This is a genomic window from Pseudomonas sp., assembly GCF_030698175.1.
GTDB lineage: Bacteria > Pseudomonadota > Gammaproteobacteria > Pseudomonadales > Pseudomonadaceae > Aquipseudomonas.
On sequence record NZ_JAUYNT010000026.1, the window covers coordinates 1 to 57,671 of the forward strand.

Below are 57,671 nucleotides of genomic sequence, written 5' to 3' on the forward strand. Positions count from 1 at the left end.
TCCAAGCCTTGTGCGCAGTGATGCGCAAGTATCTGACCGGCGTTTGGGCCTGCATCCAGCAGGGCGAGCGCTTTGATTCCAGCAAACTGTTCAGCAGCATTCACCAAGTGAAAGCTTGACCTCCAACAGAGTATCTACAAAATCGACCTGCAACGTCTAACGGGTGCAGAGCCTTATTGTTGTGCGGGCTTGCCCAGACCTTGCCAGTGCTTGCCACCGATCATGATAAAACGCAGCTGCTCGGTGATTTTCGCTTCGGCGGTCAAGTGCGCCGGCAGCGAGGCGGGCGGGGGGTCGATCAGCTCGGGCAGGGTGGCGAACACGGTTTTCACCACCAGATCGGCAAGCACGTCCATGGCTGGATCATCGAGGTGCGGCATTTTGCGCATCAGTTTCAGGTCGGCGGCCAGGTCATCGGTAATGCGCTGGCGCAGGGCGCCGAGGATCTGTCGCACCGGTTGCGAGCCACCGTATTGCTCGCGGGCGAGAAACAAAAACTGTGGGCGATTGGCTGTCACCGAGTCGATAAAAATCCGCGCGCTGGCCTCGATCATCCCGCCCAGTTCGAACTCGTTGCGGCGTACCGCGCGCAAGGTGTCGCGGAAGGTCTCACCGACCTCGGCCACCAGCGCCAGCCCCAGTTCGTCCATGTCGTGGAAGTGCCGGTAAAAGCCGGTGGGCACTATGCCGGCCAGACGGGTCACCTCGCGCAGGCTCAGGCTGCCAAACCCGCGACCGCCGTCCATCAGGCTGCGCGCAGCCGCCATCAAGGCTTGGCGGGTTTGCAGTTTTTGTTCGGCGCGGGGAGAAGACATGGTTGGCGGGCATCCTTGGCAATAGCGGCACTCTATCAAATGCGGGCTCGGTGCTGAAACGTATCTGGGTCTATCGCCTGCCGAATGCCGGGCAGCCGGCTTAACGGCTAGCTCTTCCAGAATTTAGGCACGGCCATCAGCGCCAAGCCAATCGCCCAGAGCAACCAAGGGTCGCTGATAAAATACGGGTAGCCGATCAGTGCTATGCCGCTGAAGAAGGCCGCCTGACCAGACTGTGTGAAAACTACTGCGCTCGGTTATGCGGCGTTAAAAACAGACTCAAAATGCTCATTTACAACCCGTAAACTGCGCTTTTTCGCCTGTTTTTGCCTTGCCTAACCTTCGCTCGCTACGTTTTCACACGGCCTGTGACGCTGCTGTTTTTTGCCGTAGATCAGGTAGCCGACGCCGATTGAGCCGAATAGCAGGCGGCTGAGCAGGGTCGCAGTGCTATCCATGGGGCTTATTGCTGCTGGCTTTCGAGATTTTGCAGGCGTTGCTCGTTGAGTGCGTTGGTTTGCTCTATCTGCTGTTTGAGTTGTTGCGCTTGCTGTTGCAGTTGCTCTGCTTGCTTGGCTTGCAGGCTGGCCACCGCAGCGGTTTCACCGAGGCCGCAAGCGCTGAGACTGGCTAGGCTGAACAGGCAGATGGCGAGACGAAAACTGTGCATGGGGCGCTCCAGGATAATGTGAGGTATGGCCCATTGTAGGGCGGCCTCGGCGCAGCCAGTCCGCCATTTTTGCGCCCCGCCGCCGATCTGTGACGAATTGCCGATTAACGGCGCCCAGTTGTTAGTGATGGCTACATTCGCCAGATCAACAGCGTTGAGGAGCGCCAGTCATGCAGCTCGATTTGCTCGGTGGGCGCGACGCCGGGGATGGCGAAGCTGTTGCTGATCAGCAGGGCGTTCGGCTGCATTTCGGCGCGGGCCTTGAGCCAGAGTTTGGCCATCGGCGCCGGCGACAGAAAGCAGTAGACCGCGTCATAGCCGGCCAGCGGCTGTTGCCAGAGATTGCGGTAGCGGATCTGGCAATTAGGTCGCAACAGGCAGCGCAACCAGGCCAGAACGAATACCAGCGGCGCGGTCTCGACCCCGACAAACTGCGCCTGCGGGTAGCGTCGCGATAGCTGATAAAGGCTGCCGGCCAGGCCGCTGCCCAGGTCGATATAGCGAAACTCCGGCGCCAGGGGACGCAGCAATAGCTCCAACTGCTGACAGGTTTTTTGTCCGGTCAGATACAGCGGCACCCGCTCGCGCAGGCTGTTCCAGTTCAGCAGCAAGAGCAGCACAAAGGCGCCGAGCAAGGCGCTGGGGGGGAGCTGTTGGCCATTGAGCAGTAACAGCGCGGGCACAAACAACAGATTGATTGGCAGCCACCAGCTCGGCAACTTAAGCCGGCGGCCCAGCAGCGCGGCCAACAGTCCTTGCAGTAACCCGGCGGCGATTGGCTGGGGGCGATACGCCCAGGAGGCATGGGCGGCGATGACCAAGAGCAGCACCAACACCCCTGCCCCCAGCTGCGCCAAGAGTGCGCGCAGGGCCGGGTGGTGCAGGGCGGGATGCTGTTGCAGTGCTGTCATCGAGCGGGTCCGCTGTGGATGGCGGCATCCTAGCATTTAAGCCTGCCGGGTAAACGTGGCGAAACACATCGAACCAAAGAGCGGGTTTGTGACCCATATGGACGAGGGAAATGCAGCAAGCCGCTGGGAGCGGCTGCTGTCCCTTGATGCAGTAGGAGGGGATTTATCCGCAACTGGCCAGTGCAGACAACACCAACATCAAGGCTGACGCTCTCTTACGCAAGGCCACACGGGCTTAACAGGTAGCGGGTCATTTCAAACATTGCGACTTACGAAGCCGAAGGCATCACAGCTTGCGTCACTTTGGTCGGATGCAGCTTGAACGCGTAGAACACCACCGCCAGCAGCACTAGGAACGCCGGGCCGACATACAGGGCGATGCGGGTGTCCGGGAAGTAAGCCATCAGACCGACCACCAGCGCCAGGAATGCCAGCGCCAGGTACGAACTCACCGGGAACAGCCACATGCGGTACTTGAGCCCTGCACGTTCAGCCAGGCTCAGGCCTTTGCGAAACTTAAGCTGGGCCAGCAGGATCATCACCCAGGTCCAGATGGCACCAAAAGTGGCGATAGCGGTGACCCAGACGAAGACCTTCTCAGGCGCCAGGTAGTTGAGCAACACGCCCAGCAACAGCGCACCAATCGACAGCAGCAAGGCACGACGTGGCACGCCGTTGCTCGAGGTCTTGGCGAAACCCGCCGGAGCCTGACCGTTCTGCGCCAGGCTGTAGAGCATGCGACCGGTGCTGAAGATGCCACCGTTGCAGGACGACAGTGCGGCAGTGATCACCACAAAGTTGATGATGCCGGCGGCGGTCTTGATGCCCAGACGCTCGAAGGTCATCACAAACGGGCTGCCCTGGGTGCCGATTTCGTTCCACGGGTAGATCGATAGGATCACAAACAACGCGCCGACGTAGAACAGCAGAATCCGCCAGAACACCGAGCCGATCGCATTCGGAATGGTCTTTTGCGGGTTCTTCGCTTCACCGGCGGTCAGGCCGATCATCTCAACACCCAGGTAGGCGAACATCACCATTTGCAGGGACATCAATACGCCTTGCACACCGTTGGGCATAAAGCCGCCGTGGCTCCACAGGTTGGAAATCCCCAGCGCCACGCCGTCGTTGCCGAAGCCGAACGCAATCACGCCGATGCCACCGACGACCATCGCGATGATGGTGACGATCTTGATCAGAGCGAACCAGAACTCGAATTCACCGAAGGCTTTGACCGCGATCAGGTTGATCGAACCCATGCTCACCAGCGCCGCCAGCGCCCAGATCCAGCGGGGCACCTCGGGGAACCAGACGCCCATGTACACCGCCACCGCGGTGATTTCCGCGACGCAGGTCACCAGCCACAGGAACCAGTAATTCCAGCCGGTGAGGAAGCCCGCCAGCGGGCCGAGGTAGTCTTGGGCATAGCGGCTGAAGGAGCCGGCCACCGGGTTATGCACGGCCATCTCGCCGAGGGCGCGCATGATCACCAGAATCGCCAGCCCGCCGATGATGTAGGACAGCATGATCGCCGGGCCGGCCATTTCGATGGCCTTGGCCGAGCCGAGGAACAGACCGACACCGATACAGGCGCCGAGCGCCATTAAGCGAATATGCCGTTCGCCGAGTTCGCGTTTGAGCGGGCCGCCCTGAGCGGTCTCGCCTTGGAGCAAGTGGTTACCAACTGGCATAGGGATACAACCTCGTCTTGTTATTGGATAAGACCACTGAGTGTTCGAAGCGCTGACCGATAAGCCAGAGCTTCCCGAAACCGGACCTGCTTCGTGGGCAGCTCCGTTCTGTAGGACAAAACCTGCAAAATCAGCGGGGCCTGCAGTATAAAAAGCTTCCGGCAGGGGATTTCACTCTATAAACCACTACATTCAGCGAGAAGTCTCGGGGAGATTTCGATTTGTGGAGGTGTATTACCTGGGTTTTGTCCGTTTATTCAGCGCTGAAATGGCGTCGAGTATTGCCTCGTAATGGTCTGTCGTCATGCCTCGACCTCGGTCGTTTTTACCCATTTCAGGTTGCTGGTCCAGCCATCTCAGGCAGCAGTTGCCAGTACAGATAGGACGGTGGCGGGCTAGCAGTCGAGTCAAATTCGACAATGGCGATCCGTCGGCGCTGATTAGTCTTGTGGAGTGCAACCCGCCGCTAGCCGTAGCGCTTCTTGGCTTCAATCGCCAGGCCGCTGCCGATGCTGCCGAACACGTTGCCTTCCACATGGCGGGCATTCGGTAGCAAGGCGGCGATTTGCTGGCGCAGCGCCGGGATGCCGCTGGAGCCGCCGGTGAAGAACACCGTGTCGACTTGCGCCACGCCAATGCCGGCCTTGTTCAGCAGTTGCGCGACGCTGTCTCTTACCCGTTCGAGCAAACCGTCAATGGCGTTGTTGAGGTCGGCGCGGGTCAGGGTCACGGCCAGCTCGGCTTCGATCCGCTGCAGTGACAGGTGATGCTGCTCGACGCTGCTGAGGGCGATCTTGCTGTCTTCCATCTGCATGGCCAGCCAATGCCCGGCGCGCAGTTCGATCAGTTTCAGTAGGCGGTCGACGCCCGTGGTGTCTTGGCAGTCGTAGCGCATGCTTTTCAGCGCCAGTTGGGATTTTTGCGCGTATACGGCGTTAATCGTGTGCCAGGTGGCCAGGTTCAAATGGGTGCTGGTGGGCATCGGCGCCGCGCTTTTCATCCGGCTGCCGTAGCCGAACAGCGGCATCACCGCCTGCAGGCTCAGTTGCTTGTCGAAGTCGGTACCGCCGATATGCACGCCGCCGGTGGCCAGAATGTCGCTGTGCCGTTCGGCGTGCATGTGCCGCTCGGGCGCCAGGCGGATCAGGGAGAAGTCCGAGGTGCCACCGCCGATATCGACGATCAGCACCAGCTCTTCGCCGGTGATGGTGCTTTCGTAGTCGAAGGCCGCGGCGATCGGCTCGAACTGAAACGACACCTCCTTGAAGCCGATGGTCTTGGCCACGGTGATCAGGGTGTCGGCGGCCTCGGCGTCGGCTTTCTCGTCGTCATCGACGAAGAACACCGGGCGGCCCAGCACCACTTGTTCGAACGGCCGGTCGGCAATGGTCTCGGCGCGCTGTTTTAGTTCGGCCAGAAACAACCCAAGGATCTGCTTGAAGGGCATGGCGCTGCCGAGCACCGTGGTTTCGCTTTTCAGCAGCTTGGAACCCAGCAGGCTTTTCAGCGAGCGCATCAAGCGGCCTTCATAGCCTTCCAGGTATTCGTGCAGGGCCAGGCGGCCGTAGACCGGGCGGCGTTCTTCGAAGTTGAAGAACAGCACCGAGGGCAGGGTGATCTTGCCGTCTTCGAGCGGCAGCAAGGTGGCGGCATCCGGTTGCAGCCAGCCGACGGTGGAGTTGGAGGTGCCAAAATCGATGCCCAGGGCATTGGCGGGAGGACTAAGACTCATGCGACGGCTGTTCCGGGAAAAAACGGCCGCGCAGTGTATGCGAGTGTGCCGGCCGATGCGCGGGGAAATGTCTGCCGCGCATCGGCCGACAGCCGCTAAGGCATGCCGTCGACGTAAGGCCAGCTAGGCTCAAAGCACTGGATAGGACTCTACGGAGGGGTGACGAATGCGTGAGTGCCTGCTTGCCGTGCTGCTGCTGAGTTGGGCCTTGCCGGACGTGACGCTGGCCGAGCTGCTGTTGCTTACCGAAGAGGCGCCGCCGACCAGTTTTTTGCAGGATGGCAAACCGGCCGGCTTGGCGGTGGAAGTGGTCGAGCAACTCCAGCAGCGCAGTGCCAGGCCCGCGCACATCGAGCTGCAGCCTTGGACGCGCGGCTACCAGTTGGTTAAAACCCAGGCCGACACGGCGTTGTTTCTGATGGTGCGCACGCCCGAGCGGGAAAGTCTGTTTCAGTGGGTGGGGCCGATTCTGCAGGGCAGGACCAATTTCTACTCGCTGAAAGCCAATCACCTGCAACTCCATAGCCTCGAGGCGGCCAAGCAGGCGGGCACAGTCGCGGTACCCAAGCAGTGGTACACCTACGAGGCGCTGGCGGCTCTGGGGTTCGATCTGTACGGGACGCGCGGCCCCAAACAGATGGTCCGCATGCTCAAGGCTGGGCGGGTCAAGTTGATCGCCACCGAAGACCTGACCCTGCGCGGTGAATTGGCCAGTGGCGGCCTGACGCCCGAGGAGGTGGAAGCGCAGTTGGTATTGATGAAGTCGGATTACTACATCGCCTTTTCGCGGCAGACGGACGCGGCCGTGGTGGCCGAATGGCAGCGCCAACTTGACGGCATGCGTGAGGACGGTAGCCTGACGGCGATCATCCAGCGTTGGTTGCCGGGTGTCAGCCAACCTTGATTCGTGGAACCCTTGCATGCCTTCATCTTCTCGCGGGTCATTGCCCTTAGCCGAGCGCGCGGCATTATTTGGCCAATTGGCGGCGCTGGAGCAGGCCGGGGTGCCGGTCGAGCGGGCCTTCGCCATGCTGCAGCTGTTGCCTGCCAGTCAGGCGCGCGTCGTCGCTGCCGGGCAGCAGATTGCCAAGGGCCGGGATCTGGCCGGTGCCGGTCAGTGCAGCGGTTTGTTTAGCGCGCTGGACGTGACCTTGTTGCAGGCCGCACAAAGCGCCGGCAGCCCGGCGCGGGTCTATCAGCGCCTGGCCAAACACTATGAGCAGCAAGCCCAGCAGGCCAAGAATCTGCGTTCGCGGCTGCTGTTGCCAGCCGCCATGTTGCTGTTGGCATTGCTGGTGCAGCCCTTGCCCAGTTTGGTCAGTGGCCTGCTCAGCCCGGCGGGCTATGTCTGGGGCGTGCTGCAGCCTTTATTGCTGATCGTGCTGGTGTTTTATTCGGGCCGCCGCTATTGGCAGCGCTCCCAGACTCCGGCGGCGCTGGGCAGCGCCAGCCTGCTGGATGCCTGGCTGCTGCGCCTGCCCGTGCTGGGCGCGGCCCATGCACGGCGCAATGTGCGCGATTATGTGGAAACCCTCGGCTTGCTGCTGGAAGCCGGCCTGCCGATGTTCAGCGCGCTGCCCAAAGCCTTGGCCACCTTGAGCAATAGCCAGTTACGCCAAGACTTCTTGGCCTTGCAGCTGCGGGTGCTGGGCGGTGAGTCCTTGGCGGTGGCGTTGCGGCCGATGGAGTTTCCCGGCCAGCCACTGCTGCTCGGGTTGATTGCCAGTGGCGAGGCCAGCGGGACCTTGGCGGCCAGTTTGTTGAGTTATGCCCAACACGAGACCTTGGCGTTGGCCAGCCTGCAAGAGCAACTGGCCACTTGGTTGCCGCGCTTGGCCTATGTGCTGGTGGCGCTGTGGATGGCCTATGGGTTGCTGACCGGCGCTGGCATTGTCAGCCAGCTACCACCGGAGTTGCGTTAACGGTGGCAGGGCTCGCACTCGACCGGATCGCGATGTGCCTTGCCGGCGGCGGCAAACGACTGACTAGTAACTATTGATTGGCAGGACAGGTTAATGCAGCGAATTTCTCACCAACAACTGCGCAGTGCATTTCGGGCGCTGCTGAGCGGCGACTGCTGTTATCACACCGCCTCGGTCTTCGATCCGATGTCGGCGCGGATTGCCGCCGACCTGGGCTTTGAAGTGGGCATCCTGGGTGGCTCGGTGGCGGCCTTGCAGGTGTTGGCCGCGCCGGATTTTGCCCTGATTACCCTCAGTGAGTTTGTCGAGCAGGCTACCCGCATCGGCCGGGTGGCGCGCCTGCCGGTGATTGCCGACGCCGACCATGGCTATGGCAATGCGCTGAATGTGATGCGCACCGTGGTGGAGCTGGAACGGGCCGGCGTTGCCGCCCTGACTCTGGAAGACACCCTGCTGCCGGCGCAATTCGGGCGCAAGTCCACCGACCTGATTGGCGTGGCGGAAGGCGTCGGTAAAATCCGTGCGGCCGTGCAGGCGCGGGTCGACGGCGAACTGGCGATCATCGCCCGCACCCATGCCGGCGTGTTGTCGGTGGCCGAGGTACTGGAACGCACTCAGGCCTACCAACAGGCCGGCGCCGATGCCATCTGCCTGGTCGGGGTGCGCGATTTTGCCCACCTCGAACAGATCGCCGCGCACCTGAGTGTGCCGCTGATGCTGGTCACCTACAGCAACCCGCAGTTGCACGGCGATCAGCGCTTGGCCGAGTTGGGCGTGCGCATCGTGGTCGACGGGCATGGCGCTTACTTTGCCGCGATCAAGGCCACCTACGACTGCCTGCGCCAGCAACGACAAATCACCACGGCCACCGACTTGAGCGCCTCCGAGCTGGCGCACAAGTACACCCATCCCGAGGACTACTTTGTCTGGGCGCGGGAATTTATGAACGTGAAAGAGTAACGCGTCGGTCGTTGGTGGCCCGATCAGCTGCCTTGCAAAAGCCTCTGGATGCGCCCATACCATCAAGAACAAGGCTTATTGTGTGGGAGGCAGCATGGCGGGTGGTTGGATGGCCGATGGGGCCGTGCAAGAGCAAATCGACAACAGCATTGAGGATGCCGTGCAGCGCGCCCGCAGCCAATTGCCGACGGGCGATAGCCTTAGCCATTGCGAGGCCTGTGGGGAAGAAATCCCGCTGGCGCGGCGCGCGGCAATCAAAGGTGTGCGCCTGTGTGTGGCCTGTCAGACTGAGCGCGATAAACAGCAGGCCGTGAGTGGCTATAACCGCCGCGGCAGCAAAGACAGCCAATTGCGCTAAGCCGCCGGGCTGTCCGCTGCGCCGCTCGGGCCTCGCGCCGGGCGCTGATTTAAAGCTAAGCAATACGCTGTGCAACCTCCGGGCAGGCAATGCTGGAGGCATCGTTGTTGATGCATGACTCAAGGTGGGGCGATGGAATTCAAGGATTACTACAAGGTGCTCGGGGTTGAACCGGGCGCGGATGACAAGGCCATCAAGACCGCCTACCGCAAGCTGGCGCGCAAATATCACCCGGACGTCAGCAAGGAAAAGAACGCCGAGCAGCAGTTTAAAGAGGCGTCCCAAGCCTACGAAGCGCTGAAAACCGCCGACAAGCGTGCCGAGTACGATGAACAGCGTCAGCAGGCGCAACAGGGCCGGCCTTTTGCGCCGCCACCGGGGTGGCAGTCGCGTGGTAATGCTGGTTTTGCCGATCAATTTGGCGGCGGTGGGGGTGACTACTCCGATATTTTTGAGTCGATGTTTGCTGGCGGTGGGCGTTCGCGCGGCCCGCAAGGCCGTGCCCGCAACAGTGCGCGACGAGGATCAGACGTGGAAATGGAATTGCCGATTTTGCTGGAAGAAACCCTGGCGGATGAGGCTAAGAAGGTCGTCTTCCAGGTGCCGCAGCATAGCGCTGACGGCCAGCCGCTGGCCGCGATCAACAAGACCCTCAACGTGAAAATTCCGGCTGGAGTGACCGATGGCGAGCGCATTCGCCTCAAAGGCCAGGGCGCGCCGGGGCTGGGTGGGGCGGCGAATGGCGACCTGTATTTGATCATCCGCTTGGTGCCCCATCCGCTGTTTGATGTCGAGGCCCATAACCTGATCATCACCGTGCCGCTGACGCCTTGGGAAGCCGCGTTGGGCGCCAAGGTGGCGGTGCCGACCCTGACCGGCAAGATCAATCTGACCATTCCGGCCAATACCCAGAGCGGCCAGCGCTTACGGGTCAAGGGCAAGGGGCTGGTCAACAAGCTCGGTGAACGTGGCGACTTGTATGCACTGTTCAAAATCGTCATACCGCAGCAGGTCGATGAGCAAAGCCGCCAGCTGTGGGCGCAACTGGCTGAAACCGCTGCCTTCGACCCGCGTGCCGAATGGAGTAAGTAATGATGAGCAGCAGCCTGATTCTGCCGTTGAATGTCGACGAACTCTGCCAGTCGGCCGAGCTGTCCGTCGAGCACCTGCTGGAGATCGTTGAATACGGGATTCTCCAACCCTCTGGCCAGACCCCTGCGCAGTGGTTGTTCGATGCCGGCGCCTTGGTTGTGGTCAAGCGGGCGTTGCGGCTGCGCCGGGATCTGGACCTCGAGTGGGCCGGGATTGCTCTGGCGCTGGAGTTGATGGCGGAGCTGGAGCAACTGCGCCACGAAAATAGCCAGTTAAAGCTGCGCTTGAGCCGCTTTGAACAGCCCTGAAACGAGCTTTTCGTAGCGCTTAAGGGGCGAACTGCTAGAGTCAAAAAGAGGCTTCTGGGTTAGCCCGTAGCCTTGGCGAACTAATCAGCTTGACTGCGCTTTTAGGGTGGCCGGTATGTCCAGATCTGCACTTGTTGTTCGCGGCTTATGGCTTTCATTGCTGCTGGTGCAGACGGCGGACGTGCACGCGCAAGACTGCATCGGGGTGGTCACCAGTGGTGGCGGCGCGAGTTTTTGGCAGCAGGTTGGCAGTGGTGCGCAGGCTGCGGGCGTGGCTGAAAATGTCGCGGTCTATGTGCGCGGGCCGATCCGCGAGGGCGACGTGGCGGGGCAGCTGCAAATCATCGAAAAAATCTTGCAGCACGCCTGCAAGGCGTTGGTCATCGCCCCTGCCGGCGCGGCGATTTCAGCCCGCGCCGCCGAGCTTAAATTACGCGGCGTGAGCACCCTGTATATCGACCGCGATGCCGGCGACAGCAGTGCGGTAGTGGCGGTGCTCAGTACCGATAATTTTAACGCCGGGGTGATGGCCGGTGAGCAGATGGTTAAGCTGTTGGGCGGTCATGGCGCGGTGGCGTTGTTGCGTCATCAGCAGGGCATTGCTTCCAGCTCAGAGCGCGAGCGCGGCTTTGTGCAAAGCGCCACGGCCGGCGGTTTACAAGTAGTGTTCGACCAATATCTGGGCGACGACACTCAGCTGGTGCTAAGCAATTTTGCCGGCGCAGTAGCGCACTTAAATGGCGTGTTCACCCCTAACCAATCGACCAGTTTGCTGACCCTTGGAGCGCTGCGCCGGCTAAAGGCGGCGGGTCGCGTTACCCACATAGGTTTTGATGGTGACTCAGTGCTGATCGAGGCCGTGCGCAGCGGCGAACTCGCCGGCGTGGTGCTGCAGCAGCCCTATCAAATGGGCTATCAGGGCGTGCAGCAAGCCGCGCGTTTATTGCGTGGTGAAGCCGGCGGTCCGCGGCAAGTGCGCCTGGCGGCGTTGTACGTCAATCAAGCCAATCTCGACCAGCCTGAAGTCATGCGGTTATTGCCTAAGCCGTAATGAATGGCGCTGTACCTGTTGCAAAGGACCTAACCTTTCGAAAGAGGGAATTAGCCTTGATACGTGTGCGCTCTGCACCGGCCAAACGAGGATTTATCCACGAAGCAAGCGTCAGTGCGCTGACAACTCTGCAGTGTCACAACCATTCTTTTCCCCATATTCACCCAGCTCGCAAACCAGTGAATCGCCTCTGTTTTCGTAGACACTGCATTGACTGTTGGCTATCTGGGTACGGAGCACTTGGTTTGGCAGCTCGCTGAGATCTGACCTAGAGTTATGCGCAGGTCGACACAAGCACAAGCGCCCCCGCAAAGGCGAGGCCGTGTGCGCATGCCGGCCGTGTGTGCACCTTCGAATTTAGCGGCAGGAGATAACTCTATGCAATTCATACGCAAGTGGCTGTGCGCCGGTATGCTCATGCTGTTGCCGGTTATGGCCATGGCAGAAACACTGACCGCAGTGGGTGACCCTTGGCCGCCATTTCTCGATCCGAGCCAAGCCAAGCAAGGCGTAGCCACTGAGATTGCCCAGGCGGCTTTCGCCACTCAGGGGTACCACGTCGAGTTGAAATTTATGCCTTGGCAACGTGCCATTGATGGCGTCAGCCATGGCGAGTTCGACATCCTCATCGGTACCTGGAAAACCCCTGAGCGTGAAGGCTTCTTAGAGTTCAGTGAGCCCTATGCGGTCAATGATTTGAAATTTATCAAACGTAAAGGCGACAGCTTTGAGTTTACTGACCTGAATAGTCTGAGCGGCAAAAAGATCGGCATCGTGCGCGGCTATGGCTACAGCGAGGCGTTTTTGCAGGCCAACAACTTCAAGCGCGAGGAGACACCCACCCTCATCTCTAATTTGCTAAAGCTGGTCAATAAGCGCATCGATCTCACCCTTGAGGATGAGCTCGATGCCCGCAACATTATTAGTAAAGAACAGCCGGAGTTGCTCGATGCCATTGAGTTTGTCTCCCCGCCCATCTCAAGCAATGGCTTACATGTCTCCGCGGGGCTGAAAAACCCCAAGCATGCCGCCATTATTGCCGCCTTCAACAAAGGCTTTGCGATCATCAAGGCGAATGGCCAGCTGGCCGAGATTTTAAAGCACAACGGTATGCAGTAAGCGCCGCCATGCTCACGAGTAACCCCTAGACCAAGTCTGGCGCTAGGGGCTTGGCGGGCGGGTCTCGATGGCGCGATTGAGCTTGGCCATGACTGCGCTGGAGACATCCTTGCTGCAGACAATAAAACGCTCCAGCCCGGCCGGCAGGTCGCTGAACTGATACTCGGTGATGTTCTCCAGTCCCGCCTCCCGGCTGCGCAGGTACTGCCAGTCGGCTTGGTCGGCGAACATGTAGTTGACTCGATTGGCGGCCACCATGCGCATCAGGTTGGTGGGTGAGACGGTGGGGTGCTCGACCTGATTGGCGCTGTGCTTGATCAGCAGATCGAGCGCCGGGCCATAGGACACACCATCAATCACTCCCAGGCTGATACTGGGGTCGGCCAGCAGCGCGTTAACCTTCTTGTGGGCCTGGATGGCGGGCAGCGCTTTGGGGCCGACCAACAAAATATGTGGCGGATCAACGTGGAAGGCACGGGTGAACTGGGCCACTAGCTCACGCTCAGGCAGGCGATACCAGCCAATCGAGCAGAAGGCTTTTTTACCGTACTCAAAGTCATGCCAGATGCGTTTGGCCGGCGTCTGGACAAACACCGCCGGTACTTGGGCCTGGGCAAATATCTGCTTGGCCCGCAGCAGCAGAAAGCCCTGGGCGATGCCGTTGTCGTTGTAGTGATAGGGCGCCTTGTCCCGCCACGCCACAGTGATGGGTTCCTCTGCGGGTTCCTGGGCCAGGACTGGCAGGGCGAACAAGCCGCTCAATAACAGGTACGGCAGCGCAGCTTTCATGGTGAGGGTTCCGGACAGTGGCTGCGGCTGACGTGGCACCCTGGACGGCGGCGCTGAACGGCAGCAAAGCTATTGCGCAATTGTAGCTCAAACTACCTTGGTGTCGGCATTCGGGCGGGCGTTGCAGGCGGTGTGAAAATTACTGCGCTCGGTTATGCGGCCTGATTGGCGAGGACTTACAGCACCAGGTAGTTCTTCACCCCGGTGAAGATAATCTGCGCGGCCAGGGCGCAGACAAACAGGCCCATCAAGCGGCTGACGATCTGCAAGCCTTGCTCGCCGAGCAGGTGCTCGAACAGGTCCGACAGATACAGCACTAAGCCCACTGTGATGCTGGCGATGACGATTGCCGCCAGGGCCAGCAAACGGGTGTCCCAGTGGGGCTGGCCGGCGCTCATCACCAGCAGCGCGCCGATGGTGCCGGGGCCGACGGTCAGTGGGATGGTCAGTGGCACTATGGTGACGTCTTGCTGCAGGTTATCGACCTGCACCACCGGCTTGCCCTGAGCCATGCCGAGGGCCGAGATAAACAGCACTGAGCCTGCGCCAATCCGGAAGGCGTCGATGGTGATGCCAAACAGGCTGAAGATATGTTGGCCGAACAGGTACAGCAGGCCACTGGCGATCACGGTGCCAAGCGCCACCTTGCAGGCCAGCACTTTGCGCTCTTTGCGGGTGTAACCCAGGGTCAGGCTGATAAAACACGACAGCACGAAAAACGGGCTGTAGAGCACTAGCATTTTCAGGTACAGACTGAACAACTCGGTGAGCATGGGCGCGGCTCTGGGGCAGGCAAACGGCAGTTAGGACGATAGTGCGGCGTTGGCTTCGCGCTGCCGACGCAGTTCGCGTTCGGCAACCCAGTGCTCAATCAGTTCCCGCAGGTGCGACAGTTCTATCGGTTTGGCCATATGGCCGTCCATGCCGACCTGACGAGCGCGCTCCTTGTGCTCGGACATAATATGCGCGGTTAACGCCACCACCGGCGTGCGCGGCTGATGATGCTCGACTTCCCAGGCACGGAGCATTTCGGTGGCGGTAAAGCCATCGAGGACCGGCATTTCACAGTCCATCAGCACCAGGTCGTAACGCTGCGCCTGGATCGCCCGCAAGGCTTCTTCGCCGTTGTTGGCAGTGTCGGGCTGCAGGTTGAGCTTGGCCAGCATGCCGCGAATCACCTTGGTGGAGATACTGTTGTCTTCGGCCACCAGGATGCGGAAATCGCTGGGGATCGGCGCTGCGGGTGGCGGCGCGATGATGCGCATGCTGCTTAGGGGCGCGCCGCGCTGGAGTTGGCTGAGTTCGTCGGCGAGGGTGGTTTTTAGCGCGTAGCCGGCCACCGGCTTGGCCAGAATGCGTTTGATCCCGGCGTTGCGGGCGATGATCTTGCTCGGCGCATTGCTGATGCCGGTGAGCATGATGACCAGAATGTCGTTGTTTAAGCTGGGGTCTTCCTTGATCTTGGCCGACAGCTGCATGCCGGTCATGCCCGGCATGTCCTGGTCGAGCAGCACCACATCGAAGTGTTCACGCAGGTGCGCGCGAGTGCGCAAGATCGCCAGGGCTTCCTTGCCGCTGGAGGCCTCGCTGGCGTTCATGCCCCAGCTGGTGCATTGCTGCTGCAGCACTTTGCGGCAGGTGTCGTTGTCGTCCACCACCAGCACCCGTTTGCCTTGTAACTGCTGGTCAAAATCACTGGTGGGGTACTGCAGCCGCTCGCTGTCCAGGGGCAGGGTCAGCCATAGGGTATTGCCGCGCTGGGCGCCGCTTTGCACGCCAAACTGGCCGTCCATCATATGGATCAGCTGGCGGGCGATAATCAGGCCCAGGCGGCCACCGAGCTTGCTGTTGGCGAGAAAATCCTTGCTTTGCAAGGCGGCGTTGAGCAGGGCGTCACGCTCATCGGCTTGCAGCGGCTGGCCACTGTCCTGGATGGCGATGCGCAGGCGGGTTTCGCCGGCGCTGTTGTCCAGAGCCGCCACCAGCAGGATCTCGCCTTCGGCGGTCAGCTTGAAGGCGTTGTCTAGCAAACTCAGCAAGGCTTGGCGCAAGCGGCTCGGGTCGCCACTGATGACCCGTGGCACCTGCGGCTGAATAAAACTGATCAGCTCGACTTTTTGCTGTTCGGCCTTGCTGCGGAAAATCGCCAGGCAGTCGTCGATCAGGGCGTTGAGGTCGAACTGCACCTCGTCCAGTTCAATCTGCCCGGACTCCAGCTTGGAGATGTCGAGGATCTCGTTGATCAGCGTCAGCAACTCATTGCCGGCGCTGTGGATGGTCTGCACGTAGTCGAGTTGCTTGGTCGACAGCGGCGTGCCGAGCAGCAGTTCGCTCATGCCCAGTACGCCATTCATCGGTGTGCGGATTTCATGGCTGATGCGCGCCAGAAATTCGGCCTTGGCATTCAGCTCGGCGAGGCTGGCCGCACGGGCACGACTGAGGCTGAAGTCGGCGTGCAGGATGCGCCGCTGGCGCTCGCTGAGGGCGATGCTGAGCATGAAATGGCAGGCGATGGTGGCGCTCAGTTGGCCAAAGTTCAGCCATTCAGACTCGACCTGCCAGTAGCCAAAAAACACCGGCAAGGCACCGGCAAAGGTCAGGCTAAACATCAGCAGGGCGAGGGTGAACAGCCGCGCCGGTCGATAACCGTGGCGCCAATGATAAGCGGCGACAATAAACATGCTCAGCCCGCCAATGGCGATCAGCACATAAACCAGTTGGTTGAACTGCACATCAGTGACGATCAACAGCAACACGCAGGTCAGGCCGATCAGTACCATCTCCGCCAGCAGCAGCTTGGTCAGCGGCGTGGAGGGGCACACCTGGCGGAAAAAGCTGGCTGTAAAGGCCAGGGTGCAAAGCATGCCGAGCAGGATCGAAAAGTTGAGAATGCTCGGCTGCGCAGTTTGCCACTGGCCCAGCCAGGGCGTGGTAATCCCCAGCATGGTCATGGCGGCGACCAGCAAGGTTAGCTGGGTGGCGGCCAGCCACAGGGTGCTGGGGGTGCGCACATAGGCAAAACGCACCAGGTTGTAGAGCACCAGCATCACAATGCTGCCGAGCAGGCAGCCAAACAGCAAGGCGCGGCTGTCATCGGCGGCCAGTGCCGGGGTTGATTGCAGGCTGACGTCTGGGCGCAGTGCATGTTGCGAACTGAGTCGCAGGTATAAATCGATCGGCTGGCTGGACTCTGGCAATGGCAACAGGAAGTTACGGCTGGCCAGCGGCCGGCTGCTCAGCGGTAGCTTGTTGCCGGTGCGGGTATGGCTGAGTTGCTGCGAGCCTTGCAGCAGATAGAGGTCGAGGTATTCGAGATACGGCGAGAACACCCGCAGCATTTGTTCGGCCTGATTGGCCGGCAGGCGGTAATGCAGCCACAGCGCCGACTGGCCGCCGGGGCTGTAAAGCTGATTGAGTTGAACCGGGGAAAACTGCGTGACGCGTTCAGCCGAGCTGACTTCGTCCAGTTGCAGCGTGCCTTGAGTGTCGAGCAGCAGGCTCCAGCCAGGCTCTTGCTCTTGTGCGTGGACGGGCAAGGTGACGACGAAACTCAGCATTAAGCTGACGATTAGAGCAATGGCAATCCTGAGCCGGGGCACGGGCGAAATCCCTTCGAAGTAATTGTGCAAATTATAACCAGTCTACGCCTCGATGCTAGCCCGCAACAGACAGCCTGTCGCGGGCCTGCAGGTCGATGCTTATTAGTCTTCGCCGCGCTCGCGGGCGATGGCGCGATAACCGATGTCGTCGCGGTAGAAACAACCCTTCCAGCTGATCTGCTCGGCGAGCGCATAAGCCTGCTGCTGGGCGGCCAACACGCTGTCGCCCATGCCGGTGGCGCAGAGTACCCGGCCACCGCTGGTGACTATCTGACCGTCCTGCAATGCGGTGCCGGCGTGGAACACTTTACCCGGCAAGGCCGCGGCGTTTTCCAGACCGTTAATCACATCGCCCTTGGCATAGTCGGCCGGGTAGCCGCCGGCGGCCAGTACCACGCCCAGACTTGGCCGTGGGTCCCACTGGGCTTCAACCTTGTCCAGGGCCTGGGCTTCGGCGGCTTCGATCAGCAGCACCAAGGACGACTGCAAGCGCAACATCACCGGCTGGGTCTCGGGGTCGCCGAAGCGGCAGTTGAACTCGATCACTTTCGGGTTGCCGGCTTTGTCGATCATCAGCCCGGCATACAGAAAACCGGTGTAGACATTGCCCTCGCTGGCCATGCCTTTAACAGTCGGCCAGATCACTTCGTCCATCACCCGCTGATGCACGGCGGGGGTGACCACCGGGGCTGGCGAATAGGCGCCCATGCCGCCGGTGTTTGGGCCGCTGTCGGCATTGCCGACGCGCTTGTGGTCCTGGCTGGTGGCCATCGGCAAGACGTTTTTGCCGTCGACCATGACGATAAAGCTGGCTTCTTCGCCGTCGAGGAACTCCTCGATCACCACCCGCGAACCGGCTTCACCGAAGGCATTGCCGGCGAGCATGTCGCGCACTGCGTCTTCGGCTTCAATCAGGGTCATGGCGACTATCACGCCTTTACCGGCGGCCAGGCCGTCGGCCTTGATCACGATCGGCGCGCCGACTTTCTGCAGGTAGGCCAGGGCCGGCTCGACTTCGGTGAAGTTCTGGTAATCGGCGGTGGGGATGTTATGCCGGGCCAGGAAGTCCTTGGTGAAGGCCTTGGAGCCTTCCAGCTGCGCCGCGCCCTTAGTCGGGCCGAAGCAGCGCAAATTGCGACTGCGGAACAGATCAACCACACCAGCCACCAACGGCACTTCCGGGCCGACTATGGTCAGGCTGACGTTGGCGGCGGCGAAATCGGCCAGCTGCTCCAGGGCCAGCACGTCGATGGCGACGTTCTCGCACTTGGCTTCAGTGGCGGTGCCGGCGTTGCCGGGCGCGACGAAGACTTTAACGATGCGCGGGTCTTGCGCGACTTTCCAAGCCAGGGCGTGTTCACGTCCGCCGCTGCCGATGATCAATATATTCATGTCGGTCTCCTTAGGGAGGCTGGGCCTTGGCCCTTTTGGTGGGAAATGCTGCGCAGTTTCCCACCCTACAAAACGGTCCCGGAGTGCATCCGGGTTACGGCGCTGGCGTAGGGTGGACAACCGAAGTTGTCCACCACCGGGCCGCTATTAGTGACGGAAATGACGCATGCCGGTGAATACCATGGCGATATTGGCTTCGTCGGCGGCGGCTATCACTTCCGCATCGCGCATCGAACCGCCCGGTTGAATCACCGCGGTGATGCCGTTCTTGGCGGCGTTGTCCAGGCCGTCGCGGAACGGGAAGAAGGCATCCGATGCCATCACCGATCCGGCGACTTGCAGGCCGGCGTGCTCAGCCTTGATCGCGGCGATCCGCGCCGAGTTAACCCGGCTCATCTGGCCGGCGCCGACGCCGATGGTCTGGCGGTTCTTGGCGTAGACAATGGCGTTGGATTTAACGTATTTAGCCACTTTCCAGGCGAAGATCAGGTCGTGGATTTCCTGCTCGGTCGGTGCGCGCTGGGTAACGATCTTCAGGTCTTCTGCCTTGATCATGCCGATGTCGCGGCTCTGTACCAGCAGACCGCCGTTGACCCGCTTGAAGTCCCAGGCGGCGCTGCGCTCGGCGGCCCACTCGCCACATTCCAGCAAGCGCACGTTAGCTTTGGCGGCGACCACGGCACGGGCCTCCAAGCTGATTTTTGGCGCGATGATTACTTCGACAAATTGACGGTCGACGATGGCCTGGGCGGTGGCGGCGTCCAGTTCGCGGTTGAAGGCGATGATGCCGCCGAAGGCCGACTCGGTGTCGGTGGCGTAGGCCAGCTCATACGCTTGGCGGATGCCGCCTTCGCTATCGAGGGCCACGGCCACGCCGCACGGGTTGGCGTGTTTGACGATCACACAGGCCGGCTTGACGAAGCTTTTTACGCACTCAAGGGCGGCGTCGGTGTCGGCCACGTTGTTGAACGACAGTTCCTTGCCTTGTAGTTGTACGGCGGTGGCGATGCAGGCTTCGCCTTTTTGCGCCTCAACATAGAAGGCCGCGCTCTGGTGCGGGTTCTCGCCGTAACGCATTTCCTGCGCTTTGATGAACTGGCTGTTGAAGGTCTGCGGGAAGGCGCTGCGGCCTTCGGTGCTCAGCGTCTCGGCTGCCTGGTCGATGGTGCCCAGGTAGTTGGCGATCATGCCGTCGTAGGCAGCGGTGTGCTCGAAGGCTTTGAGCATCAGGGCGAAGCGCTCGGCGTAGGTCAGGCCGCCATTTTTCAGGCTGGCCAGCACGCTGGCGTAGTCGCAGGCATTCACCACGATAGCCACGTCTTTGTGGTTTTTGGCGGCCGAGCGGACCATGGTCGGGCCGCCGATATCGATGTTTTCAATCGCGGTCGGCAGGTCGCAACCGGGTTTGGCGATGGTGGCGGCGAACGGATAAAGGTTCACCGCGACCAGGTCAATCGGGCGAATGCCGTGCTCGGCCATAATGGCGTCGTCGATGCCGCGACGACCGAGGATGCCGCCGTGGATTTTCGGGTGCAGGGTCTTCACCCGGCCGTCCATCATTTCCGCGAAGCCGGTGTAGTCGGCCACTTCCACCGCCGCCACGCCATTGTCTTGCAGCAGCTTGAAGGTGCCGCCGGTGGAGAGGATTTCCACGCCAAGCTCAACCAGTTCACGGGCGAATTCGAGGATGCCGGTCTTGTCGGAGACGCTGATCAGGGCGCGGCGGACAGGGAGGCGTGTGGTCTGGTCGGTCATGGTGTTTTCCATCAGGCGTAGAGAGGGGTAAGCAAAAAGGGCGACCGTTGGCGGTCGCCCTTTTGATTTAATCTGGGTTTACAGCAGGTCGTACTGCTTGAGCTTCTTGCGCAGGGTGCCGCGATTCAGACCCAGCAGCTCGGAGGCCTTGGTCTGGTTGCCCTTGACGTAGTTCATCACGGTTTCCAGCAAGGGCGCTTCGACTTCCGACAGCACCAGGTTGTACACGTCGGTGACGTCGGCGCCTTCCAGTCGCGAGAAATAGTTGTGCAGCGCCCGCTCGACATTGCCGCGCAGGGTCTGGCCTTCAGCGCTCGGGGTATTCAGGTGCTGCTTAAGATTTACGTTGTCGCTCACCGCAGTTGCCCCGTTAAAACGTGTTTCATCAAAGCCTTCTCCGTTAAGGAAATGCTCGGTAATGGTGTTCATGCTGCCGCCCCTTCTGCGTGGTTATGGCACTCAATAAAAAACTTTTGAACGCTGACGTGCTGCGCTTCGGTTGTTTCTAAACGGTTGAACTGGCTACGAAACTCCCGCGCGCAAGGCAAGGTGGCCAGGTACCAGCCGACATGCTTGCGGGCGATACGTGGGCCCATCACCTCGCCATAGAAGGCGTGCAGCGCGGCCAGGTGTTGCAATAAAATCTGTTCCACTTCCTGCAAGCTGGGCGGCGCCAGTTGCGCGCCGGTGGCCAGAAAATGCGCGATTTCGCGAAAGATCCATGGTCGTCCTTGGGCCGCGCGGCCAATCAGTAAGCCGTCGACACCGGTGGCGGCCAACACTTGACGGGCCTTCTCGGGCGAGTCGATATCTCCGTTGGCGAATACCGGAATCGACACGGCCTGCTTGATCGCGGCGATGGTTTCGTACTCCGCATCACCTGTGTACAGGTCGGCGCGGGTGCGGCCATGCACGGCCAGGGCGCTAATGCCGCTCTGTTCGGCGATCTTGGCGATGTTGATGCCGTTCTTGTGCTCGCGGTCCCAGCCGGTGCGGATCTTCAGGGTCACCGGCACCGTCACGGCAGCGACCACCGCCTGAAGAATCTCGGCGACCAGGCTTTCATCCTTCATCAGCGCGGAGCCAGCGGCCTTGTTGCAGACTTTTTTGGCCGGGCAACCCATGTTGATATCAATAATCTGTGCGCCCATTTCGACATTCCGCCGCGCCGCTTCTGCGAGCATCTGCGCATCGCCGCCGGCGATCTGCACCGAGCGGGGTTCGGCATCGCCGCTATGGATCATGCGCAGGCTCGATTTTCGCGTGTTCCATAGGCGCACATCGCTGGTGACCATCTCGGACACTACCAAGCCGGCACCCAGGCGCTGACAAAGCTGGCGAAATGGCTGATCCGTGACTCCGGCCATGGGCGCGAGAATCAGCTGATTAGGCAATGTATACGGGCCGATGCGTACCGCCGACATGGGTCTTCCCTGCAGTTGGCTGGATCGGTGAGAGTGCGAAAAAGGGTTGGCATGATACCCGCTCTCGGTGTCAGGTTAAAGACTGACTTGAACAAAATATGAGCAGTTGCGGGCTTATAGCGAAGAGTTTGGATGGCGCTGCAGGCGCCCGAGAGTCGGCGCCTGCACGGTGTTTCGCGCGGCCTGGCGTTACTCGGGCGAGTGGAAGCTCAGGCTGTAGTTCACGGCCTTGGTACCGGGGTCGAGGATGTCCAGGGAGATGTGGATCGGCGTCTGCGGCGGCATTTCCGCCTGGCCAGCCAGCTCGCCGGCCAGGTATTCACTGGGCTTGAAACTGCGGCTGGCCAGCAGCTTGCCATTCAGGTCGGCGAAGCGCAGTTCCAGCAGCGGGAAGGGCTGCGAAAATGCCGCGCGGTTGTACAGAATCGCGTCGACCACCAGGGCGCCGGTGAACTCGGGATGGCTGCGCACCACCAGGTTGCTGCTCTTGATCAGGCTGATCTCGACCTTGGACGGCAGCTTGCAGCCGATGCTCGGGCAGAACTCGGCAAACCAGGGGCGGTATTGATCTTGTCGCGCCAGCTCGGCGAAGTGATAGCTGACGTATTGCGTGCCCAGGGCGGCCACTGCCAGCAGATTGATCACTAGCCAGGCGAGCTTGCGGCCCCAGGGTTTGTTCGGTTTGCGCCAGTCGAGTTGTAGGGGTTCTTGGGCCAGGTTGAACAGACCTTCGTTGCGCAGCTGCGGCTCATGGCGCACGTTGTGGTATTGCGCATCGCCGATTTCTTCGTCGGCGCTTGGCGCTTGCTGCTGCTCTTGCTCGTCGTCGGCAGCGCTGTCGTCGAAGCTTGGCTCGTTGCGCTCGGCCCGCAGCGGTGTCGAGTCTTGGTCCTGCTGCTGGTCGGCCGTGTCGAGTTCCAGGGTTGAGCTGTCGGTGAGAAACGCGTAAGTGCCGGCAATGGTCGGCTCGGCAGCCTTGGCGGCGGCTTCGGGGGGCGGCTCGGGTTTGGCTGCCGCTGGCGCAGATTCAGGCGTTGCCGGCGCTGCTGAGATCGGCTGGGCTGGCGGCGGCACAACAGCCGCAGGGCTGCTCAGATTGCGACTAGCCGCTGCGGATGGCGCCGGCGTTACTGGACGGCTGGGGGGATCATTGCTGAGCAGCTTTTCTGCCCAGTCGTCGTCGTAGGGCTTGCTTGCTTCGCGGGTGGTGAGAAAGCGCTCGGCCGGCAAAGGCGCGCGTTCGAGGGCGAGAAACTCTTGGGAGAGCTGGTGCTCTTGCTCCTCCAGTTTGGCCAGTGCCTCGTCGAGATCAAGGCTGTCCAGGTCCAGGTCATCGTGAATCCACAGGGTTTCGCTCGGCTGTTTGCCGGCCGGTGTCGCCTGCGCCGAGATGCTGGCTGCACTAGGTGCGGCGGCCGGCCTGACGCTGGGTTGCACGGGCTGTGGGCTGGCGCTGCTGCTTGGGCGCGGGCTGGGCGTGGCAGCGGGCGCGGCTTTAACCAGTGCCGGCTGTTCGCTAAGCAGTTGCTGGGCAGCATTGAACACGTGCAGGCAGGCGCCGCAGCGGACTGCGCCATGGGCGGCGCCCAACTGCGCGCGGCTAACGCGAAAGCTGGTGCGGCATTGCGGGCATTGGGTGACAAAGCTGTCGATCATGCGGCGGTCCGTGCGAAACAAGGCGCTAGTTTAACCTAAGCCCGCAGGCCAGTAGCTGTGAAAGCTGCTGCGCTTGGTTATGCGGGCATTTGCAGCTATTGGGTGCTTCGCCTGTTAGCGGCGGCGGCCGCTGATGCGTACCCAGCCATCGCGTATGCACAGTGGATCAAGCTCGAAAGCTTCGGCGTAGGCCGCAGCCACGTCCTCACCTTGTTCGGCAAGGATGCCCGACAGTGCCAGGCGGCCACCCGACTTGACCAGGCTGATCAGCTGCGGCGCCAGCGCGACCAAAGGGCCGGCGAGAATATTGGCGACCACCACGTCGGCCTGCACTGCGGGCAGATCCTCGGGCAAGTACAGCGGGAAGCGGCTGGCGTCGATGCCGTTGCGCTCGGCGTTGTCGCGCGACGCTTCGATGGCCTGGTAGTCGATGTCGGTGCCGACCGCCTGTTTGGCGCCGAGCAGCAGGGCGGCGATGGCCAAAATCCCCGAGCCGCAGCCAAAGTCCAGCAGATTGCAGTCGGTTAAGTCCTGACCGTCGAGCCATTCCAGGCACAGCGCGGTGGTCGGGTGGGTGCCGGTGCCGAAGGCCAGGCCCGGATCGAGCAGCAGATTGACCGCGTCGGGTTCGGGGGCGGCGTGCCAGCTTGGCACTATCCACAGGCGTTGACCAAAACGCATGGGGTGGAAGTTGTCCATCCAGCTGCGTTCCCAGTCCTGGTCGGCCAGCACTTCAGTGTGATGCTGCGGCAATGGCGCGCCGGTCAGTAGCTCCAGGTGGGCGAGCAGTTGCGCAGCGTCGGTGCCGTCTTCAAACAGGGCCAGCAAGTGGGTGTGCGACCAGAGTGGCGTGGTGCCCAGGTCCGGCTCGAAGATCGGCTGATCTTCGGCGTCCATAAAGGTTACCGAGACGGCGCCGACGTTGAGCAGCGCATCTTCGTAAGTCTCGGCCTGTTCTGGGCTGATGGCGAGACGGACTTGTAACCAGGGCATAACGGTAACCTCGAAGACACGAAAAAACGGCTTTTTAACCGGCCGGCAAGCTTACTTGAGGCGCCGGTGTCACGCCAGCCGGGCGGTGCGAGCGGTCGAGCCCGCGGTAGGCCAGGTGACAGGCGCCGCCCGCCAGCAGCGCCGGCAGCAGCAGGTTGAGCACCGGCACCAGCGCCAGCAGGAACATCAGCAGGCCGAAGGCGGCCATCGCGCCGCGTTGCTGGTTGATGGCTCCCAGTTGCTCCGCGCCGCTGGCCAAGCGCGACAAGGCCGGCGGGACCAGAAAGCGCACGTTCAGGTAGGCCAACAGAATCAGCACCAGCAGGCCATTGACCAGCGGGATCAGCAGGCACAGCAGCAGGCCGGCGGTGATCCCCAGCCAGGGGCCGAGACGGTAGCGCAGGCCGCGCAGCAGTTCGGTGGGCGCGGGGCTGCGTCCGGCCAGCGCTGGGTAATGGCGCAGGCTGCGGCTGCGCAGAGCGTCCATCAACAGCCATGGCAGCGCCAGGCGAATGCTCAGGACGATGACGCCGGCATACAGGGTCACCAGCATCACCAAGGTCAGCGCGGCCACATACAGAATCAGCATCGCCAGTGCTCCGGCTATGCCGCCCATACCGCCGCCACTGCCGCCCGCGAGGCTGGGGATCAGACCCAGCGCGGCGCCGCCGTAGATGACGACAAAGGAAATCCACCCGGCGAGCGTGGCGATTTGCTCGAAATAGCTATAGAACACCCAGCTCCAGACGCCGAACGCCAGCAAGCACAGGCCGCTGGAGCGCAGCAGGATGCCGGGCCGCAGGCTGTCGCGCAGGGCTAAGCCTAAGCAGGTGAAGGCTTCGCCGAACGCGTTGGCGATGGCTTGCAGGCGGGTCTTGAGGCTCATTGTGGACGTCCTTGTAAAATGAAAAAGGGCCGCGTTATGCGGCCCTTTTGGGTTGGCGGGTCAAGCTTAGTGCTTGTCCATGCCGAGTTTCTTTTCCAGGTAGTGAATGTTGACACCGCCCTTGCAGAAACCCTTGTCGCGAACCAGGTCGCGGTGCAGCGGGATATTAGTTTTGATCCCGTCGACGACGATTTCGTCCAGCGCATTACGCATCCGCGCCAGCGCTTCATCGCGGGTGGCGCCGTAGGTGATCAGCTTGCCGATCAACGAGTCGTAGTTCGGCGGTACCCGGTAGCCGCTGTACAGGTGCGAGTCGACCCGCACGCCATTGCCGCCAGGAGCGTGGAAATGCTTCACCAGGCCAGGGCAGGGCATAAAGGTAGCGGGGTCTTCGGCGTTGATCCGGCACTCCAGCGAGTGGCCGCGAATGATCACGTCTTTTTGGCTGAGCGAAAGTTTGTTGCCAGCGGCGATGCTGAGCATCTCCTTGACGATATCGACGCCGGTGACCATTTCCGACACCGGATGCTCAACCTGAACGCGGGTGTTCATCTCGATAAAGTAAAAGCTGCCGTTTTCGTAGAGGAACTCGAAGGTGCCGGCGCCGCGGTAACCGATGTCGATGCAGGCCTTGACGCAGCGGGCCAAGACTTCTTGCCGGGCTTTTTCGTCGATGCCCGGTGCGGGCGCTTCTTCCAGAACCTTCTGGTGGCGGCGCTGCAGTGAGCAGTCGCGATCACCCAGGTGAATGGCGTTGCCCTGGCCGTCTGACAGCACCTGGACTTCTACGTGGCGCGGATTGGTGAGGAATTTCTCCAAATACACCATCGAGTTGCCAAAGTAGGCGCCGGCTTCGGTGCGTGTCAGTTGCGCCGACTTGATCAGCTCTTCTTCGTTGTGCACCACGCGCATGCCGCGACCACCGCCGCCGCCAGCGGCTTTGATGATCACCGGGTAGCCGACTTCACGGCCAATCGCCAAGGCGGTTTCTTCGTCTTCCGGCAGCGGGCCGTCGGAGCCAGGCACGGTCGGCACGCCGGCCAGCTTCATGGCGTGCTTGGCGGAAACCTTGTCGCCCATCAGACGAATGGTCTCGGCTTTGGGTCCGATAAAGGCAAAGCCGGAGTTCTCCACTTGCTCGGCAAAATCGGCGTTTTCCGCCAAAAAGCCATAGCCTGGGTGAATGGCCGTAGCGCCGGTCACTTCTGCGGCGGCAATAATGGCCGGAATCTGCAGGTATGACTGAGACGCTGGGGCCGGGCCAATGCAGACGGTTTCGTCAGCGAGGCCGAGGTGCATCAAATCACGGTCGGCGGTGGAGTACACCGCGACGGTTTTGATGCCCATCTCTTTGCAGGCCCGCAGGATGCGCAGGGCAATTTCGCCGCGATTGGCGATCAGGACTTTTTGCAACAACATTGCCGGCTCTCCGCGCATCAAACGATGGTGAACAGCGGTTGGTCGTATTCCACCGGTTGGCCGTTTTCCACCAAGATGGATTCGATCACACCGCTGGTTTCGGCTTCGATGTGGTTCATCATTTTCATCGCTTCAACGATGCAAAGAATGTCGCCTTTTTTCACGCTTTGACCGATTTCCACGAACGCCGGTGAAGCCGGGCCTGGGGTGCGGTAGAAGGTGCCGACCATCGGCGAACGGGCCGCCTGGCCGTTCATTTTCGGGGCGCTGGCAACCACCTCGGCTACTGCGGCAGCCACAGGCGCGGCGGCAACTGGTGCTGGCGCGGGCGCCTGGGCGTACATAGGTTGCGCGTAGGTCGGCTGTTTGCTGTGCCGGCTGATGCGCACGGACTCTTCGCCTTCGCGGATTTCGAGCTCATCAATGCCGGACTCTTCCAGCAGTTCAATCAGCTTCTTAACTTTACGGATATCCATCTAGCAGCAACTCCCAATGTCAGGTCAGGGGCGTTTATTTTGTTCTATGTGCTCAAGCGCCGCGTCCAGGGCCAAGCGGTAACCGCTGGCGCCCAGACCGCAAATCACCCCTACGGCAACATCAGAAAAGTAGGAGTGATGACGGAAAGCTTCGCGTTTATGCACGTTTGAAAGGTGCACTTCGATGAATGGGATGCTCACCGCCAGCAGCGCGTCACGTAATGCGACGCTGGTATGGGTGAAGGCCGCCGGATTGAACAGAATGAAGTCCACGCCTTCGTTGCGTGCGGCATGGATGCGCTCAATCAATTCGTACTCGGCGTTGCTTTGCAGATAGAGCAGATGATGACCGGCTTCGCGGGCGCGCCGCTCAAGGTCCAGATTGATCTGCTCCAAGGTGGTGGCGCCGTAGACGCCGGGTTCGCGGGTGCCCAAGAGGTTCAGATTGGGGCCGTGCAGCACCAGTAAGGTGGCCATAGTGTTGTCCTTTGCTTAGCTGGGGCGACTATGCCGAATGCGCCGCAGTCTGTCCAGTTGTCGGTAGTAGCCCGCACGATGCCGGTTTTTTAAGACAATTGCGCGATGCTAATGCTTAATTCAGCGCATTGGCGCTGCGCACGCGAGCGGCAAAGTCGGCCGCGTCGATCTCACCTACGACACGCAACGCCAGGTGCTCGTCACCCTTAGGGGTAAAAAACAGCAGCGCCGGTGGGCCAAACAATTGGTAGCGGGTGAGCAAGGCCCGTTGTTCGGGATTGCTGGCGGTGATGTCGAAGCGAATCAGCCGGTAGCCGGCCAAGGCGCTTACCACCTCGGCGTTGCTGAGCACTTCGCGCTCGATCACCTTGCAGCTGATGCACCAGTCGGCGTACCAGTCGAGCAGCACTGGCTGCTGGGCGGCTTTGGCCGCCGCCAAGGCTTGCTGCAGATCGGCTGCGGAGCTGATGGTTTGCCAGTCGCCGTGAGCGCTTGAGCTTTGTGTTGTCGTGCTGGATGTGGATATTGTCCCCAGTGGCCGCAGCGGATCGGTTTGCCCTTGCAGGGCGCCGACCCAACTGGCCAGGGCGTAGACCAGCAAGATCAGTCCGCCGAGTTGGCTGAGCTTTTGCCGGTGGGTTTTTACCGTGAACTCCAGGGCGCCCAAATACAGCGCCACGCCAGCCGCCAGTACGCCCCACAGTGCCAGGGTCAGTGGCGCCGGCAGCACCCGGTCGAGCATCCATATCGCCACGGCCAGCAGCAGCACGCCAAAGGTGTTGCGTACCGTGACCATCCAATTACCGCTTTTCGGTAGCAGGGCGCCGCCGCCGGTGGCAAACAGTAGCATCGGTGTGCCCATGCCTAAGCCCAGCACAAACAGCTTGAGACCGCCGCCGAGGGCATCGCCACTGCTGCTGATATACAGCAGCGCGCCGGCCAGGGGTGCCGACACGCAAGGCGAAACCAGCAGGCTCGACAGCACCCCGAGCATCGCCGCGCCCCACAGCGAGCCACCACGGGTATTGCCGGCCAGACGGTCGAGGCGGTCGCTGATGATATGCGGCAGGCGCAACTCATAAACTCCGAACATCGCCAGGGCAAACAGGCCGAAAAACAGCGCGAAAGGCACCAGCACCCAGGGTGATTGCAGCCGGGCCTGTAGATTCAGTTCGGCGCCAAACACGCCCATTAGCGCGCCGAGCAAGGCAAAGCAGGCGGCCATCGACAGCACATAGGCCAGCGACAAGCTAAAGCCGCGCATGCCGCCGACTTGGCCGCGCAGCACCACGCCGGACAGAATCGGCAACATCGGCAGCACGCAGGGGGTGAAGGTCAGGCCGAGTCCGGCGAGAAAAAACAATGCCAGTTCGCGCCAGCTCCAGGCTTTTGGGGTTTGGCTGGCGGCGGCCTCGGGCTGGGTCAGTTCAGTGGCGTTGCCGTTCGCGTCGCTGTTGATCGAGAAGCTTTGGGTTTCCGGCGGATAGCACAGGCCTTTGTCGGCGCAGCCTTGATAGGTGACTTGCAGGTTAAAGGGCCGCTTGCGCGGATTGTTCAGCGGCAGTTCGACATCGAGTACGCCGTGATACACCTCCACTGCACCGAAGTACTCATCGGTCTTCGGCGTGCCGGCCGGCAGTTGCGCCGCGCCCAGTTGGACCTCGGGCGAGTCGCTACGAAACTGAAAGCGGTGGCGATACAGGTAGTAGCCGTCGGCGGCGATAAATTGCAGCTTGATGGCGGTCGGCGTGTGCTCGATCAGGTCGAGGCGAAAGGCCTCGCGCACCGGCAGGAAATCGCTGCTGTTATTCAGCGCGGCGCCAAATGCCGGGTTGGGGCGTGCATCTAACAGTCCGGCGCTGGCCGGCAAGGCCAGTAATAGCAGAATCAAACTCAGCAGGCGGCGCATGGACATCTCGTTCGGCGAGGATGGGCCATCATAGCGGAGCGGGCGGCGATACGGCAGCGCTAGCGTGCCACTGGCTGAGCGCTTTGTTGCGTGTTGTTGCGCGGTTATTGCTTAGCGGTCCCGCCATTGCTGAACAACTGCAGGCTTATTGTTTATTTAAATTCGCCCGGTTTGGGGAGTAGTTCGGTTACCTCGAAGCGCTGCGCCAGGGCCGCATAGGCTGGGTCTTGGCGAAACAGCTGGTACGCCTTGGCAAAGTCTTCCGCCAGCTGGGCGGGTGCCGCGCGGGAGAAGGCCAGGTACATGGACGCACCGGAGATCAGGGCGCCATCCAGGCGCTGCACCTGTTGGTCGAGGTTGGGGATATTGGCGCTGGCACTGCTCAGAGAGTACGGGAACCCAAAAATCGCATCGTAGCGTTCGGCGATCAGCATGGAAAACAGGTGGCTCTGGGTGACCGTCGGCTGTGCGATAGGCATGCCGTTGGCGATCATCGCGTTGACTTCTTCGCTGATGTAGTAGCCGGATGGCGAAGCCAAACGCCAGCGCCGGGCCATTTGCTCGAGATCCGGCAGATAGTGGATTTCGCCGGCGCGCGAGCGCTTGATATAGAGGGTGTTGCGCGAGACGTGAAGCGGGTTGCCGGGTAGAAATAGCGCAAAGGCCTCGCGCTCGGGGTTTTTGGCAACGAAGCTGACGGCCTGCACTTCGCCGAGCTCCAAGGCCAGTATTGCCCGTTTCCACGGATAACGTTCGAACTCCAATGTCCAGCCCAGGCGGCTGCTCACCGCGCGAATAAGTTCGACATGAAAGCCGGTCAGTTGGCCGTTCGAATCGACAAACTCGAAGGGCGCGTTATTGGCTTCCTCCAGGGCGACCAGCAATGTGCTGGCGCGGGCGGGCAGGCTCAGCAGTGCACACAGCACTAGAATGGCAATTCGCACAAGGTTCTCCATGGCTCTTACTTTGCTGATTTCAGTGTAGATCAGCGCCAGAGCACGGCGACCTGGACCTTTGCCGGCGCAGCCTAAACCCGAAACGCCTGCACGGCGGTATGCAGCTGCCCACCCAGTTTGAGCAAATTCTCGCCCTGCTGTCGGCCTTGGCCGATGCGCTGCAGATTGTCGCCGCCGAGTATGTGGATGCGTTCGCTGTGGCCGCGAATCTCGCTGACCGCGCCGCTTTGCTGGGCGGTGGCGCCGGCAATGCGTTCGGCCATATTGGCGATGGTGTGGATGGCGGCGACTATTTCGACCAGCGCACTGTCGGCGGCAGTGGCTTGGCTGGCGGTGGTTTCGGCGTGACCGACCTGGCTGCGCATGGCCTCCAGCGACTTGTGCGCGGCTTGCTGCAGGCGGGCAATCAGCTGCTGGATTTCTTCGGTGGCGCCGCTGGTACGCAGCGCCAGCGAGCGTACCTCTTCAGCCACCACCGCAAAGCCGCGCCCCATCTCGCCGGCGCGAGCGGCTTCGATGGCGGCATTCAGGGCCAGCAGGTTGGTCTGGTCGGCAATCCCGCGGATCACCGTCAGCACCTTGCCGATGGTGGCGGTTTCTTCCGCCAGGTGTTCGATGGCCTGGGCGTTGCCGCGTACTTCGCCGACCAGTCCATACAGCCCGGTGAGGCTCTGGCCAATCACGGTTTGCCCTTGTTCGACGGCGCGGCCGGCCGCGCGGCTGGCGCTGGCGGCTTGGCTGGCATCATCGGCGACCTGCAAGATGCTGCCTTCCAGCTCGCCGAGCGCATCGCGTATCTGCGCACTGTCGCCGGCCTGGCGTTCGGCGCCGCTGTGCAGGCCGCCGCTTAAATCGGCCAGGGTGCGGCTGCTGCCGGCCACTTGCTCGGCGTGTCCGCGAATGGTGCCGACCAAGTCGACCAGATAGGCCCGCAGGCGGTTCAGTGATTCTTCGATGTCGCGCAACTCGCGGGTGCGCGGATTGAGTTTGATCGCCACGCTGAAGTCGCCCGCCGCCCAGGCAGACAAGGCCGGCACCAGGCGGTTAAGCACATTGGTCAGGCTGCGTTGAATGCTGTCGATCAGCAAGGCGATCAGCAAAATCAGCCCGATCATCAGCCCTTGCACCCACTGCACCTGACGTTGAATACGACCGTGCTCAGTACGTACCGCCGGCTCCAGCGCGGCCAGTGCCTGCTGCAGGGCCGCGACCTTGGCTTGGGTGTGGATGGCCAGTTGTTGGCGTTGCTCGATCAGCTCGCCGGTGCGAGCCAGCTCTGCCGGGTAGCGTTTCAGCAAGCTGCTGAGCTCGCGTTTAAGGGCGATGCCCTGGTCTTCTGCGGCCTGCTGCTCGACCTCTGCCTCTAGACCCAGCAGCGCGCCGAAGCTGGTGCTGCTCGACTCCTGGCTGGCCGTCACGCCGAGCAGCGGCAAGGCATTCAGTCGTTCGGCCTGGACGCCAAGCAGCCCCAGCTCGCGCTCGACTTCAGTGCGCAACTCGCTGCGCCCGCTGCTGACCAGTTTGCCGCGGGCATGACTGAGGCGCGTCAGTTGCTGGGCGGCTTGCAATAACGGTGCTGAATAGTCGGCGCCAGTGCCGCCGGCTTGATCGGCGTACTGGCTGAGCAGCTGCAGATTGTCGGCCATCTCCCGCTCGGCCTGCAGTAGCAAAGCTTGCGGGTCGCCGGCCAGTTTGCCGGCGGCGAGCAGTTGGTTGCCGGTGAATTCACGCAGTTCGCTCAGGCTCGGGCGCAGTTGCTCGCCGAGTTGCGGCGGTAGCTCGTTGAGCTGTTGTTCGAGGTTGTCGATGGCCTGGCTGGCGGCGCTGTGGCGTAAGGCGTCGCCGCTGGCAAGGTAGTCCTGAATGTTCTGCGCCACCTTATGCTGAAAATCTTGCGCCAGGCTCAGGTAGCGATCCATCAGTACATAGGGTCGCTCAAGCGCCCGCTGCGACCACCAGAGGGTGACGCCAAGGCCGAGGCAAACGCTAATCAGCAGCAGGGTATTGAGGTTGGTCAGTTGTTTGAGGCGCATGCTGAACCCGCTAAGCGAAGTGGCGTAATGCCAGCAACTCTATTGCGGTTTTGTTGCAGTGTTATGACCGGCCTTGGCCTACTCGGCGGAGAAGATGGCGCTGCGATTGCGGCCGGCGTGCTTGGCGCTGTAGAGCGCTTGGTCGGCCTGTTTGGAGAGGCTTTTGCCGTCGTCGTTGTCGGTGAGTTCGGCGATCCCGCAGCTGAAGGTGCAAGACAAATCCTGCGGGTAGGCCGGGTGCAGTATTTCGGCAAAGCGCTGGCGAATATCTTCCAGCACCAGCAAGGCCGTGGCCGCGTCGGTGTTGGGCAGCACCACGGCAAATTCTTCGCCGCCGTAACGGCCGATGTGGTCGGATTTTCGCAGGCGCTGCTTAAGAAACATCGCCAGGCTTTTGATCACCCGGTCGCCCATGGGGTGGCCATAGGTGTCGTTAACTTTTTTGAAAAAATCGATGTCGAGCATGGCAAAGCTTAACGGCTGCTCGGTGCGCCGGGCGCGGCTGCGTGAGTCGTCGAGCAACTGCAGAATATGGGTGTGGTTGTACAGCCCGGTCAGGCTGTCGCGCACCATTCGCGCGTGCAGATGGCGCGCCCGGGCGGCGCGCTGGCGAACGGTGGCAATTAGGTGGCGCGGCTTGATCGGTTTGGTTAAAAAGTCGTCGCCGCCTTCGCCCATGGCGTCCAGCTGTTTGTCCAGATCGTCTTCGGCGGACAGGTAAATAATCGGCACGCTGACGTAGCGGTCGTTATGACGGATCACCTTGGCCAGTTCGGTGCCGCTGCAGTCGGGCATGTACATGTCGAGGATGATCAGGTCGGGCTGGAACTCGGCCAGCTCGCTCATCGCCCTGGCCGGTTCGGTCAGCGTGCGGGTCAGGATGCCGGCACTGTTGAGGGTGCGCTCGGTGTAGGTGGCTTGGGCGCGGGAGTCGTCAACAATCAATACTTTATAAGGCTCGTACTGGCCGCCGTGGGTCAGCGTCTCGATGCGCTCCAGTAGGCTGGAGGCTTCCAGGGAACCGATAAAAAACGCCTGGCCGCCGGCGCGCACGGCGCTCAGGCGGGTATCGGTGTCGGTGTCTTCCTGGCTGAAAAACAGCAGCGGCAGTTTCTCGCTGCGATTGTTTTGCACCTCTTCGGCCAGGCGCAGACCGCAGCCACTGCCGGCAAAATTGATGTCGATAATAATCGCCGCCGGGTGGCGCTCAGCCATGGCCGCGCGAAAACCGTTGGCGGTGTCCAAGGCTTGGGTCAGCAGACCAAAGGATTGCAATTGCAGGCTCAAGCGCTCGGCTTGCTGATGGTCTTGCAGGGCGATATAGATAGGTTTGCGCAGTGCCGGCAGCAGGGTTTGCTCAAGCTGATCGCTGTGGCGCAGGCCGGTGCGCGACAGGCGCTGCATCAGCAGGTTGAGCTCGCTGATCAGTTCGCTGTTGAGGCGGCCGTGGTTCTCGGTCACCGCCGTCAGGCTGTTATGAATGCCTTCGGCCAACTGGCTGTGCTCGGTCTGCTCAAAGCGCTGGGCGTAGCGCAGCAGCAGCACATTGCTTTCGACCAGCTCGGCCATCTCGCTGGCATTCCAGGCGCCGCGTTGCAGGCGCTGCCAGACTTCAAGAGTCAGCCTCGCTTGGTGGATAACGCGCCGGGCAAAGTGGTGCTTAAGACGGTCGCTGCTGGGGTCTTCTGGCTCGAGCATGGCCTGCTTGCGTTTGGCTGTTGCGGTTGGGGGGACGGATGATGGCGCTATGCTAGCAACGGATGATTCCGTAATTGCTGCCGTCGGTCAATTGGCGTCACCCGTTTGTCTACTTTGAGCTCAAATTAGTTCCATTGCTTCAGTCTGCGTCACCCGCACTAAGTTTGCCGTGACGCGCTGCGCAACGGTTCGCGCATCCCTTATAGTGCTGAGTACGCGAGCGGCTAAGGGTTAAGTCGAGCCGGCTCACACAATTTCATTTCGTCAGTGAAGGACTTCGCCATGTTGGACTGGAAGAACCGCAAAACCGAGTTGCTCGATAGGGTCGATGACTCGGTTGATGATGTGCGCAGCTACTTCGGCGGGCTCTGGCTAAGCCGCGCTCTGGGTGGCCTGCTCGGTTTGTACCTGCTGGTGGCCGGCGTGGTCGGCTGGTACTGGAGCCAGGAACCGGGGATTTTCCCGGTGCAGCAGCAGGCGCAAGCGGCCGCCGAGCGTTCGCAGCGGGCGCTGGTCAGTGGCTACACCACGGTAGAAACGCTGAAAACCGTAGCCTCGACCCTGCTCGACAAAGACGGCGGTTACCTGTCTAACGACCTCGCCCCGCCGGGCCTGTGGCTCGACAATATGCCCAGTTGGGAATACGGCGTAGTGGTGCAGGTGCGCGATATGTCGCGGGCCTTGCGCAAGGACTTTGCCCGTTCGCAGTCGCAATCCACCGAAGACCCAGACTTGGCCAAAGCCGAGCCACGCTTTAACTTCGACAACAAGAGCTGGGCTCTGCCGGCCACCGAGCAGGAATACCGCGAAGGCATCAAGTCGCTGGATCGCTACCTGGTGCGCTTGTCCGACCCGAGCCAGCCGAATGCGCAGTTCTATACCCGTGCCGATAACCTGAATAACTGGCTGGGCGATGTGGCCACTCGGTTGGGCTCCTTGTCGCAGCGGTTGTCGGCCAGTGTCGGCCGGGTACGCCTGAATACCGATCTGAAAGGTGCGGCGGTGCTTGCCGTCGGTGAGGCACCGCAGCTCAGTGAGGAGGTGGTGAAAACCCCTTGGCTGCAAATCGACAACGTCTTCTACGAGGCCCGTGGTCAGGCCTGGGCTTTGTCCCATCTGCTGCGCGCCATCGAGGTGGACTTTGCCGATGTACTGGCGAAGAAAAACGCCACCGTCAGCGTGCGGCAGATCATTCGCGAGCTGGAGGCTGCGCAAGAGCCGCTCTGGAGCCCGATGATTCTCAACGGCAGCGGTTACGGGGTGTTGGCCAATCATTCGCTGGTGATGGCCAATTACATCTCGCGGGCCAACGCTGCGATCATCGACCTGCGCACGCTGCTGACTCAAGGCTAAGGCATGCCGATTTCTGCCCAAGAGGCGGCCCATCGCGCCGCCTCGGATGCCGAACAGGTGGCCTGGGTCGATGAGGCCGATCAGCCGCTGGGCGGCGTCTCACGTCTGGAGTTGCGCCAGCGCGGCCTGATCGGGCGCGGCAGTTATATTCTGCTGTTCAACAGCGCCGGTGAGATCTGCGTGCACCGCCGTACCCTGAGCAAGGCGTTGTACCCCGGTTACTGGGACGTGGCCGCCGGCGGCATGGTGCTGGACGGGGAAAGCTACGCCGAGTCCGCCGCCCGTGAGCTGGAAGAGGAGTTGGGGGTGGCCGACGTGCCACTGCTTGAGCACGCTCACTTCTTCTACGACGCGCCGGAAAGCCGGCTCTGGTGCACGGCGTTTTCCGCCGTCAGCGATGGGCCGCTGCGCTTGCAACCGGAAGAGGTGCTGGAGGCGCGCTTTATCAGCATCGAGGCGGCGCTGGCCGAGGTGGCGCACAAACTTTATTGCCCAGACTCGCTGTTGGCGCTGCAACGTTACCTGGTCAATCGGCCGCTGAAATAAGGCGTGTGACAGATTTCTGCACGTGTTCGTGCAAGATGTTGCACGCGCTCGAGCAAAGGTCGCTAATCCTGTGGTTAATGGCGCAATAGGGCTATTAGCAAGTGGCTTTTTTGCCGTTACACTGCGCGCCCTCGAGCCTTTGCGCATGCGCGGCTCATCGATTTTCTAGCCCTGCGAGGACCGCCCTGGTGCTCAAGAAAAGCTCAGCCTTTGCCGCCCTCGGCGGTTTGGTGTACTCCACCGACAGCGGCCGGCATTGCCCTGACTGTAAGCAGCCGGTGGACGCCTGCACCTGCAAACAAAAGCTGATTCCAGAGGGGGACGGCATCGCCCGCGTGCGCCGCGAAAGCAAAGGCCGTGGCGGTAAAACCGTGACCACCATCAGCGGCGTGCCGCTGGCCTTGGAGGCGCTGACGGCACTGGCCACCGCCCTGAAAAAACGCTGCGGCTGCGGTGGCTCCCTCAAGGAGGGGGTGATCGAAATTCAGGGTGATCACGTCGAGTTACTGCTGAGCGAGCTCACGGCCCGCGGCTTCAAGGCCAAGAAGTCCGGCGGCTAACCCCGCGCCGGCTAAACTTTTTTGCTCTCGGCGGATCTGTCCGTCAATACCCGTCACGTTCACCCGCTAAGCTTTTTGCGGGTATGTCCGCCCTTATTTTCACAGGAATATCTCAATGCCCGTACGACGCACACGCAAAGATGACGGCAGCCAATGGACCGCAGCGGACAGCCGCAGCGTCTATGGCATTCGCAATTGGGGCGCCGGCTACTTCGCCATTAGCGATGCCGGCCGCGTTGAAGTGCATCCGAACGGGCCGAAAAGCGCGCCGATCGACCTCTACGAGCAGGTGGCGGAGCTGCGCAAAAGTGGCCTGTCACTGCCATTGCTGGTGCGCTTCCCGGACATATTGCAAGACCGCGTGCGTCAGCTCACTGGCGCCTTCGACAGCAACATTGCCCGCCTCGATTACCAGAGCCGCTACACCGCCCTGTACCCGATCAAGGTCAATCAGCAAGAGGCGGTGATCGAGAGCATTATCGCCACCCAGAATGTTTCCATCGGTCTGGAAGCCGGCTCCAAACCTGAGCTGCTGGCCGTGCTCGCCTTGGCCCCCAAGGGCGGCACCATCGTCTGCAACGGCTACAAAGACCGCGAATTTATCCGCCTGGCGCTGATCGGCCAGAAGCTCGGTCACAATGTGTTTATCGTCATCGAGAAAGAATCCGAAGTGCAGTTGGTGATCGACGAAGCGGCGGAGCTCAAGGTCGCCCCGCAGATCGGCTTGCGCGTGCGCTTGTCGTCCCTGGCATCGAGCAAGTGGGCCGACACCGGTGGCGAGAAGTCCAAGTTCGGCCTGTCGGCCGCGCAATTGCTGTCGGTGGTTGAACGTTTTCGCGCCGCCGGGCTGGACCAGGGCGTGCGTCTGCTGCACTTTCACATGGGCTCGCAGATCGCCAACCTGGCCGACTACCAGCACGGCTTCAAAGAGGCGATTCGTTACTACGGCGAGCTGCGCAGCCTCGGCTTGCCGGTCGATCATATCGACGTCGGTGGCGGCCTGGGTGTCGACTACGACGGTACCCACTCGCGCAACGCCAGCTCGATCAACTACGACATGGATGACTACGCCGGCGTGGTAGTCGGCATGCTCAAAGAGTTCTGCGACGCGCAAGAGTTGCCGCACCCGCACATCTTCTCCGAGAGTGGCCGCGCGCTGACCGCCCACCACGCCATGCTGGTGGTGCAGGTCACCGATGTGGAGAAACACAACGACGAAATCCCCTTTATTGACGACCAAGCCAGCCTGCCGGAAACCGTGCAGTGGCTGGTGGACCTGCTCGGCCCCACCGATATCGAGATGGTCACCGAGACCTACTGGCGCGCCACCCACTACATGAGCGACGTGGCCAGCCAGTACGCCGATGGCAAGCTCAGCCTGAGCGAAAAAGCCCTGGCCGAGCAGTGCTACTTCGCCGTCTGCCGGCGCTTGCACAACTCGCTCAAAGCCCGCCAACGCTCTCACCGTCAGGTGCTGGATGAGCTGAACGACAAGCTCGCCGACAAATACATCTGCAACTTCTCGGTGTTCCAGAGCCTGCCCGACACCTGGGCGATTGGCCAGGTGTTGCCGATTCTGCCGTTGCACCGCCTCGACGAAGAGCCGCTGCGCCGCGCCGTATTGCAGGACCTGACCTGCGACTCGGATGGCAAGATCAAGCAATACGTCGACGAGCAAAGCATCGAAACCAGCCTGCCGGTGCATGAGGTGCGGGACGGTGAGGACTACCTGCTGGGAATCTTCCTGGTCGGCGCCTATCAGGAAATTTTGGGGGATATGCACAACCTGTTCGGCGACACCGACTCGGTCAACATCTACCAAAACAACGACGGCAGCGTCGATCACGGCGGCATCGAAACCCACGACACCATCGAAGACATGCTGCGCTACGTGCACCTATCGCCGGAGGAGCTGATGACCCACTACCGCGATAAAGTCGCCAGCGCCAAACTCAGCGACCGCGAACGCACCCAGTACCTGGATGCGTTGCGTCTGGGCCTGACACGCTCGTCCTATCTGTCTAGTTAGGACGGGTCGAGCGGGATAGTGCGTAGGGTGGGTTACGGCGCCTCTCGGCATGGTGCAGACAGTCTGAGCTGCGCATGGGCGTCTAACCCACCCTACGTCCTACCAGCGCGGCTCTCGCGCCAGCAGCGCCTGCGCCGCGCTCGCCGGCAGTGGCTTGGCGAACAGGTAGCCCTGGCCAAAGTGGCAGCCCAGTTCGCGCAGCAGCGCCAGCTGGGTCGGCGTCTCTATGCCTTCGGCCACCACCTTCAGCCCCAGCACCTGGGCCAGGGCGATGATGGTGCGGACTATCTCCAGGCCCTGACGATCCTGATCCATCTTGCCGACGAAAGAGCGATCGACCTTGAGGATGTCGAAGGGGAAGCGGTGCAGGTAACTCAAGGAGGAATAGCCGGTGCCGAAGTCGTCGATGCTCAGCTGGATGTCCAGCTCCTTGAACCGGGCCAACAGCAGATTGGCGTTGTCCGCATCGTTCATGATGGCGCTCTCGGTGATCTCCAGCTTGAGGCTGTGGTGGTTAACGCCCGAGTCCTGCAGGGTGCGGGCGATTTCCTCGAGTAAACCTTTCTGAGCGAACTGTTTGCCCGACAGATTGACGCTCATGCCCAGCTCGGTCTCGGCGGGAAAGCGCTGCTGCCAGTCGCGGATTTGCGCCACGGCCTGGCGTAATACCCAGAGCCCCAGGGGGATGATCAGGCCGGTGCTCTCGGCCAGGGGGATAAACAGCTCGGGCGAGACCATGCCCTGCTGCGGGTGATGCCAGCGGCACAGCGCCTCGAAGCCGGCGATGCGACCGCTGCCCAGATCGACTATGGGCTGGTAGTGGAGTTCAAACTCCTGGTGCTCCAGGGCACGGCGCAAGTCGTGCTCCAGGCGCATGCGCGCCAGCACCCGCACCTGCATGGCGGCGTCGAACATCTGGTAGTCGTTGCCGCCGCGTTCCTTGGCGCGGCCCAGGGCGGTCTCCGCCGCTTGCAGCAGGTCGCCGCCCTGGCACTGGTCGATGACGGCCACGCCCATGCTGGGGGTGACGAAGAACTCCTGCTGCTCGTGGCTCAGGGGTTCGGCGAAGGCGCGCTGCATGCGTTCGGCGACGCGCAGGGCATCCTCCTGCTGCTCCAGGCTGTCGATCAGCACGGCGAATTTCACCCCGCCGAAGTAGGCCAGGGTATCGGAGGGACGGGCCAGTTGTTGCAGGCGCCGGGCCAGGTCGATCAGCAGCAGGTTGCTAATGTGATGGCCGAGGCTCTCGTGGATCAGGTGAAAGCGGTCCGGTTCGATCAGCAACAAGGCGAACCGTGCATCCGGGTGCCGTGCGCGCCGCCTCAGGCAACGCTCCAGGCGGTCGTCGAACAGCACGCGGTTGGGTAGGTTGGTCAGGGCATCCATGGTCTTGCGCTCGGTCAGATCGGTGCAGGAGCCGGCCAGGCGCACGATACGGCCCTGGGCGTCGCGCTTGCCTTGGCCGCGGCAGAGCAGCCAGCAGCAATCCCCGGCCTGGTTATAGACCCGCACCTCGACCTGGAGCTGTGGCGTACGGCCGGCCAGGTGGGCCTTGAACGCCGCTTTCAGCTTGCCCAGATCCGCCGCGTAGACCCGCGCCAGCCAGGTGTCCAGGCGGTCGGCGTGGTCATCCTGGGCATAGCCGAGGATGCTCTTGAGGCGCGGCGAGAAGAAAATGCTGCGGGCTCGCCGGTTCCAGTCCCACACACCGTCGTTGCTGGAGTGGGCAATCAACTGGTAGAACTCGCGGCTTTCCTCGATGGCCTGTTCCGCGCGCCGGAACGCCAGCTGGGTGCGCACCCGCGCCAGGGCCACGGCGAAATCGAAGGGCTTGATCAGGTAGTCGTTGGCGCCGCGGGCCAGGGCGTCGACTATCACCTCGCTCTGGCTGCGGGCGGTGACCATGATGATCGGCAATTCTTGCTGGGAGTAGCGCTGGCGCAGGCGGTCGAGCACTTCCAGGCCATCCATGTCGGGCATCATGATGTCCAGCAGGATCAGCTCGGGCGGCGCGCCAGCGACCAGGTTCAGCGCGTCCTGGCCGCTGGCTGCGAGCAGCACCCGATAGCCGTGGCGCTCCAGGCGGCGGCTGAAGATCTCGCGGTTGGTTTCCTGATCGTCCACCACCAGCAGACACGGCGGCGCGTTGCTCGAGTTAGGCAGGGGCATCGTGATCCTCCTGGAACAGCGGGGTCTGCTGGGCCGCCTGAGTGGTCGTGAGCTCGGCGGGGATGCGCATCAGGAAACAGGAACCCTGGCCCGGCGTACTACTGACGGCGATGGTGCCGCCCAGCAGCTCGCACAGGCCACGGGAGATGGCCAGACCCAGGCCGGTGCCGCCGTATTTGCGGGTGATCGAGCTGTCGCCCTGGCTGAATGGTTGGAATAGCCGGCCCAGCTGCGCCTCATCCATGCCGATACCGCTATCGCTGACTGTGAAGCTTAGCCAGTCTTGCCCGGCGCCGCGTTCGCGGTGAATCTCCAGGCACACCAGGCCGTGCTCGGTGAACTTGCAGGCGTTGCTCAGCAGGTTGTACAGGCACTGACTGAGTTTGAGCCGGTCGCTGTACAGTGGGCCGGCATCCTCGGCCAGGCGCACCTCAAGGCGGTTGCCATTTTGCTCCGCCAGCGGGCTCAGGGTGTCCAGCAGGTTGGCGACCAGCTCGTCGAGTTCGATGGTTTCGTTGTCCAGCTCCATCCTGGCGGCTTCCAGTTTGCTGAAGTCCAGCAGCTCGTTGATCAGGGTTTGCAGGTGCTGGGCGGCGCCGTGGATCTTGCGCTGGTCCTGCATAAGCCGCTCGAGGCCCACATCCTGCAAGTCCTCCAGCAGCATCTCGCTGTAGCTGATCACCGCGTGCAGCGGCGTGCGCAGCTCGTGGCTGACCGTGGCGAGGAACTGGCTCTTGATGCGGCTGGCTTCCAGCGCCTGATCGCGGGCGGCGACCAGCTCCTGGGTGCGTTCGCGCACGCGCTGCTCCAGGGAGGCATTGAGCTGCAGCAGCTGCTGATTGGCCAGGTAGAGTTCCAGGCTCTTGCTTTCCAGCAGGGTCTCGGCGGCCTTGCGCGCGCTGCGTTCGCGCTGCAGTTGGCGCAGCCGAAGGCCATCCTCTAGCTCGCTCATGAGCGGCGGGTGAGGGTGAAGCGGCTACGGTTGGTTGCGCCTGTCTCCAAGTCCTCGCGCCGCAGGTCGATGGCTTCGCCGTAGTGCTCAATGCAACCCAGGATCAGCCCTTCGGCCAGATCGGCGAAGGGCCGCCGCGACTGGTAGAGCATCACCAGATCGTCCGGCCCCTGACGCTCATAGGTGAAGGACGGCAGTTCGGCATCCGGGTAGAGCTTGCGCACCTCCACATGGATGTAGCGCTCGATGCTGCGCAGGAAGGCGAAGGCCGAGTCGACGCCCTCGAACAATCTCGGGTAGCCCAGAGCGAAACGGCCGAACAAGTGCTGACCGAAGGCCTTGATCAGATCCGGGACGGGCACTTGGGTCGCTGCGCTCAAGGCTGTCACCAGTTGCACCAGCTCTTGGTGATCGTAGGTGCCGACCGCGGTATAGGCACCGTCGTTGGCCAGCTGCGCCTGGCCGATGATGCGGTCGACGGTCTGCAGGCCGAAGCGGGTTTCGACCATTTCCAGAAACTCGGTGAAGACCATGCCTTTCATTTGTTGCTCCTTACTCGGGCCGACACCTGATGCGTCCCCTAGGCCGGCGGCCGTGGTCGCCCGCGTCGTCTGTTCACTATAGAACGCCTCGGGGGGGCGGCAAGGCGCGGGTCTGGCTTTCCGTCCGCCGGCTGGCGCGACCTATGCAGGCCGTGGAACCGACGAGGTTTGCTGGTCAGCCCGGCACCGCGTAACCACGGGCCATCAATCACCGGGATGATCAGTAGCAGCAATAGCTCCAGGCGGATGCAGTGGATCACCCGCTCGTCCTATCGATTAAGTTGAGGCATGTCGAGTCAAAGTGTTTCCGGTCAGATAAAAAAACCGACTTCGCGTCGGTTTTTTTATGCGCGGAGCGCCGCAATAGCGTCGTTGCTTTCATCAGTCAGTCATTACAGGGCGCGTTTGCTTGCCTGCAACGTGTAGCTGAGCGGCAGGCGCCAGCGGTCACGGTCAAGACGCCATTCGCCGTCAGCGGCGCGGCTCATCTGGCCTGGCAGTGCTTCCCAGGGGAGGCTGTCATGTTCTACCAGGCCGGTGATCTGCATGCCGTGCGCGAGCAGGGCGGTGATGATCTCGCCCATACCATGATTCCATTCGTGGGTGAGCGTGGCTTTTAGCGCAACCTCGGTATCCACATAGCTACAGTCGTCGTCGCCGACCAGGGGCGCTTCCCGCTCGAAGTAGGGGTATTCAATCACCAGCTCATCCTGGCGGTCTTCGTTGAGCGAAAACAGGACTGGGTGCCCTTCGCGGATAAACAGTCGCCCGCCGGGCTTCAGCAGGCTGGCGACAGTGCTGGCCCAGCGATCAATGTTGGGCAGCCAGCACAGGGCACCTATTCCGGTGTAGACCAAGTCAAATGACTCGCGGGGCAGCACCTCGGCAGCGGCGTACAGATCGGCTTCGACAAAATTTAGGTTGGCGCCAGTGCGCCGGGCGAGTGAGCGCGCTTGGGTGATCGAGGCCGAGGAGAAGTCCAGTCCGGTCATGTCCGCGCCCAAGCGCGCCAACGACAGAGTGTCGGTACCTATGTGGCACTGCAGATGGACGCCCCGCATACCAGCGATGTCGCCGAGCAGCGCGCAATCAAAACGCACCACCTGGGAAAGGTGCGTGGGGTTGTCCACGAAGGCTTGCGTGGCATATCCCGGCGATGCCGCGTGCAACGGTGCGCGCTCGTCCCAATTGGCTTTGTTCAGCGTTATGTAGTCACTCATGATCAAGCGTCCTTCCCTGTCTGCTGGCATGTCGAGCGCGGCAAATTGTAGCCTCGATGTTGGTCAGCCAGGTAGAGCGAACGTTAATAGTGTCTGACCCCTTAACGCTAAGACCCACTAGAGATGCTATGAGTGCTCTAACGGAGGTCCAAGTAGATCGGCATCACATGATTCAGCGTCAACGGTGCCAACCGCAGTTGCGCATAGCTATGGCGATCGACCCAAACTGCCTCCTCTATCTCAGAGGCGGCATTGACCTGGACACTTATGGCAATTCGAAACAACTCACAGCGCACCTCGAAGCCAGGCTCGTTAGCAGCCGGAGCACTAAACACGCCTAAAAAATGCGCCAGGGCAGTATCGATTTGTATCCCCAGTTCTTCATCTAGCTCGCGGGCCAAGGCATTCACCGCCAGTTCGCCGGGTTCGATCTTGCCCCCTGGTTGCATAAAAGCCGTAGTGTTGCGTTTGCGTACTAAGAGGGTCTTGCCGTCAGATCCGATCAGTAGGGCGGCTGCGATGTGGATTGATTGAGTCATTGGTAAGCCTTAGCTGATGAAAAGGGCTGTGTAAAATCTTCAGAGTAAACCAGGATTGGCGCTTTAATCCTAAGTCGCGCGACGTTGTGATCCGAGCCGGATCGACTACGTTTGCCGTGTTTCACCCGCCCCACGCTGCATTCAAACCACCTCAAGGGTGGCCATCATCCCTTGGTTCTCATGCTCGAGAATATGGCAGTGAACCATCCGCAGGCCCTTGAACGGTTGGGCCATTTTTACGCGAATGACTTCCTTGGGGCGCAGGTTTAGCGTGTCTTTCCAGGCCCGGTAGGGCGCCGGGGTTTTCACGCCGTTGAGTTCATGTTCGATGACTTGAAACTGGCAGCCGTGGATGTGGAAGGGGTGGTCCATGTGTGAGTCGTTGCTGATCTCCCACAGTTCAACCTCGCCAAGTTTGCTGGTGAGGTCGACGCGTTGCATGTCGAAGGCTTTGCCGTTGACCAGAAAATCCATCTGGTGCTGGCCGTTGTCCATGCGCATGGTCTCGCTGAAGGTCACGCGCTGCTGAGCCGTGGCTGGGCCGAGTTCGGGGATGGCCCGTAGTCGGGCCGGCAGCTTGGCGGGTTGGCCGCTGGCCAGGCTAACTTGCGCCAGGCTGATCAGGCTTTCGGCGGCCACGCTGCCCATCTTGTTGCGGTCATAGATGGCGGCTGTCAGCGCAACTTGGCCGTCTTGGGCGCTCGGTTGGACGATCAGCTCGATGCGTTCGGCCGGGGCGAGCAGAATTTCCTGCAACTCTTGTGGCTGCTCGATCAGGCCGCCATCGGTGCCGACCAGGCTAAAACGCTGGCTGCCCAGATTAAGCTTCAGGTAGCGGGCGCTACAGGCATTCCAGATGCGCCAGCGCTCCGGGCCGTTGAGTTGAATGTTCGGCTGATGCTGGCCGTTGATCAGTACAAATTGGCCTTCACGGCCGTTCATCCAGTCGTTGCTGTCATTCTCGGCGATGCTGCCATCGGCATTCAGCTTTAGATCGGAAATCAGCAGGTGCCGCTCGGCAATGTCAGCCAGCGGATCATCGGCGGCGCGCACGATAAAAGCGCCGGCCAGGCCGCGAAACACCTGCTCGGCGGTATGGCCATGGGGGTGTGGGTGATACCAATAAGTGCCGGCGCTGCCCTTGGGCAGGTTGAAGCTGTAGGTGCGCTCGCCACCCGGTGGCACCGGGTCGTGGGGGTTGCCGTCTTGCTCTGGCGGCACCGGCAGGCCGTGCCAGTGAATAGTGCTCGGTTGGCTGAGCTGGTTGATAAAGCGGATCTGCACCCGGTCGCCTTCGCGCACCTCGATCAACGGGCCAGGCAGGCTGCCGTTGTAGGCCCAGAAGCTGGTTGGCTGGCCGGCCAGCAGTTCGATCTGGGTCGGCGCGGCAATCAACTCGCCTTTGAATTCACCGGGCAGCTTGCTGCGGTTGGCCAACGTGGGCAGCTCGCGCAAGGTCGCGCCACGGGGCAGCGCATCTAAGGCGGCCAGCGTTGGCGCGGCGGGCATGCTGTGATCCATGCCCGGCATGTCGCCCATTGAGGCCATGTCATGCTCCATGCTGGCGGCGCGTAACCAACCGGGCAGCAGCGCCAGGCCGCCGACGCCGAGGGCATGAGTGAGGAAGGTGCGACGTATCATCGATATTCTCCAAGGCGAGCGGCGGGCGTTTAGGGTCATGCTTGCCATTGTGGCAAGGTCAAGCGGACGAGGATGTGACGGCACTCGCTGGGTGACGGTGCAGGCAATCCTCAGCGAGCTGTCAGCCAGGCCCCCGCACGGGTCAAGCGCCAGGCAAAAGCGGCTAGGGTCAGGCTGCGCAGCAGCATAAAAGCCAGCAGCGCCAGCCACAGGCCGTGGTTGCCATAGCCCTGCAGCGCCCAGGCCAAGGGTAAGCTCAAGCCCACGGCCAACAGCATGGCGTCGCGCATTTCGCGGGCGCGGGTGGCGCCGATAAACAAGCCGTCGAGCAGGTAGCTCCACACTGACAGCAACGGCAGCGCGGCCAGATAGGGCACATAGCTATAGGCCACGGCGCGCACGCTGGCGATGTCGCTTTGCAGATTAATAAACAGCTGTCCGCCCAGCAGCAGCGCCAGGGCAAACACCAGACTCAGCAATACCGACCAACCGCCGGCGACCACCAGGGTGCGTTTTAGTGCCAGGCCGTCGCGGGCGCCGATGGCGTGACCGCACAACGCCTCGACGGCATTGGCCAAACCGTCCAGGGCAAAGGCGCTGAGCATCAGGCCGTTGATCAGCAAGGCATTGGCGGCCACGGTACTGGTGCCCAGGCGCGTGCCTTGTACGGTGATTAAAAAGAACACCAGGTGCAGCGCCAGGGTGCGGATTAAAATGTCCCGATTCAGCGCCAGCAGCGGCCGCCAGTTCAACCAGTGGCGCAAGGCGCGCCAGTTGGCCTGGCCGGGAAACTGCCGCAACGCCCGGCGAGTCAGCCAGAGCCCGAGCAGCAGACCGCTGTATTCGGCAACTACCGCGGCTTGCGCGGCGCCGGTCACGCCCCACTCGAAGCCGAGCACAAAGACTAGCGCCAGTAGCGCGTTCAGCAGGTTGGTCGCTAGCATGATCAGCAGTGGCGCCCGCGCATTCTGGGTGCCCAGCAGCCAGCCGATCAGGGCGTAATTGGCCAGCGCCGCCGGCAGGCCCAGCATGCGGATGTAGAAATAGCTGCGGGTTAGTTCATCCAGTTGCGCCGAGGGCTGCATCAAGCTCAGCGCCAGGTCGCTGAACGGCAGGCTCAATAGCCCGAGTAGCAGGGCCCAGCCGAGGGCCAGCAGCAGCCCTTGCAGCAGGGTTTGCCGCAGCTGCGCGCCGTCACCGCGCCCGCAGGCTTGGGCGCTAAAGCCGCTGGTGCCCATCCGTAAAAAGCCCATTAGGCCGACCAGCAAGCCATACAAACTGCCACCAATCGCCACCGCCGCCAATTGTTGGGCTTCGGGCAAATGGCCGACCACGGCACTGTCCACCAGGGTCACCAGCGGCACAGATAAATTGCACAGCAACATCGGCGCGGCCAGCGCCCAGACCCGTTGATGGGTGGGGCGGTGCTGCCAGGCATCGGGTAACCAGGACATACAAAACTCCAGAACAGCGCAGCACTATACAGGCCAGGTGAAAACTACTGCGCGCGGTTATGCGGCCGGCATAAGTCATCTTGGATGATGCAGATAAACACCAATAGACCTGAGAACAGGGCTTTTGTAGGAGGGGCTTTAGCCGCGATGGGGCCTGCGCTTTATACGCCGCGCGGATCGGTCGGCGGCTTGATTGCGCGGGTCGCGGCTAAAGCCCCTCCTACCGGGTGTGCGCGCAACCAGCGGTCTGTGCGCGAGTCGCGGTTTGCCCATGGGCGACTGCCAGATCACCGCGCGCCTCGGCTATAGTGTTGGCCCACCGTCCCCCTCTGTGAGATGCCGCAATGGCGAAGAATGGATTGCTTCTGGCTCTGCTGTTGAGCCTGCTCAGTGCTTGTGATTCCTCCACCCCCGAGCAGGCGGCCGCGCCCGCAGTGCAAACGGCGCCGGTCAGCCCGCAGCAGGATCTCGGCGCCCTGGCCCAGCGCTACGCCGGCAAACCGCTGGAGGTGGTGGATGTGTCCGAGGTGCAGCTGGATGGCGCCAGCGCGCTGTCGGTAACCTTCGGCGTGCCGCTCGATCCCGAGCAGGATTTCGCCAGCAAGCTGCATCTGGTCGACAGCAAAAATGGCAAGGTCGATGGCGCCTGGGAGCTGGCGGATAACCTGATGGAGCTGCGCCTGCGCCATCTGGAGCCGCAGCGCAAACTGGTGCTGACGGTGGATGCCGGCTTGCGTGGGGTGAATGCCGCAAGCCTGGCCAAAGAACACATCAGCCAGCTGGAAACCCGTGACCTGCAAGCCAGCGTCGGTTTCGCCAGTCGCGGCTCGCTGCTGCCGACTCGCTTGGCCGAAGGCCTGCCGGTGATCGCCCTGAATGTCGACAAGGTCAACGTCGAGTTCTTCCGCATCAAGCCGCAGGCCTTGCCGGCTTTTCTCAGCCAGTGGGAGCGGCGCACCAGCCTGGAATACTACGTGGCCGATGAATTGCTGCCGATGGCCGATCTGGTTTACGGCGGCCGTTTCGATCTGAACCCGGCGCGCAACACCCGCGAAACCCTGCTGTTGCCGATCACCGGCCTGGAACCTTTTAAGCAACCCGGCGTGTACCTGGCGGTGATGCGCCAGGCCGGCAGCTACAACTACTCGACCCCGGCGACGCTGTTCACCCTGAGCGACATCGGCCTGTCGGCGCACCGCTATCAGCAGCGTCTGGATGTGTTTACCCAGGCGCTGGAAGGCGGCAAAGCCCTGGCCAAGGTGCAGTTGCAACTGCTCGACGGCGAAGGCCGGTTGTTGGTTGAGGGTCAGACCGATGGCGCCGGGCATGCCGAGTTGGCGTTGCCGGCCAAGGCCGAAGTGCTGCTGGCCCAGCAGGGCGCGCAAACCAGCTTGCTGCGTTTGAATGGCGCGGCGCTGGATCTGGCCGAATTCGATATCGCCGGGCCGCAGTCGCAGCCCCAGCAGTTTTTTGTGTTTGGCCCCCGTGACCTCTATCGCCCCGGTGAAACCGTATTGCTCAACGCCTTGCTGCGCGATGCCGATGGCCACGCGGTGAAGAACCAGCCGGTCAACGTCGAGGTGCGCCGCCCGGATGAGCAAGTCAGTCGCAAGTTCGTCTGGCAGGCTGGCGACAGCGGGCTCTATCAGTACCAGTTGGCGATCGCCAGCGAAGCGCCCACCGGCCGCTGGCAGTTGATCTTTGACCTGGGCAATGGCAAGCCGCAGCTGTACGAGTTTCAGGTCGAAGACTTCTTGCCCGAGCGCCTGGCGCTGGAGCTAAAAGGCCGCGATACACCTTTTAGCCCAGCAGAGAGCGCCGAGTTTGAGGTCAAGGGTCGTTACCTCTACGGCGCTCCGGCGGCCGGCAATCGCCTCAGCGGCCAGCTCTATGTGCGGCCGTTGCGCGAGGCGGTGGCCAGCTTGCCGGGCTATCAGTTTGGCTCCATCAGTGAAGAGGAGTTGAGCCAGGACCTGGATCTGGATGAGACCGTGCTGGACGCCGAGGGTCAGGCCAGGCTGAACATCGAAAGCAAGTGGGGCGAGGTCAAATCGCCGCTCAAACTGATAGTCCAGGCCAGCTTGCAAGAGTCCGGCGGCCGACCGATCACCCGGCGTATCGTCCAGCCGGTGTGGCCGGCGGCGCAATTGCCGGGGCTTCGCGCCTTGTTTGATGGGGAGGAAATTGACAGCAACGGCCTGGCCGAATTCGAGCTGCTGCTGGCCGATCCGCAAGGCAATAAATTGGCCGCCGAGCAATTAAAAGTCCGGCTGATTCGCGAGCGTCGCGACTACTACTGGAACTTCTCCAGCAACGATGGCTGGAGCTATCACTTCAACGAGAAGTACCTGAATCTCAGCGAAGAAAACGTCCAGATCACCAAGGGCGGCACCACCAAAATCAGCTTCCCGGTGGAGTGGGGCCCGTACCGAGTCGAGGTGGAAGACCCGACTACCGGGATGATCAGCAGCCTGCGCTTCTGGGCCGGCTACAGCTGGCAGGACAACACCGAAGGCGGCGCGGTGCGGCCCGATCAAATCAAGTTGGCGCTGGATAAACCGGCTTATGCCAATGGTGACACCGCCACAGTAACGGTCACGCCGCCGGCTGCCGGCAGCGGTTATTTGCTGGTGGAGTCGGCCGACGGCCCGCTCTGGTGGCAAGAAATTACGGTGCCGGCCGAGGGCAAAAGCTTCGAGATTCCCATCGCCAAAGACTGGGCGCGGCATGACCTGTATGTCAGCGCCCTGGTGATTCGTCCCGGCGAGCGCAAGGCCAATGTCACCCCGAAACGGGCGGTGGGTCTGCTGCATCTGCCGCTGGATCGCGCGCCGCACAAGCTGGCACTGAACCTGAGTGCGGCAGAGAAAATCCGCCCCAATCAGCCGCTGACGGTCAAGGTCAAAGCCCTGAACGCCGACGGCTCCACGCCTAAGCAGGTGCAGGTGCTGCTGGCGGCGGTGGACGTGGGGATTTTGAATATCACCGAGTACGCCACCCCCGATCCGTTTGCAGCGTTCTTTGGCCGCAAGGCCTATGGCGCCGATCAGCTGGATGTTTATGGGCAGCTGATTGAGGCCGGTACCGGGCGTATGGCCAAGCTGGCCTTCGGTGGTGACGCGGCGCTGGCTGGGGGCGGCAAGCGGCCGGACACCAGCGTGCTGATAGTCGCACTGCAGAGCGCGCCGCTGAGTTTGAACGAGCAGGGCGAGGGCGAACTGAGCCTGAATATCCCCGACTTTAACGGCGAGCTGCGGTTGATGGCGCAAGCCTGGAGCGACGACAGTTACGGCATGGCCGAGGGCAAGACGGTGGTCGCTGCGCCCCTGGTGGTTGAGCTGTCGGCGCCGCGCTTTTTGGCCGGTGGCGACGAGACCAGCCTGGCCCTGGATGTCAGCAACCTGTCGGGTCGCGAGCAGCGCCTCGATGTGCAGCTCACGGCCGAAGGCCAGCTGAGCCTGGCGCAAGCGTCGGGCGAGCAGATGGCGCCGCTGCTGTTGGCGCAAGGGCAACGCAGCACATTGAAAATCCCGGTGCGCGCTTTAGGTGGCTATGGGCAGGGCAAACTCAAGGTTCGCGTTAATGGCCTGGAGTTGCCAGGCGAGAACCTGCCGCCGCTCAGCCGGGAATGGACCATCGGCGTGCGTCCGGCTTATCCCGCCAAGGTGCAGAGCTTCCGCTCGGTGCTCAAGGGCGATAGTTGGAGTTTGCCGGCGGGCACTCTCGATCAATTCGAGGTGGCCGGCCGTGAAGCCTTGCTGGCGCTGTCGAGCAAACCGCCGCTGAACCTGGCCGAGCAGATTCGCGCGCTTAAGGCCTATCCCTACGGCTGCCTGGAGCAGACCACCAGCGGCCTGTACCCCTCGCTGTATGCCGATGCCGCCAGCCTCAAGCGTTTAGGCATCGAGGGCGAGCCGGCAGACGAGCGACGCAAGTCGATTGAATTGGGCATCGAACGGCTGCTGAGCATGCAACGCTACAACGGCAGCTTTGGCCTGTGGGGCGCCGACGGCGATGAGGAATACTGGCTGACCGCCTACGTCACCGACTTCCTGTTGCGCGCCCGCGAGCAGGGTTTTGGCGTGCCGGCCGAGGCGCTGAAAAAGGCCAATGAGCGGCTGCTGCGTTACCTGCAAGAGCGCAACCTGATCGACGACGCCTACAGCAGCAACGCCGAGCAAACTCGCTTCGCGGTGCAGGCTTACGCCGGTTATGTGCTGGCCCGCAGCCAACAGGCGCCACTCGGTGCCTTGCGCAGTTTGTATGAGCGCCGTAGCGATGCCCGCTCCGGCTTGCCCCTGGTGCAGTTGGCGGTGGCCCTGCAGAAAATGGGCGACCAGCCACGAGCCGACGATGCCTTGAATGCCGGCTTGGCGGTTAAACGTGACGACGATCAGTGGTATCACGACTACGGCAGCGTGCTGCGCGATGAGGCGTTGATTCTGGCCTTGCTGCAAGAGCATGACTTACTGCCGCAGCGCCGTGATGAACGGCTGTTCCGCCTCAGTGATGAGCTGGCCAGCCGGCCATACTTGTCGACCCAGGAGCGCAATGCGCTGTTCCTGGCCGGACGCGGTTTGCTGCTGAAACCCGAGAGCGACTGGCGCGCCGAACTGTCGCTGGCCGGCACTGTTCGCCCACTGAGTCACGCAGACAGTGGCATCAAACTGGATGACGCCGCCTTGGTCGAACCGCTCACCCTGCGCAACCTGGGCGACGACAGTCTGTTCCAGCAACTGACCATCTCCGGTTACCCGGTTCAGGCGCCGGCGGTGGGTGGTGAGAACCTCAGCATCAGCCGCGAGTACCTGGGCATGGATGGTAAACCGTTGGACGTGCTGGGCTTGGTCAGTGGCGACCTAGTACTGGTGCATCTGGCCGTGCAAGCCAAACAACGGGTGCCGGATGCCTTGGTGATCGACCTGCTGCCGGCCGGCCTGGAGCTGGAAAACCAGAACCTGGGCGACAGCGCCGCGAGCCTGGAAGATGCCAGCAGCGAGGTCAAAGAGTGGCAGAAAGCGATGCAAAACAGCGCGCCCAAGCATCAGGAGTTCCGCGCCGATCGCTACGTTGCCGCCGTCGATGTGCCGGGTGAAGGCACCACTCATCTGCTCTACCTGGCCCGTGCGGTAACGCCTGGCAGCTACCGGGTACCGCCACCGCAAGTGGAGTCGATGTACCGGCCCAACTGGCAAGCGGTTGGCGCGGCGCCCGAGCAACTGCGGGTTAAGGGTCGTTAAGCAACGACCGTGAGGGCAAATTCGTAGCGCTGCTGCGGATTTGCCGGCGACTTAAATTAGGCTATGTCCCAGTTACGTGTTGCAAGGGAGCTAACCTTTCGCGATAGGGAATTAGCCTTGATACTTGTGCTGCCTGCACCGACCAATCGCGGATAAATCCGCTCCTACAGGGAGGTGATCGATGACGTTATTGCAGGTGCCGGGCTTGTGTAGGAGCGGCTTTTGTAACAAAGGGCACCGCGAAGCAAGCGCGAGCACGCTGATAATCCTGCAGGGCCAAAACTGTTCTTTTTCGCGGACTTATCTGAGTCACAAACCTGAGGTCACGGGATTTGTGCTTTGCAACACGTAACTGGGACATAGCCTTAGAGGATCAGCAGACTCAGCAGCCATAGCCCCAACAACAACCACAGGCTGCCGACAATAAAGCTGCGGCGGATAAAGGCGCGCACGGCGCTATACAGAAAAAACAGGCCGAGCAGCAGCGCGGCGATGCTGAGCAGGGAGGGGGTGATGCCCAGCGCGCGGGACAGCCCGCCAATAAACTCGGCACCGGCCGAACCCAGTAGCTCAAGCACACCGCGCAAGCTGTCGACTATCCAGCGAATGAGGGTGCCGATAGCCTGACCGAGGCTGTCGAAAAAACCGGTTAGCAGCATCTGGTGGTCCTGTAGGGGAGGGCGTGGTGGCGAGGATCGTCTGGCGCTGCCAATGCGCTGGGTTAGTGTAACGATTTGTCGGTGCGCAGTTGGGCGACGATTTCAGCGGGCTTTTTTACGGAGCGCTCTATGGCTTGGCAACACCGCGCGGCAACTGCCGCCGATCTTGAACAGATAGTTGCAATCTACAACTCCACCATCGCCTCGCGGCAAGTGACTGCCGACCTTGAGCCGGTGAGTGTCGCCAGTCGGCAGCAGTGGTTCGCCGAGCATCAGGGCGCGCGACCCTTGTGGGTGGTTGAACAGGGCGGACAGTTGCTTGGCTGGCTGAGTTTCTCCTCGTTTTACGGGCGCCCGGCTTATGCGCGCACGGCCGAAATCAGCATCTATCTGGCCGCCAGCGCGCGGGGTCTGGGGCTGGGTCGCTACCTGCTCGAACAGGCGATTGCCGCAGCGCCGGCGCTCGGGCTGGATACCTTGCTGGGGTTTATCTTCGCCCACAACGAGGCCAGCGTGGCTCTGTTTGAGCGCTTGGGTTTTCAGCGTTGGGGGCATTTGCCTCGGGTGGCGGTGCTCGATGGGGTCGAGTGCGATGTGCTGATCTTCGGGCGGCGAGTTGCGGCTTGAGCTAATGGCAGGTGTTTTTGTTGGGGCGCCTGTGTGTGGGGCGCATTCGCCGTTTATGGCGCGGACTGCAAGGTCATTGCGACGTTGCAGTCCGGCGCGCTGGCAATCAGCGATTGCCAAGCAGCTCGGTGATGTTGATCAGTATGGACTGACCGACCGACACATAACCGGGCTCTCGCGTGGGCGAGTCGAACTCGGCGTTGGCCAGTTGCAGTTCTTCTAGCTGACAGGCCTCGAGGGCTGCGGGTAATAGCACGGTTGCCGCGCCCAGGGCATTGGCCTCGACGTTGTTGGCGTGGTCGATCGCGCTTTGCGTATCGGCAAAATTCGCGGCGCAATGGTTGGCCAGTGCTGGGCCGGCCAGTAGCAGCGCGAGGGTTGTCCAGGCAGCAATTGAATACTTGTTCATGACTAAATCTCCCGGGCTTGTCACGCTAGTTAGTGCTTGCGCAGAGGGCGTAGGCGGTAATGGAGAACGTTGTATTGCCACCGCCAGATCGGGTTACCGTCGCTGTCCAGCTCATCACTGGCGGGTTCGTCAGCGGTTCGAATAGCGGATAGCTTTGTACAATCTGCGAGCTGCCGTTGATATTGCTTACGCCCCCGCCGATGACTTTCTTGCTTGCGCCGCAGGACGCAGTGCAGGTCAGGGTGCTGACCCCTGTACCGCTGGTGCAGGTGGTGGATTGGCGTTCCAGCGCGGTCAAACCTGTCGCGCCTTGTTCACCTGTGTCGCCGATTGGTCCTTGCGATCCAGTTGCACCAGTGTTGCCGATGGGGCCTAGGGGGCCGACAGCGCCGGTCTCGCCGATTGGCCCTTGCGGCCCGGTTGCGCCAATATCACCTTGTGGGCCTTGCGCTCCGGTCGCACCGATTTCGCCCTGGATGCCTTGGTCGCCTTGGGGACCTGCCGCACCTTGTAGGCCTGTCTCGCCTTGCAGACCAATTGGACCTGCCGGACCCGTTGGACCGGTTTCGCCTATTGGTCCTTGCGGCCCAGTTGCTCCGGTCACGCCAATTGGCCCTTGCGGTCCTATTGCGCCTGTTTCACCCACTGGCCCTTGTGGTCCTGTTGGTCCTGCCGCGCCGGTATCGCCTTTGTCACCCTTGGTGCCGGGGCAGCCTGCGCCATAGCCATGCTCGCAGTTCCAGACCCGCTGTTCGAGGGCGGTGAGCCCACCTTTGAGGTTGAGCAGGGTATGTTCGGGGTCGTGATCGGCCAGCGCTGGAGTGCTGAAGCCGAGTAACAGCGCCGATACCAGCGCGGCGATCAGCGCAACACTGCGGTGCAAGGTGGTCGAGCCAGGGGCTAGGGTTGGCGCTGCGGGCTGGGGCCGCGAGTCAGCTAAATACTGGGTTCCCATGATTTATGTCCTGCCTGGAAAGTAAGCGCCTCTGCCTTACCCGAGCCTGACCAATCCGCTATGGATCTCCCTGGGTGGGGCCTGTGGCCCCTGAAGTAGAACGCCTGTGCCGGCGGGTTCTACCTTTCGCGGTATCCTCTGATCTCGAGCTTTGTGGCTGAGATGAAGGCCGAAGTTTTTGCTGTCGGTGCAACTGGCTCAGGCCTACGGCCCACCTTGTCTGATGTCAGTTTGATATTGGTTTAGAGGCCGTAACTGATGCTGTAAAGGTGTTGCTTGGATGAAACAGTGGAATGCGCCAGTATTCCGATAAGTGGCGAAAACGCGTCGATATCTTGGCGATCTTTGTTTGACGAATAGGGCTGGAAAGACCATGGGTTGTCGCCCGCAGTGCGCCACCAAGATGCGGGAGCCCTTATGGCGCGAGGGCCGGCGTTGGCTGGCGTGGCCCTTGTTATTGGCCGCTGGACTGGCGCTGCTGTGGGTGGCGGATCGTCTGTTTCCTCTGCCCCTGCCGCAGGATGATCAGGCCCGCGTGGTGTTGGCCGAAGACGGTACGCCGCTGTGGCGCTTTGCCGATGCCAATGGCGTATGGCGTTACCCGATCACGCCCGACGAGGTGGCGCCCGAGTACCTGGAGGCGCTGCTGACTTACGAGGATCGCTGGTTTTATCAGCACCCCGGTATCAATCCGCTGGCGTTGGGTCGCGCCGCTTGGCAAAACCTCATCGGCGGGCGAGTGTTGTCCGGCGGCAGTACCTTGTCGATGCAGGTGGCGCGGCTGCTCGATCCGCACAGCAGAACCTTCGGCGGCAAGTTGCGCCAGCTTTGGCGCACCCTGCAGCTGGAGTGGCACCTGTCCAAGCGGGAAATTCTCAGCCTGTATTTGAACCGCGCGCCCTTCGGCGGCACTTTGCAGGGCGTGGCCGCCGCCAGTTGGGCGTACTTGGGTAAGCCGCCGAGCCAGCTCACCCGCGCCGAGGCGGCGTTGCTCGCGGTGTTGCCACAGGCCCCGAGCCGCCTGCGCCCGGACCGTCATCCACAAGCGGCGCAAGCGGCCCGCGATAAAGTCCTCAAACGCTTGGCGGCCTTTCAGCTGTGGTCACCGACCGCCATCCGTGAAGCTCTGGAAGAACCGGTGCTGCTGGCGCCACGCCAAGAGCCGAATCTGGCGCCGCTATTGGCGCGCCGGTTGAATACGCCGGGCAGCCCGGCGCTGATTCGCACCACCCTTGACGCCGCCTTGCAGCGCCGTCTCGAAGACCTGTTGCTGGGCTGGCGCGCGCGGCTGCCGGAATACAGTTCGGCGGCGATTGTGGTGGTCGAACACGACAGCATGGCGGTGCGCGCTTACCTGGGCTCGGTGGACATTAACGACAAGCGCCGCTTTGGCCATGTCGATATGGTCAGCGCCCAGCGTTCGCCTGGGTCAACCCTCAAACCCTTCCTGTACGGCATGGCACTGGACGCCGGCCTGATCCATTCCGAATCCTTGCTGCAAGACGTGCCCCGGCGTTATGGCGACTATCGCCCAGGTAATTTCTCCGCCGGTTTCAGCGGCCCGGTGGCGGCCAGTGAAGCGCTGGCCACCTCGCTCAACTTGCCTGCCGTGCAGTTGCTGGAAGCCTACGGGCCGAAGCGTTTTGCCGGCGAACTGCGCAGCGCCGGCGTGCCCTTGGCCTTGCCGGTGCTGGCCGAACCGAACCTGACGCTGATTCTCGGCGGTGCCGGCAGCAAGTTGGAGGAGTTGCTCGGCGGCTATCGAGCCCTGGCCCAGGGCGGCAAAGCGGCGCGGTTGCGCTATCAGCCGAGCGATCCGTTAATCGAGCGGCGGCTGCTGTCACCGGGTTCGGCCTGGATTATCCGGCGCATCCTGAGCGGTCAGGTGCGTCCCGACCGCGACCCCCGCGCGCAATTACAGCAACGCCCCAGCCTGGCCTGGAAGACTGGCACCAGCTACGGTTTTCGTGATGCTTGGGCGCTGGGGGTTGGTCCACGTTACCTGATTGGTATCTGGATCGGCCGCCCGGACGGCACCCCGGTACCTGGCCAGTTCGGCCTAGCGTCGGCGGCGCCGCTGATGCTGCAAGTGCATGATCTGCTGGTGAACCGCGACAGCCAGCGCGGCATCCCGCAACCGGTGGAGGCGGTGCCGGCCAGTATCGGTGTGGCGGCCATCTGCTGGCCGCTGGGCCAGCCGCTGAATAAGGACGATCCCAACTGTCGCCGGCAACGTTTCGCCTGGACCCTGGATGGCACCACGCCGCCGACTCTGCAGGCCGCCGACCAGCCGCTGGGATTGGGTTTGCAGCAGCGCACTTGGCTGAATCCCCAGGGCTTGCAAGTGGATGCCGGTTGCGCCGAGGCCAAGGCCGCCGAGTTGCTGCTCTGGCCGGCGCCGCTGGAGCCCTGGTTGCCACGCCGCGAACGGCGCAGTGCGCGCTTGCCGGCCAGCGACATAAACTGCCCGCCCCGCCAAGCCGCTCAGGCCGCGCCGTTATCCATAGTCGGCGTGCGTGAAGGCGACAACCTGCGCCGCCCCGCCGGCAGCGTTGAGCCGCTGCAACTCAAACTCGCCGCCTTGGGCGGCAGCGGTCGGCGCTGGTGGTTCCTCGACGGCGCGCCCCTCACCGACAGCGCCAGCGACGCCAGCTTCAATCATGCCTTCAGCCGCCTGGGCCGCTA

47 protein-coding genes (1 of these 47 running past the window's edge) are annotated in these 57,671 nt (G+C 62.0%); 15 read left to right on the forward strand and 32 right to left on the reverse strand.

All coding sequences use genetic code 11. From position 1 onward, the window contains the following. Positions 1–173: 173 nt before the first annotated feature. The 6 genes from Q8R10_RS13615 to Q8R10_RS13640 all read right to left on the reverse strand — a co-directional run bounded on the left by Q8R10_RS13615 (position 174) and on the right by Q8R10_RS13640 (position 5,819). A complete protein-coding gene (locus Q8R10_RS13615) occupies positions 174–815 on the reverse strand; it encodes a TetR family transcriptional regulator (protein ID WP_305654377.1) in 642 nt (213 codons plus the stop codon). Between the two features lie 335 nt (positions 816–1,150). Next, a complete protein-coding gene (locus Q8R10_RS13620; protein WP_305654378.1) occupies positions 1,151–1,273 on the reverse strand; it encodes a hypothetical protein in 123 nt (40 codons plus the stop codon). A gap of 5 nt (positions 1,274–1,278) precedes the next feature. Beyond that, positions 1,279–1,485 carry a hypothetical protein gene (locus Q8R10_RS13625; RefSeq protein ID WP_305654379.1) on the reverse strand — a complete coding sequence of 69 codons (207 nt, stop codon included), beginning with the start codon at positions 1,483–1,485 and terminating at the stop codon, positions 1,279–1,281. Between the two features lie 131 nt (positions 1,486–1,616). Then, the gene (locus Q8R10_RS13630; protein WP_305654380.1) at positions 1,617–2,396 is read right to left on the reverse strand and encodes a class I SAM-dependent methyltransferase; all 780 of its coding nucleotides are present in this window, start codon (positions 2,394–2,396) and stop codon (positions 1,617–1,619) included. A 269-nt stretch (positions 2,397–2,665) separates the two neighbouring features. Continuing rightward, positions 2,666–4,087 (reverse strand): amino acid permease, encoded by a 1,422-nt coding sequence (locus Q8R10_RS13635; RefSeq protein ID WP_305654381.1) that lies wholly within the window; start codon positions 4,085–4,087, stop codon positions 2,666–2,668. 466 nt (positions 4,088–4,553) lie between these two features. Then, entirely contained in the window at positions 4,554–5,819 is a 1,266-nt protein-coding gene (locus Q8R10_RS13640) for an Hsp70 family protein (RefSeq protein ID WP_305654382.1), read from the reverse strand. A gap of 166 nt (positions 5,820–5,985) precedes the next feature. Between Q8R10_RS13640 and Q8R10_RS13645 the strand changes: the two genes are divergently transcribed. From Q8R10_RS13645 to Q8R10_RS13680, 8 genes are all read left to right on the forward strand, one after another. Then, positions 5,986–6,723, forward strand: coding sequence for an ABC transporter substrate-binding protein (locus Q8R10_RS13645; protein ID WP_305654383.1), 738 nt, complete (start codon positions 5,986–5,988; stop codon positions 6,721–6,723). A gap of 16 nt (positions 6,724–6,739) precedes the next feature. Next, complete coding sequence (locus tag Q8R10_RS13650) at positions 6,740–7,741, forward strand: type II secretion system F family protein (protein ID WP_305654384.1); 1,002 nt, start codon at positions 6,740–6,742, stop codon at positions 7,739–7,741. 93 nt (positions 7,742–7,834) lie between these two features. Then, the gene (locus Q8R10_RS13655) at positions 7,835–8,701 is read left to right on the forward strand and encodes an oxaloacetate decarboxylase (protein WP_305654385.1); all 867 of its coding nucleotides are present in this window, start codon (positions 7,835–7,837) and stop codon (positions 8,699–8,701) included. A gap of 94 nt (positions 8,702–8,795) precedes the next feature. Further along, positions 8,796–9,059, forward strand: a complete 264-nt coding sequence (locus Q8R10_RS13660) for a DksA/TraR family C4-type zinc finger protein (RefSeq protein WP_305654386.1) — start codon at positions 8,796–8,798, stop codon at positions 9,057–9,059. A gap of 132 nt (positions 9,060–9,191) precedes the next feature. Further along, positions 9,192–10,151 carry a DnaJ C-terminal domain-containing protein gene (locus Q8R10_RS13665; protein WP_305654387.1) on the forward strand — a complete coding sequence of 320 codons (960 nt, stop codon included), beginning with the start codon at positions 9,192–9,194 and terminating at the stop codon, positions 10,149–10,151. Positions 10,152–10,153: 2 nt separating this feature from the next. Continuing rightward, positions 10,154–10,459: a chaperone modulator CbpM gene (locus tag Q8R10_RS13670; protein ID WP_305654489.1), complete on the forward strand. Its 306-nt coding sequence runs from the start codon at positions 10,154–10,156 to the stop codon at positions 10,457–10,459. Between the two features lie 115 nt (positions 10,460–10,574). After that, the gene (locus Q8R10_RS13675; protein ID WP_305654388.1) at positions 10,575–11,510 is read left to right on the forward strand and encodes a substrate-binding domain-containing protein; all 936 of its coding nucleotides are present in this window, start codon (positions 10,575–10,577) and stop codon (positions 11,508–11,510) included. A gap of 330 nt (positions 11,511–11,840) precedes the next feature. Beyond that, entirely contained in the window at positions 11,841–12,629 is a 789-nt protein-coding gene (locus Q8R10_RS13680) for an ABC transporter substrate-binding protein (RefSeq protein WP_305654490.1), read from the forward strand. 42 nt (positions 12,630–12,671) lie between these two features. On the opposite strand, the gene Q8R10_RS13685 is transcribed toward Q8R10_RS13680, so the two are convergent. The 17 genes from Q8R10_RS13685 to Q8R10_RS13765 form a co-directional block, all read right to left on the reverse strand. Continuing rightward, a complete protein-coding gene (locus Q8R10_RS13685) occupies positions 12,672–13,418 on the reverse strand; it encodes a transporter substrate-binding domain-containing protein (RefSeq protein WP_305654389.1) in 747 nt (248 codons plus the stop codon). A gap of 176 nt (positions 13,419–13,594) precedes the next feature. Further along, complete coding sequence (locus tag Q8R10_RS13690) at positions 13,595–14,191, reverse strand: MarC family protein (protein ID WP_305654390.1); 597 nt, start codon at positions 14,189–14,191, stop codon at positions 13,595–13,597. Positions 14,192–14,221: 30 nt separating this feature from the next. After that, entirely contained in the window at positions 14,222–16,975 is a 2,754-nt protein-coding gene (locus tag Q8R10_RS13695; protein WP_371133338.1) for a response regulator, read from the reverse strand. 144 nt (positions 16,976–17,119) lie between these two features. Further along, the gene (gene purD, locus Q8R10_RS13700) at positions 17,120–18,409 is read right to left on the reverse strand and encodes a phosphoribosylamine--glycine ligase (protein WP_305654392.1); all 1,290 of its coding nucleotides are present in this window, start codon (positions 18,407–18,409) and stop codon (positions 17,120–17,122) included. A gap of 147 nt (positions 18,410–18,556) precedes the next feature. Continuing rightward, positions 18,557–20,164 carry a bifunctional phosphoribosylaminoimidazolecarboxamide formyltransferase/IMP cyclohydrolase gene (purH, locus tag Q8R10_RS13705; protein WP_305654393.1) on the reverse strand — a complete coding sequence of 536 codons (1,608 nt, stop codon included), beginning with the start codon at positions 20,162–20,164 and terminating at the stop codon, positions 18,557–18,559. 78 nt (positions 20,165–20,242) lie between these two features. Then, positions 20,243–20,593 (reverse strand): DNA-binding transcriptional regulator Fis, encoded by a 351-nt coding sequence (gene fis, locus Q8R10_RS13710; protein ID WP_305654394.1) that lies wholly within the window; start codon positions 20,591–20,593, stop codon positions 20,243–20,245. Beyond that, a complete protein-coding gene (gene dusB / locus Q8R10_RS13715) occupies positions 20,590–21,588 on the reverse strand; it encodes a tRNA dihydrouridine synthase DusB (RefSeq protein WP_305654395.1) in 999 nt (332 codons plus the stop codon). Before dusB ends, fis begins: the two co-directional genes overlap by 4 nt. 189 nt (positions 21,589–21,777) lie before the next feature. Then, positions 21,778–23,244, reverse strand: a complete 1,467-nt coding sequence (locus tag Q8R10_RS13720; protein WP_305654396.1) for a DUF3426 domain-containing protein — start codon at positions 23,242–23,244, stop codon at positions 21,778–21,780. 114 nt (positions 23,245–23,358) lie between these two features. Then, positions 23,359–24,237: a 50S ribosomal protein L11 methyltransferase gene (gene prmA / locus Q8R10_RS13725; RefSeq protein ID WP_305654397.1), complete on the reverse strand. Its 879-nt coding sequence runs from the start codon at positions 24,235–24,237 to the stop codon at positions 23,359–23,361. 34 nt (positions 24,238–24,271) lie between these two features. Further along, positions 24,272–25,123 carry an EI24 domain-containing protein gene (locus Q8R10_RS13730; RefSeq protein ID WP_305654398.1) on the reverse strand — a complete coding sequence of 284 codons (852 nt, stop codon included), beginning with the start codon at positions 25,121–25,123 and terminating at the stop codon, positions 24,272–24,274. 66 nt (positions 25,124–25,189) lie between these two features. Continuing rightward, complete coding sequence (accC, locus tag Q8R10_RS13735; protein ID WP_305654491.1) at positions 25,190–26,539, reverse strand: acetyl-CoA carboxylase biotin carboxylase subunit; 1,350 nt, start codon at positions 26,537–26,539, stop codon at positions 25,190–25,192. A 20-nt stretch (positions 26,540–26,559) separates the two neighbouring features. Continuing rightward, positions 26,560–27,018: an acetyl-CoA carboxylase biotin carboxyl carrier protein gene (gene accB, locus Q8R10_RS13740; protein WP_305654399.1), complete on the reverse strand. Its 459-nt coding sequence runs from the start codon at positions 27,016–27,018 to the stop codon at positions 26,560–26,562. Between the two features lie 24 nt (positions 27,019–27,042). After that, positions 27,043–27,495: a type II 3-dehydroquinate dehydratase gene (gene aroQ, locus Q8R10_RS13745; protein WP_305654400.1), complete on the reverse strand. Its 453-nt coding sequence runs from the start codon at positions 27,493–27,495 to the stop codon at positions 27,043–27,045. A gap of 115 nt (positions 27,496–27,610) precedes the next feature. Then, positions 27,611–29,404: a protein-disulfide reductase DsbD gene (locus Q8R10_RS13750; protein WP_305654401.1), complete on the reverse strand. Its 1,794-nt coding sequence runs from the start codon at positions 29,402–29,404 to the stop codon at positions 27,611–27,613. A 152-nt stretch (positions 29,405–29,556) separates the two neighbouring features. Next, positions 29,557–30,348: an ABC transporter substrate-binding protein gene (locus Q8R10_RS13755; RefSeq protein ID WP_305654402.1), complete on the reverse strand. Its 792-nt coding sequence runs from the start codon at positions 30,346–30,348 to the stop codon at positions 29,557–29,559. 83 nt (positions 30,349–30,431) lie between these two features. Further along, positions 30,432–32,393 carry a methyl-accepting chemotaxis protein gene (locus Q8R10_RS13760; protein WP_305654403.1) on the reverse strand — a complete coding sequence of 654 codons (1,962 nt, stop codon included), beginning with the start codon at positions 32,391–32,393 and terminating at the stop codon, positions 30,432–30,434. 78 nt (positions 32,394–32,471) lie between these two features. Next, positions 32,472–34,091, reverse strand: coding sequence for a PleD family two-component system response regulator (locus tag Q8R10_RS13765; protein ID WP_305654404.1), 1,620 nt, complete (start codon positions 34,089–34,091; stop codon positions 32,472–32,474). A gap of 282 nt (positions 34,092–34,373) precedes the next feature. On the opposite strand from Q8R10_RS13765, the gene Q8R10_RS13770 reads away from it, so the two are divergent. The 4 genes from Q8R10_RS13770 to speA all read left to right on the forward strand — a co-directional run bounded on the left by Q8R10_RS13770 (position 34,374) and on the right by speA (position 38,579). Continuing rightward, on the forward strand, positions 34,374–35,444 hold the full coding sequence (locus Q8R10_RS13770; protein ID WP_305654405.1) for a DUF2333 family protein: 1,071 nt from the start codon (positions 34,374–34,376) through the stop codon (positions 35,442–35,444). A 3-nt stretch (positions 35,445–35,447) separates the two neighbouring features. Continuing rightward, a complete protein-coding gene (locus Q8R10_RS13775; RefSeq protein WP_305654406.1) occupies positions 35,448–35,990 on the forward strand; it encodes an NUDIX hydrolase in 543 nt (180 codons plus the stop codon). A gap of 188 nt (positions 35,991–36,178) precedes the next feature. Then, positions 36,179–36,550 (forward strand): translation initiation factor Sui1, encoded by a 372-nt coding sequence (locus tag Q8R10_RS13780; RefSeq protein ID WP_305654407.1) that lies wholly within the window; start codon positions 36,179–36,181, stop codon positions 36,548–36,550. Between the two features lie 115 nt (positions 36,551–36,665). After that, positions 36,666–38,579: an arginine decarboxylase gene (gene speA / locus Q8R10_RS13785; protein WP_305654408.1), complete on the forward strand. Its 1,914-nt coding sequence runs from the start codon at positions 36,666–36,668 to the stop codon at positions 38,577–38,579. Between the two features lie 99 nt (positions 38,580–38,678). On the opposite strand, the gene Q8R10_RS13790 is transcribed toward speA, so the two are convergent. The 7 genes from Q8R10_RS13790 to Q8R10_RS13820 all read right to left on the reverse strand — a co-directional run bounded on the left by Q8R10_RS13790 (position 38,679) and on the right by Q8R10_RS13820 (position 47,096). Then, the gene (locus Q8R10_RS13790; protein WP_305654409.1) at positions 38,679–40,748 is read right to left on the reverse strand and encodes a bifunctional diguanylate cyclase/phosphodiesterase; all 2,070 of its coding nucleotides are present in this window, start codon (positions 40,746–40,748) and stop codon (positions 38,679–38,681) included. Continuing rightward, on the reverse strand, positions 40,735–41,700 hold the full coding sequence (locus tag Q8R10_RS13795; protein WP_305654410.1) for a HAMP domain-containing sensor histidine kinase: 966 nt from the start codon (positions 41,698–41,700) through the stop codon (positions 40,735–40,737). The genes Q8R10_RS13790 and Q8R10_RS13795 overlap by 14 nt, the downstream gene beginning before the upstream one ends. Next, positions 41,697–42,242 (reverse strand): heme NO-binding domain-containing protein, encoded by a 546-nt coding sequence (locus Q8R10_RS13800; RefSeq protein ID WP_305654411.1) that lies wholly within the window; start codon positions 42,240–42,242, stop codon positions 41,697–41,699. Before Q8R10_RS13800 ends, Q8R10_RS13795 begins: the two co-directional genes overlap by 4 nt. A gap of 392 nt (positions 42,243–42,634) precedes the next feature. After that, positions 42,635–43,462 carry a bifunctional 2-polyprenyl-6-hydroxyphenol methylase/3-demethylubiquinol 3-O-methyltransferase UbiG gene (locus tag Q8R10_RS13805; protein ID WP_305654412.1) on the reverse strand — a complete coding sequence of 276 codons (828 nt, stop codon included), beginning with the start codon at positions 43,460–43,462 and terminating at the stop codon, positions 42,635–42,637. A gap of 137 nt (positions 43,463–43,599) precedes the next feature. Then, positions 43,600–44,001: an NUDIX domain-containing protein gene (locus Q8R10_RS13810; protein ID WP_305654413.1), complete on the reverse strand. Its 402-nt coding sequence runs from the start codon at positions 43,999–44,001 to the stop codon at positions 43,600–43,602. A gap of 141 nt (positions 44,002–44,142) precedes the next feature. Next, positions 44,143–45,642, reverse strand: a complete 1,500-nt coding sequence (locus tag Q8R10_RS13815) for a multicopper oxidase family protein (protein ID WP_305654414.1) — start codon at positions 45,640–45,642, stop codon at positions 44,143–44,145. A 110-nt stretch (positions 45,643–45,752) separates the two neighbouring features. Continuing rightward, entirely contained in the window at positions 45,753–47,096 is a 1,344-nt protein-coding gene (locus tag Q8R10_RS13820; protein ID WP_305654415.1) for an MATE family efflux transporter, read from the reverse strand. 344 nt (positions 47,097–47,440) lie between these two features. Between Q8R10_RS13820 and Q8R10_RS13825 the strand changes: the two genes are divergently transcribed. After that, on the forward strand, positions 47,441–52,336 hold the full coding sequence (locus Q8R10_RS13825) for an alpha-2-macroglobulin (RefSeq protein ID WP_305654416.1): 4,896 nt from the start codon (positions 47,441–47,443) through the stop codon (positions 52,334–52,336). Between the two features lie 365 nt (positions 52,337–52,701). Here Q8R10_RS13825 and Q8R10_RS13830 read toward each other — a convergent pair whose 3' ends face one another. Continuing rightward, positions 52,702–52,995, reverse strand: coding sequence for a hypothetical protein (locus Q8R10_RS13830; protein WP_305654417.1), 294 nt, complete (start codon positions 52,993–52,995; stop codon positions 52,702–52,704). 129 nt (positions 52,996–53,124) lie between these two features. On the opposite strand from Q8R10_RS13830, the gene Q8R10_RS13835 reads away from it, so the two are divergent. Further along, complete coding sequence (locus Q8R10_RS13835; RefSeq protein ID WP_305654418.1) at positions 53,125–53,622, forward strand: GNAT family N-acetyltransferase; 498 nt, start codon at positions 53,125–53,127, stop codon at positions 53,620–53,622. Positions 53,623–53,728: 106 nt separating this feature from the next. On the opposite strand, the gene Q8R10_RS13840 is transcribed toward Q8R10_RS13835, so the two are convergent. After that, on the reverse strand, positions 53,729–54,031 hold the full coding sequence (locus Q8R10_RS13840) for a hypothetical protein (RefSeq protein WP_305654419.1): 303 nt from the start codon (positions 54,029–54,031) through the stop codon (positions 53,729–53,731). A gap of 1,328 nt (positions 54,032–55,359) precedes the next feature. On the opposite strand from Q8R10_RS13840, the gene pbpC reads away from it, so the two are divergent. Next, positions 55,360–57,671, forward strand: partial view of a peptidoglycan glycosyltransferase PbpC gene (gene pbpC / locus Q8R10_RS13845; RefSeq protein WP_371133339.1) — the 5' portion only. Its footprint extends 64 nt past the window's final position; the window shows 2,312 of its 2,376 coding nt (coding positions 1–2,312); its start codon is at positions 55,360–55,362; its stop codon lies beyond the right edge, outside the window.

Coding starts and splice junctions, on each gene's coding strand:
- Q8R10_RS13625 (WP_305654379.1), bottom strand. CDS start 1,485: ATGCACAGTTTTCGTCTCGCCATCTGCCTGTTCAGCCTAGCCAGTCTC.
- Q8R10_RS13660 (WP_305654386.1), top strand. CDS start 8,796: ATGGCGGGTGGTTGGATGGCCGATGGGGCCGTGCAAGAGCAAATCGAC.
- Q8R10_RS13665 (WP_305654387.1), top strand. CDS start 9,192: ATGGAATTCAAGGATTACTACAAGGTGCTCGGGGTTGAACCGGGCGCG.
- fis (WP_305654394.1), bottom strand. CDS start 20,593: ATGAACACCATTACCGAGCATTTCCTTAACGGAGAAGGCTTTGATGAA.
- Q8R10_RS13675 (WP_305654388.1), top strand. CDS start 10,575: ATGTCCAGATCTGCACTTGTTGTTCGCGGCTTATGGCTTTCATTGCTG.
- Q8R10_RS13630 (WP_305654380.1), bottom strand. CDS start 2,396: ATGACAGCACTGCAACAGCATCCCGCCCTGCACCACCCGGCCCTGCGC.
- Q8R10_RS13790 (WP_305654409.1), bottom strand. CDS start 40,748: ATGCCCCTGCCTAACTCGAGCAACGCGCCGCCGTGTCTGCTGGTGGTG.
- Q8R10_RS13670 (WP_305654489.1), top strand. CDS start 10,154: ATGAGCAGCAGCCTGATTCTGCCGTTGAATGTCGACGAACTCTGCCAG.
- Q8R10_RS13765 (WP_305654404.1), bottom strand. CDS start 34,091: ATGCTCGAGCCAGAAGACCCCAGCAGCGACCGTCTTAAGCACCACTTT.
- Q8R10_RS13690 (WP_305654390.1), bottom strand. CDS start 14,191: ATGCTCACCGAGTTGTTCAGTCTGTACCTGAAAATGCTAGTGCTCTAC.
- Q8R10_RS13805 (WP_305654412.1), bottom strand. CDS start 43,462: ATGAGTGACTACATAACGCTGAACAAAGCCAATTGGGACGAGCGCGCA.
- Q8R10_RS13825 (WP_305654416.1), top strand. CDS start 47,441: ATGGCGAAGAATGGATTGCTTCTGGCTCTGCTGTTGAGCCTGCTCAGT.
- Q8R10_RS13775 (WP_305654406.1), top strand. CDS start 35,448: ATGCCGATTTCTGCCCAAGAGGCGGCCCATCGCGCCGCCTCGGATGCC.
- Q8R10_RS13800 (WP_305654411.1), bottom strand. CDS start 42,242: ATGAAAGGCATGGTCTTCACCGAGTTTCTGGAAATGGTCGAAACCCGC.
- Q8R10_RS13680 (WP_305654490.1), top strand. CDS start 11,841: ATGCCGGCCGTGTGTGCACCTTCGAATTTAGCGGCAGGAGATAACTCT.
- Q8R10_RS13770 (WP_305654405.1), top strand. CDS start 34,374: ATGTTGGACTGGAAGAACCGCAAAACCGAGTTGCTCGATAGGGTCGAT.
- Q8R10_RS13815 (WP_305654414.1), bottom strand. CDS start 45,642: ATGATACGTCGCACCTTCCTCACTCATGCCCTCGGCGTCGGCGGCCTG.
- accB (WP_305654399.1), bottom strand. CDS start 27,018: ATGGATATCCGTAAAGTTAAGAAGCTGATTGAACTGCTGGAAGAGTCC.
- Q8R10_RS13695 (WP_371133338.1), bottom strand. CDS start 16,975: ATGCTGAGTTTCGTCGTCACCTTGCCCGTCCACGCACAAGAGCAAGAG.
- prmA (WP_305654397.1), bottom strand. CDS start 24,237: ATGCCCTGGTTACAAGTCCGTCTCGCCATCAGCCCAGAACAGGCCGAG.
- Q8R10_RS13635 (WP_305654381.1), bottom strand. CDS start 4,087: ATGCCAGTTGGTAACCACTTGCTCCAAGGCGAGACCGCTCAGGGCGGC.
- Q8R10_RS13830 (WP_305654417.1), bottom strand. CDS start 52,995: ATGCTGCTAACCGGTTTTTTCGACAGCCTCGGTCAGGCTATCGGCACC.
- Q8R10_RS13750 (WP_305654401.1), bottom strand. CDS start 29,404: ATGCGCCGCCTGCTGAGTTTGATTCTGCTATTACTGGCCTTGCCGGCC.
- Q8R10_RS13720 (WP_305654396.1), bottom strand. CDS start 23,244: ATGATCGACAGCTTTGTCACCCAATGCCCGCAATGCCGCACCAGCTTT.
- Q8R10_RS13655 (WP_305654385.1), top strand. CDS start 7,835: ATGCAGCGAATTTCTCACCAACAACTGCGCAGTGCATTTCGGGCGCTG.
- Q8R10_RS13685 (WP_305654389.1), bottom strand. CDS start 13,418: ATGAAAGCTGCGCTGCCGTACCTGTTATTGAGCGGCTTGTTCGCCCTG.
- Q8R10_RS13650 (WP_305654384.1), top strand. CDS start 6,740: ATGCCTTCATCTTCTCGCGGGTCATTGCCCTTAGCCGAGCGCGCGGCA.
- Q8R10_RS13810 (WP_305654413.1), bottom strand. CDS start 44,001: ATGACTCAATCAATCCACATCGCAGCCGCCCTACTGATCGGATCTGAC.
- Q8R10_RS13640 (WP_305654382.1), bottom strand. CDS start 5,819: ATGAGTCTTAGTCCTCCCGCCAATGCCCTGGGCATCGATTTTGGCACC.
- Q8R10_RS13835 (WP_305654418.1), top strand. CDS start 53,125: ATGGCTTGGCAACACCGCGCGGCAACTGCCGCCGATCTTGAACAGATA.
- speA (WP_305654408.1), top strand. CDS start 36,666: ATGCCCGTACGACGCACACGCAAAGATGACGGCAGCCAATGGACCGCA.
- aroQ (WP_305654400.1), bottom strand. CDS start 27,495: ATGGCCACCTTACTGGTGCTGCACGGCCCCAATCTGAACCTCTTGGGC.
- Q8R10_RS13840 (WP_305654419.1), bottom strand. CDS start 54,031: ATGAACAAGTATTCAATTGCTGCCTGGACAACCCTCGCGCTGCTACTG.
- Q8R10_RS13730 (WP_305654398.1), bottom strand. CDS start 25,123: ATGAGCCTCAAGACCCGCCTGCAAGCCATCGCCAACGCGTTCGGCGAA.
- Q8R10_RS13620 (WP_305654378.1), bottom strand. CDS start 1,273: ATGGATAGCACTGCGACCCTGCTCAGCCGCCTGCTATTCGGCTCAATC.
- Q8R10_RS13615 (WP_305654377.1), bottom strand. CDS start 815: ATGTCTTCTCCCCGCGCCGAACAAAAACTGCAAACCCGCCAAGCCTTG.
- purD (WP_305654392.1), bottom strand. CDS start 18,409: ATGAATATATTGATCATCGGCAGCGGCGGACGTGAACACGCCCTGGCT.
- Q8R10_RS13820 (WP_305654415.1), bottom strand. CDS start 47,096: ATGTCCTGGTTACCCGATGCCTGGCAGCACCGCCCCACCCATCAACGG.
- purH (WP_305654393.1), bottom strand. CDS start 20,164: ATGACCGACCAGACCACACGCCTCCCTGTCCGCCGCGCCCTGATCAGC.
- Q8R10_RS13760 (WP_305654403.1), bottom strand. CDS start 32,393: ATGCGCCTCAAACAACTGACCAACCTCAATACCCTGCTGCTGATTAGC.
- Q8R10_RS13645 (WP_305654383.1), top strand. CDS start 5,986: ATGCGTGAGTGCCTGCTTGCCGTGCTGCTGCTGAGTTGGGCCTTGCCG.
- Q8R10_RS13795 (WP_305654410.1), bottom strand. CDS start 41,700: ATGAGCGAGCTAGAGGATGGCCTTCGGCTGCGCCAACTGCAGCGCGAA.
- dusB (WP_305654395.1), bottom strand. CDS start 21,588: ATGTCGGCGGTACGCATCGGCCCGTATACATTGCCTAATCAGCTGATT.